Origin of the sequence: Mycobacterium sp. D16Q16 (assembly GCF_002013745.1) — a bacterium.
GTDB lineage: Bacteria > Actinomycetota > Actinomycetes > Mycobacteriales > Mycobacteriaceae > Mycobacterium.
Map to the genome: position 1 here is coordinate 1 of NZ_MAEY01000019.1, position 57671 is coordinate 57671.

At 64.7% G+C, this 57671-nt stretch carries 51 protein-coding genes and 1 riboswitch (1 of these 52 running past the window's edge); of the genes, 15 read left to right on the forward strand and 36 right to left on the reverse strand.

All coding sequences use genetic code 11. The annotated features are described in order from the left end of the window. Positions 1-228 carry a biotin synthase auxiliary protein BsaP gene (gene bsaP / locus B4394_RS17970; protein ID WP_139360283.1) on the reverse strand — a complete coding sequence of 76 codons (228 nt, stop codon included), beginning with the start codon at positions 226-228 and terminating at the stop codon, positions 1-3. Positions 229-245: 17 nt separating this feature from the next. Then, positions 246-1244 (reverse strand): biotin synthase BioB, encoded by a 999-nt coding sequence (bioB, locus tag B4394_RS17975; RefSeq protein ID WP_078315918.1) that lies wholly within the window; start codon positions 1242-1244, stop codon positions 246-248. A 113-nt stretch (positions 1245-1357) separates the two neighbouring features. On the opposite strand from bioB, the gene B4394_RS17980 reads away from it, so the two are divergent. Then, positions 1358-1999: a TetR family transcriptional regulator gene (locus tag B4394_RS17980; RefSeq protein ID WP_078312035.1), complete on the forward strand. Its 642-nt coding sequence runs from the start codon at positions 1358-1360 to the stop codon at positions 1997-1999. On the opposite strand, the gene bioD is transcribed toward B4394_RS17980, so the two are convergent. From bioD to B4394_RS17995, 3 genes are read right to left on the reverse strand one after another with little or no spacing between them, the layout of a single operon-like run. Continuing rightward, positions 1992-2675: a dethiobiotin synthase gene (gene bioD / locus B4394_RS17985; protein WP_078315858.1), complete on the reverse strand. Its 684-nt coding sequence runs from the start codon at positions 2673-2675 to the stop codon at positions 1992-1994. The two genes, B4394_RS17980 and bioD, sit on opposite strands and share 8 nt — an antisense overlap. Further along, a complete protein-coding gene (locus tag B4394_RS17990; RefSeq protein WP_078312033.1) occupies positions 2672-3817 on the reverse strand; it encodes an 8-amino-7-oxononanoate synthase in 1146 nt (381 codons plus the stop codon). The genes bioD and B4394_RS17990 overlap by 4 nt, the downstream gene beginning before the upstream one ends. A 30-nt stretch (positions 3818-3847) precedes the next feature. After that, positions 3848-5164 carry an adenosylmethionine--8-amino-7-oxononanoate transaminase gene (locus tag B4394_RS17995; protein WP_078315919.1) on the reverse strand — a complete coding sequence of 439 codons (1317 nt, stop codon included), beginning with the start codon at positions 5162-5164 and terminating at the stop codon, positions 3848-3850. A gap of 122 nt (positions 5165-5286) precedes the next feature. Between B4394_RS17995 and sucT the strand changes: the two genes are divergently transcribed. Then, positions 5287-7467 (forward strand): acetyltransferase SucT, encoded by a 2181-nt coding sequence (gene sucT / locus B4394_RS18000; RefSeq protein ID WP_078315859.1) that lies wholly within the window; start codon positions 5287-5289, stop codon positions 7465-7467. Positions 7468-7507: 40 nt separating this feature from the next. After that, positions 7508-9649 carry a glycogen debranching protein GlgX gene (gene glgX / locus B4394_RS18005; protein ID WP_078315860.1) on the forward strand — a complete coding sequence of 714 codons (2142 nt, stop codon included), beginning with the start codon at positions 7508-7510 and terminating at the stop codon, positions 9647-9649. 6 nt (positions 9650-9655) lie between these two features. On the opposite strand, the gene ilvA is transcribed toward glgX, so the two are convergent. Both ilvA and B4394_RS18015 read right to left on the reverse strand, forming a co-directional pair. Further along, the gene (gene ilvA, locus B4394_RS18010) at positions 9656-10915 is read right to left on the reverse strand and encodes a threonine ammonia-lyase IlvA (RefSeq protein WP_078315861.1); all 1260 of its coding nucleotides are present in this window, start codon (positions 10913-10915) and stop codon (positions 9656-9658) included. Beyond that, positions 10912-11349, reverse strand: coding sequence for a nitroreductase family deazaflavin-dependent oxidoreductase (locus tag B4394_RS18015; protein WP_078315862.1), 438 nt, complete (start codon positions 11347-11349; stop codon positions 10912-10914). The genes ilvA and B4394_RS18015 overlap by 4 nt, the downstream gene beginning before the upstream one ends. Positions 11350-11506: 157 nt before the next feature. Between B4394_RS18015 and B4394_RS18020 the strand changes: the two genes are divergently transcribed. From B4394_RS18020 to B4394_RS18030, 3 genes are read left to right on the forward strand one after another with little or no spacing between them, the layout of a single operon-like run. Then, positions 11507-11713 carry a hypothetical protein gene (locus B4394_RS18020; protein ID WP_078315863.1) on the forward strand — a complete coding sequence of 69 codons (207 nt, stop codon included), beginning with the start codon at positions 11507-11509 and terminating at the stop codon, positions 11711-11713. A gap of 33 nt (positions 11714-11746) precedes the next feature. After that, a complete protein-coding gene (locus B4394_RS18025) occupies positions 11747-12505 on the forward strand; it encodes a hypothetical protein (protein WP_078315864.1) in 759 nt (252 codons plus the stop codon). Between the two features lie 2 nt (positions 12506-12507). Then, the gene (locus B4394_RS18030; protein WP_078315865.1) at positions 12508-13326 is read left to right on the forward strand and encodes a DUF6498-containing protein; all 819 of its coding nucleotides are present in this window, start codon (positions 12508-12510) and stop codon (positions 13324-13326) included. A 7-nt stretch (positions 13327-13333) separates the two neighbouring features. Here B4394_RS18030 and B4394_RS18035 read toward each other — a convergent pair whose 3' ends face one another. Further along, a complete protein-coding gene (locus tag B4394_RS18035) occupies positions 13334-13750 on the reverse strand; it encodes a DUF5313 domain-containing protein (RefSeq protein ID WP_078295613.1) in 417 nt (138 codons plus the stop codon). A gap of 175 nt (positions 13751-13925) precedes the next feature. Here B4394_RS18035 and B4394_RS18040 point away from each other — a divergent pair, with 175 nt between their 5' ends. After that, on the forward strand, positions 13926-14309 hold the full coding sequence (locus tag B4394_RS18040; protein WP_078312025.1) for an ArsR/SmtB family transcription factor: 384 nt from the start codon (positions 13926-13928) through the stop codon (positions 14307-14309). On the opposite strand, the gene dnaE is transcribed toward B4394_RS18040, so the two are convergent. The 5 genes from dnaE to lspA form a co-directional block, all read right to left on the reverse strand. After that, a complete protein-coding gene (gene dnaE, locus B4394_RS18045) occupies positions 14280-17837 on the reverse strand; it encodes a DNA polymerase III subunit alpha (RefSeq protein WP_078312024.1) in 3558 nt (1185 codons plus the stop codon). The genes B4394_RS18040 and dnaE overlap by 30 nt on opposite strands. 226 nt (positions 17838-18063) lie before the next feature. Next, entirely contained in the window at positions 18064-19179 is a 1116-nt protein-coding gene (locus tag B4394_RS18050; RefSeq protein ID WP_078315866.1) for an FAD-dependent monooxygenase, read from the reverse strand. 55 nt (positions 19180-19234) lie between these two features. Beyond that, on the reverse strand, positions 19235-20149 hold the full coding sequence (gene rarD / locus B4394_RS18055) for an EamA family transporter RarD (RefSeq protein WP_078315867.1): 915 nt from the start codon (positions 20147-20149) through the stop codon (positions 19235-19237). Then, positions 20146-21063: an RluA family pseudouridine synthase gene (locus tag B4394_RS18060; RefSeq protein ID WP_078312021.1), complete on the reverse strand. Its 918-nt coding sequence runs from the start codon at positions 21061-21063 to the stop codon at positions 20146-20148. Before B4394_RS18060 ends, rarD begins: the two co-directional genes overlap by 4 nt. Then, positions 21060-21698: a signal peptidase II gene (gene lspA, locus B4394_RS18065; protein ID WP_078312020.1), complete on the reverse strand. Its 639-nt coding sequence runs from the start codon at positions 21696-21698 to the stop codon at positions 21060-21062. Before lspA ends, B4394_RS18060 begins: the two co-directional genes overlap by 4 nt. 98 nt (positions 21699-21796) lie before the next feature. On the opposite strand from lspA, the gene B4394_RS18070 reads away from it, so the two are divergent. Beyond that, positions 21797-22714 carry an asparaginase gene (locus B4394_RS18070; protein WP_176112820.1) on the forward strand — a complete coding sequence of 306 codons (918 nt, stop codon included), beginning with the start codon at positions 21797-21799 and terminating at the stop codon, positions 22712-22714. Here the strand turns inward: B4394_RS18070 and B4394_RS18075 are convergent. Then, on the reverse strand, positions 22679-24046 hold the full coding sequence (locus tag B4394_RS18075) for a DNA polymerase IV (RefSeq protein WP_078312082.1): 1368 nt from the start codon (positions 24044-24046) through the stop codon (positions 22679-22681). The genes B4394_RS18070 and B4394_RS18075 overlap by 36 nt on opposite strands. Positions 24047-24207: 161 nt before the next feature. Here B4394_RS18075 and B4394_RS18080 point away from each other — a divergent pair, with 161 nt between their 5' ends. Then, positions 24208-24777 (forward strand): class I SAM-dependent methyltransferase, encoded by a 570-nt coding sequence (locus B4394_RS18080; RefSeq protein ID WP_212566656.1) that lies wholly within the window; start codon positions 24208-24210, stop codon positions 24775-24777. Positions 24778-24785: 8 nt separating this feature from the next. On the opposite strand, the gene ileS is transcribed toward B4394_RS18080, so the two are convergent. Both ileS and B4394_RS18090 read right to left on the reverse strand, forming a co-directional pair. Next, on the reverse strand, positions 24786-28007 hold the full coding sequence (gene ileS / locus B4394_RS18085) for an isoleucine--tRNA ligase (protein ID WP_078315868.1): 3222 nt from the start codon (positions 28005-28007) through the stop codon (positions 24786-24788). Between the two features lie 213 nt (positions 28008-28220). Next, positions 28221-29477 carry an MFS transporter gene (locus B4394_RS18090; protein ID WP_078315869.1) on the reverse strand — a complete coding sequence of 419 codons (1257 nt, stop codon included), beginning with the start codon at positions 29475-29477 and terminating at the stop codon, positions 28221-28223. Positions 29478-29568: 91 nt separating this feature from the next. On the opposite strand from B4394_RS18090, the gene B4394_RS18095 reads away from it, so the two are divergent. Both B4394_RS18095 and B4394_RS18100 read left to right on the forward strand, forming a co-directional pair. Continuing rightward, the gene (locus B4394_RS18095) at positions 29569-30441 is read left to right on the forward strand and encodes a LysR family transcriptional regulator (RefSeq protein WP_078312015.1); all 873 of its coding nucleotides are present in this window, start codon (positions 29569-29571) and stop codon (positions 30439-30441) included. A gap of 15 nt (positions 30442-30456) precedes the next feature. Continuing rightward, complete coding sequence (locus B4394_RS18100) at positions 30457-31509, forward strand: putative nucleotidyltransferase substrate binding domain-containing protein (RefSeq protein ID WP_078312014.1); 1053 nt, start codon at positions 30457-30459, stop codon at positions 31507-31509. On the opposite strand, the gene B4394_RS18105 is transcribed toward B4394_RS18100, so the two are convergent. Genes B4394_RS18105 through mutA form a run of 4 tightly spaced genes read right to left on the reverse strand, consistent with a single transcriptional unit; the run spans position 31498 to position 37182 of the window. Next, positions 31498-32082 (reverse strand): 3'-5' exonuclease family protein, encoded by a 585-nt coding sequence (locus B4394_RS18105; RefSeq protein ID WP_078312013.1) that lies wholly within the window; start codon positions 32080-32082, stop codon positions 31498-31500. The two genes, B4394_RS18100 and B4394_RS18105, sit on opposite strands and share 12 nt — an antisense overlap. A 9-nt stretch (positions 32083-32091) precedes the next feature. Continuing rightward, positions 32092-33072 (reverse strand): methylmalonyl Co-A mutase-associated GTPase MeaB, encoded by a 981-nt coding sequence (meaB, locus tag B4394_RS18110; RefSeq protein ID WP_078315870.1) that lies wholly within the window; start codon positions 33070-33072, stop codon positions 32092-32094. Next, positions 33072-35351, reverse strand: a complete 2280-nt coding sequence (gene scpA, locus B4394_RS18115) for a methylmalonyl-CoA mutase (RefSeq protein WP_078312011.1) — start codon at positions 35349-35351, stop codon at positions 33072-33074. Before scpA ends, meaB begins: the two co-directional genes overlap by 1 nt. 1 nt (position 35352) lies before the next feature. Then, positions 35353-37182 carry a methylmalonyl-CoA mutase small subunit gene (gene mutA, locus B4394_RS18120; protein WP_078315871.1) on the reverse strand — a complete coding sequence of 610 codons (1830 nt, stop codon included), beginning with the start codon at positions 37180-37182 and terminating at the stop codon, positions 35353-35355. Positions 37183-37363: 181 nt separating this feature from the next. Between mutA and B4394_RS18125 the strand changes: the two genes are divergently transcribed. Further along, entirely contained in the window at positions 37364-38095 is a 732-nt protein-coding gene (locus tag B4394_RS18125; RefSeq protein ID WP_078315872.1) for a TVP38/TMEM64 family protein, read from the forward strand. Here B4394_RS18125 and B4394_RS18130 read toward each other — a convergent pair. The 7 genes from B4394_RS18130 to B4394_RS18155 all read right to left on the reverse strand — a co-directional run bounded on the left by B4394_RS18130 (position 38092) and on the right by B4394_RS18155 (position 44485). Next, complete coding sequence (locus B4394_RS18130; RefSeq protein WP_078315873.1) at positions 38092-38466, reverse strand: DoxX family protein; 375 nt, start codon at positions 38464-38466, stop codon at positions 38092-38094. The two genes, B4394_RS18125 and B4394_RS18130, sit on opposite strands and share 4 nt — an antisense overlap. Further along, on the reverse strand, positions 38463-38831 hold the full coding sequence (locus B4394_RS18135; RefSeq protein ID WP_078315874.1) for a DoxX family protein: 369 nt from the start codon (positions 38829-38831) through the stop codon (positions 38463-38465). The genes B4394_RS18130 and B4394_RS18135 overlap by 4 nt, the downstream gene beginning before the upstream one ends. Positions 38832-39105: 274 nt before the next feature. Further along, the gene (locus B4394_RS18140; protein ID WP_078315875.1) at positions 39106-40827 is read right to left on the reverse strand and encodes an Nramp family divalent metal transporter; all 1722 of its coding nucleotides are present in this window, start codon (positions 40825-40827) and stop codon (positions 39106-39108) included. Further along, on the reverse strand, positions 40824-42128 hold the full coding sequence (locus B4394_RS18145; protein WP_078315876.1) for a magnesium transporter MgtE N-terminal domain-containing protein: 1305 nt from the start codon (positions 42126-42128) through the stop codon (positions 40824-40826). Before B4394_RS18145 ends, B4394_RS18140 begins: the two co-directional genes overlap by 4 nt. A 136-nt stretch (positions 42129-42264) precedes the next feature. Further along, positions 42265-42402, reverse strand: coding sequence for a hypothetical protein (locus tag B4394_RS25475; protein ID WP_176138337.1), 138 nt, complete (start codon positions 42400-42402; stop codon positions 42265-42267). Positions 42403-42635: 233 nt separating this feature from the next. Further along, a riboswitch (M-box (ykoK) riboswitch) is annotated at positions 42636-42804 on the reverse strand. A 70-nt stretch (positions 42805-42874) separates the two neighbouring features. Next, complete coding sequence (locus B4394_RS18150) at positions 42875-44029, reverse strand: SPFH domain-containing protein (protein WP_078315877.1); 1155 nt, start codon at positions 44027-44029, stop codon at positions 42875-42877. 30 nt (positions 44030-44059) lie between these two features. After that, on the reverse strand, positions 44060-44485 hold the full coding sequence (locus B4394_RS18155) for an NfeD family protein (protein ID WP_078315878.1): 426 nt from the start codon (positions 44483-44485) through the stop codon (positions 44060-44062). Between the two features lie 65 nt (positions 44486-44550). On the opposite strand from B4394_RS18155, the gene B4394_RS18160 reads away from it, so the two are divergent. Further along, positions 44551-45378, forward strand: a complete 828-nt coding sequence (locus tag B4394_RS18160; RefSeq protein WP_078315879.1) for an Rv1486c family protein — start codon at positions 44551-44553, stop codon at positions 45376-45378. On the opposite strand, the gene B4394_RS18165 is transcribed toward B4394_RS18160, so the two are convergent. The 9 genes from B4394_RS18165 to B4394_RS18205 all read right to left on the reverse strand — a co-directional run bounded on the left by B4394_RS18165 (position 45375) and on the right by B4394_RS18205 (position 54506). Beyond that, positions 45375-46397 carry a ferrochelatase gene (locus B4394_RS18165; RefSeq protein WP_078315880.1) on the reverse strand — a complete coding sequence of 341 codons (1023 nt, stop codon included), beginning with the start codon at positions 46395-46397 and terminating at the stop codon, positions 45375-45377. The genes B4394_RS18160 and B4394_RS18165 overlap by 4 nt on opposite strands. Positions 46398-46414: 17 nt before the next feature. Next, a complete protein-coding gene (inhA, locus tag B4394_RS18170; protein WP_078312000.1) occupies positions 46415-47224 on the reverse strand; it encodes an NADH-dependent enoyl-ACP reductase InhA in 810 nt (269 codons plus the stop codon). A 75-nt stretch (positions 47225-47299) separates the two neighbouring features. Further along, on the reverse strand, positions 47300-48046 hold the full coding sequence (fabG1, locus tag B4394_RS18175) for a 3-oxoacyl-ACP reductase FabG1 (protein WP_078315881.1): 747 nt from the start codon (positions 48044-48046) through the stop codon (positions 47300-47302). A 74-nt stretch (positions 48047-48120) separates the two neighbouring features. Continuing rightward, positions 48121-49131 (reverse strand): VWA domain-containing protein, encoded by a 1011-nt coding sequence (locus tag B4394_RS18180; RefSeq protein ID WP_078288051.1) that lies wholly within the window; start codon positions 49129-49131, stop codon positions 48121-48123. Continuing rightward, positions 49128-50099, reverse strand: a complete 972-nt coding sequence (locus tag B4394_RS18185; RefSeq protein ID WP_078311998.1) for a DUF58 domain-containing protein — start codon at positions 50097-50099, stop codon at positions 49128-49130. The genes B4394_RS18180 and B4394_RS18185 overlap by 4 nt, the downstream gene beginning before the upstream one ends. Continuing rightward, the gene (moxR1, locus tag B4394_RS18190) at positions 50096-51241 is read right to left on the reverse strand and encodes a chaperone MoxR1 (protein WP_078311997.1); all 1146 of its coding nucleotides are present in this window, start codon (positions 51239-51241) and stop codon (positions 50096-50098) included. Before moxR1 ends, B4394_RS18185 begins: the two co-directional genes overlap by 4 nt. Before the next feature lie 184 nt (positions 51242-51425). Then, a complete protein-coding gene (locus B4394_RS18195; protein ID WP_286142112.1) occupies positions 51426-52112 on the reverse strand; it encodes an NlpC/P60 family protein in 687 nt (228 codons plus the stop codon). Positions 52113-52186: 74 nt separating this feature from the next. Then, positions 52187-53632: an NlpC/P60 family protein gene (locus tag B4394_RS18200; protein WP_078312081.1), complete on the reverse strand. Its 1446-nt coding sequence runs from the start codon at positions 53630-53632 to the stop codon at positions 52187-52189. 316 nt (positions 53633-53948) lie between these two features. Continuing rightward, positions 53949-54506: an Rv1476 family membrane protein gene (locus B4394_RS18205; protein WP_078315882.1), complete on the reverse strand. Its 558-nt coding sequence runs from the start codon at positions 54504-54506 to the stop codon at positions 53949-53951. Positions 54507-54761: 255 nt separating this feature from the next. Between B4394_RS18205 and acnA the strand changes: the two genes are divergently transcribed. Together acnA and B4394_RS18215 are read left to right on the forward strand one after the other, a co-directional pair. Beyond that, the gene (gene acnA, locus B4394_RS18210; RefSeq protein WP_217697775.1) at positions 54762-57584 is read left to right on the forward strand and encodes an aconitate hydratase AcnA; all 2823 of its coding nucleotides are present in this window, start codon (positions 54762-54764) and stop codon (positions 57582-57584) included. A 16-nt stretch (positions 57585-57600) separates the two neighbouring features. Beyond that, positions 57601-57671 carry the 5' end (the start) of a TetR/AcrR family transcriptional regulator gene (locus B4394_RS18215; RefSeq protein WP_078288046.1) on the forward strand. The gene runs 502 nt beyond the window's last position, so the window shows 71 of its 573 coding nt (coding positions 1-71); it begins with the start codon at positions 57601-57603; its stop codon lies off the right edge, out of view.

Consider the following 57671-nt stretch of genomic DNA (forward strand, 5'->3'; position numbering starts at 1 on the left):
TCATCGCTGCTCAAGCTGCTTGGAATCCGCCTCGCCATGTCGCGAGCATTTTGCGTGCCAGCCGTCCGGGCGCACCTGCACGATCATCCGCCGCCCACATGCCGCACAAAACCGCGGCGGCTCCAAGCCCAGTTGTGCCGCTGTCGGCACAAACAGTCCAGTCGACCCGTCCATCGATTCGCCGGTGTACACGTTGTACTTACCGGCGGCTACCGGTTCTGTACCCATCACGTACAGGCTATTGGTCACAGGCTGCTGTTGAGTGCCTTGATCGGCATCTGCAGATCGACTAGCAGTTCCAGGTCCGCCTCGGCCGGACGGCCTAGTGTCGTGAGGTAGTTGCCGACGATGACGGCATTGATACCGCCCAGAATGCCCTGCTTGGCCCCCAGATCACCCAGGGTGATCTCGCGTCCGCCGGCGAAGCGCAGCATCGTGCGCGGCAGCGCGAGACGGAATGCCGCCACGGCACGCAGTGCGTCCGCGGCGGGGAGCACCTCGAGGTCGCCGAATGGCGTTCCGGGGCGGGGGTTCAGGAAGTTCAGCGGAACCTCATCGGGTTCGAGCTCGGCCAGGTTCGCGGCGAATTCTGCGCGCTGCTCCAGCGTCTCGCCCATGCCGAGGATGCCGCCGCAGCAGACCTCCATGCCCGCCTCGCGAACCATCCTGAGGGTGTCCCAACGCTCCTCCCAGCTGTGGGTGGTCACCACATTGGGGAAATGCGACTTGGCGGTTTCGAGGTTGTGGTTGTACCGGTGCACACCCATCGCCGAGAGGCGGTCGACCTGCTCCTGGGTCAGCATGCCCAGCGAGCAGGCGATCTGAATGTCGACCTCATTGCGGATGGCCTCGATACCGGCCGCGACCTGAGCAAGCAGGCGCTCGTCGGGACCGCGCACGGCCGCCACGATGCAGAACTCGGTGGCACCGGACTTCGCGGTCTGTTTAGCGGCCTCGACCAGGCTCGGGATATCGAGCCAGGCGCTGCGCACAGGGGACGCGAACAGACCGGACTGTGAACAGAAATGGCAGTCCTCGGGGCAGCCACCGGTCTTGAGGCTGATGATGCCCTCGACCTCGACCTCCGGGCCGCACCACTGCATCCGAACCTCGTGCGCGAGCGCCAGCAGCTCTTCCAGGCGGTCGTCGGGGAGCTGTAGCACCCGCAGCACCTGATCCTGGGTGAGGCCTACCCCCTGCTCGAGCACCTGCTCACGGGCGATGGCCAGTACGTCGCGATCCATGTCGCCCGCGGTGGTTGCTTCGGCTGCCTGAGTCACGCAGCACTCCTCACAGTGTCTTGTCTTTATGTCTTGTCTCTGACGGTCCCAATCCTGAACGGTGTTCAGGTTAGAGTATTGCCATCACCGAGCCAAACAAGGGGCGCACTGCCCCGCTTAACCGACACGACCTGGTGCGCCGGGCCACCGCGATTCTGGACGACTACGGAATCGCGGATCTGACGATGCGCCGGCTCGCCCGCGAACTCGATATCGCACCGAGCGCGCTGTACTGGCACTTCGCGAACAAACAGCAGCTGCTCGGCGCGGTGGCCGATCATGTGTTGGCGCCGTTGGCGGAAACCGATTGTCGTGATGTGCCGTGGCAGCAGCGCGTCGATTTCCTGTGCTCCGCGCTGCGCGACGCACTGCTCTCCCACAAGGACGGCGCGGAGTTGGTGTCGGCGAGCTTCGCCTCGGGCCAAACCTCCCACATGATCACGGTGCTCAATCGCCTGGCCGAGGCCGCTGTCACCTCGGGATTAGGTGCGGTACCCGCCGCACTGGCCGCCCGCAGCATCGTCTATTACGTGCTGGGTTATGTGGCCGACGAACAGTCTCGGCTGCAGTGGGACTCTGCCGGCGCACTGGAAGATGGCCAGTCATACCTCGCCGACGGCGCGGCGCTGGCCGATCCCACCGCGCAGTTCGGCTTCGGAGTGCGCCTGCTTGTGGACGGGATCGACCATTTGGCCCGCCAGTCCAGCCCCATCAGCTAGCGGCCACCAGCTCAGACACCCACTGCGGGTCGAAAAGCGCCACGCTCAGCTCGGCGAACGCCGCGGGCATCAGCCGCGGCGCCCCCTCGGGAATCACCGCGCGCACCGGCGTCTTGAACTGATTCGCCAGTTCCTCACGGTTGAGTCGCTGCGGCAGGTCCGGCTCTGCCGGGAAACTCCCCACCACCAACCCGGCACAGGGAACTGACTGCGCCGCAAGGGCTTCCAGCGTGAGGGCGGTGTGATTCAGGGTGCCCAGGTCGGCGGTCGTCACCACCAGCACCGGCGCGTCGAGAACAATCGCCAGATCACGCAGCGTCTTACCACCCGCGGCCAGCTCCACCAGCAGACCTCCGGCTCCCTCAACCAGTGTCAATGCCCCGGGGCGATCGAGGGCGAAGATCGACGTGGCCATCTGGACGTGGTCGAGCAAGGCCAGACCGGCCCGCGACGCCGCCGCCACGGGAGCCAGCGGTTCGGGATAACGCGCCAAGGTCTCGACGCGTGTCACTCCGGACAGGCGGGCAACCTCATCGGCGTCACGGTCCTCACCGGTCTGCACCGGTTTGCATACCGTCACGTCGATGCCCTGACTCACCGCGGCCGCGGCCAGCGCCGCCGTTGCCACCGTCTTACCCACTCCCGTCGATGTTCCGGTGACCAGGAGGATCGTCACCGGCGGGCCAGCGCCAATACTCCGGCGAGCACCTCACGCACGCGATCCATATCGGCGCCGGTAAGCGAGGCCCGGGCCGTTAGGCGTAGCAGTGACTGCCCCTCGGGGACCGACGGCGGACGGAAACAGCCCACCCGCACCCCCTGATCCAGGCATGCCTTGGCAGCGTTGAACGCGATCGTCGGGTCACCGAGTACCACCGGCACCACCGCGGACTCGGGCGTGTCCGCCACACCACACCACTGACCCAGCGTCGCCGCGTGGTCGAGCACCGCGCGGACCCGTTCCGGTTCGTCGGCCATGAGCCGCAGCGCCGCCAACGCCGACCCGACCGCGGCAGGAGCGAGCCCGGTGTCGAAGATGAACGGCCGGGCGGCATCGATGAGGTGTGCCCGGACCGCCTCTGATCCCAGCACCGCCCCACCCTGGCTGCCCAGAGCCTTGGACAGTGTGACGGTGACGACGAGATCGTCGAAGCCGGCGAGACCGACTTCGGAGACCAGACCGCGCCCCCCGACCCCGCGTACGCCGAGTCCATGCGCCTCGTCGACAAGTAACACAGCTCCATGACTACGGCAGACCCGGTGCAGCTCGGTCAGCGGCGCGAGCGCACCATCGGCGCTGAAAACCGCGTCGGTGAGAACCAGTGCGCGTTCTTCGGGACGCTGCGCCAGAGCCGCCGCCACCGCCTGGGTGTCGCGATACGGAGTCACGACCACCCGTGCCCGCGATAGGCGGCACGCGTCGATCAGCGAGGCATGGGTGCGCGCATCGGAGACGATGAGCGTTCCGGGACCGGAAAGCGCGACGACCGCTCCGAGATTGGCGGTATAGCCCGAGGAGAACACCAGCGCCGAGGGCGCGCCCATAAAGGTCGCCAGCTCGCGCTCCAGCTCTTCATGCAGCTCGGTATTGCCGGTGACCAGGCGTGAACCGGTGGATCCGGCACCCCACATCCGCAGCGCCTCGACGCCGGCCTCGATGACCTGCGGATGGCACGCGAGGCCCAGATAGTCGTTGGACGCCAGATCGATCTCGGGCTCGGCGGCGCTGCGGGTACGAAGCCGCCGGCGCAGTCCGGCAGCCTCCCGTTGACGCTCGACCTCACCCAACCAGGCAAGCGGTGATGATGCCTCGCCCACCGGCGCCTCCTCTCCTGAACGGTGTTCAGGTTAGCGCACCGCCGATGCGGCTCCTACCGCCGTCGCAGCGCTCACCATCGCGCGCGTGATTCGATGGATCTCACCCTGATCGCAGATGTACGGCGGCATGGTGTAAATCAAGGTCCGGAAGGGGCGCAGCCATACGCCTTCGTCCAATGCCGCGTTGGTAGCGACGCGCATACCGTCCGTGCCCAACGGGTGTTCCATGTCGATGACTCCAATGGCACCACACACGCGCACGTCGGCGACCCCGTCGAGGTCTGCGGCGGGTGCCAGGCCCGCGCGTAATCCCCCGGATATCTCCGCGATCCGTGACTTCCAGTCCCCGGAGAGCAGTAGTTCGATCGAGGCGACCGCTACCGCACATGCCAACGGATTGGCCATGAAGGTCGGGCCGTGCATGAGTGCGCCCGCCGCGCCATCACTGATGGTGCGCGCGATCTTGGCGGTACACAGGGTGGCGGCCAAAGTGAGATAACCGCCGGTCATGGCCTTGCCGACGCACATGATGTCGGGGCTCACCCCGGCATGATCGGCGGCGAACAGCTCACCGGTGCGTCCGAAGCCCGTCGCGATCTCATCGAAGATCAGCAGCACACCGTGCCTGTCACACATGGCGCGCAGCTCTGCCAGGTAGCGCGGATCGTGGAACCGCATGCCCCCGGCACCCTGCACCACCGGTTCCACAATGACGGCCGCGAGTTCGGCGGCATGCTCCGACAGCTCTGCCTCGAAACGCTGGGTGTACTCCTCGTCGTACGCGCTGGGGACCCGCTCGGCGAAGACCTGTTTGGCCAGCACATCGGTCCATAACGAGTGCATGCCGCCCTCGGGGTCACACACACTCATCGGGGTGAAGGTGTCCCCGTGGTAGCCGCCACGCCAGGTCATCAGTCGATGTTTGGCGGGCAGTCCCAGGCTGCGCCAGTACTGCAGCGCCATCTTGATCGCCACCTCTACCGATACGGACCCCGAATCGGAGAAGAACACCGTTTCCAGACCGGGCGGGGTCAGCTCCACCAGCAGCTGCGCGAGCCGCGCCGCAGGCTCGTGGGTTAGCCCTCCGAACATGACGTGGCTCATCGACGCCACCTGCTCGGTCACCGCGCGATCCAGTTCGGGGTGACCGTGGCCGTGAATGCACGACCACCACGAGCTCATCGCGTCGAGCACCTCCGCGGGACGGCCATCGCGCACCACGGTGATGTTCGGACCACTGGCACTGGTCACCACCAGTGGCCGCTGGGTTGTGTCGGGATCGCCGATGCCGCTGTACGGATGCCACACATGCGCGGCATCGACTGCTTCGATCTCATCCGGTGTCAACCTCGGCACAGTCGTCGAGCCTGTCACAGACCCTCGATACGGAGCCATTCGCCTCACGCGCACACGCCGTTGGCGCGCACCTGCGGAGACTCTCGGCAACCATGGGTACATTGGGGGCGAAAATGTTCTTCGTCTCAGCAACCAAGCCTATGACCGATCCCGAGGTGCCACCCGCCCCGGCGGTCGACGCCACCCCAAAACTGAAGAGCGACAAGGGGTTTTACCGCCATGACCTCGATGGTTTGCGCGGTATCGCCATTTTTCTGGTCGCGGTGTTTCACGTGTGGTTCGGCCGGGTGTCGGGCGGAGTTGATGTCTTCTTAACCCTTTCGGGCTTTTTTTACGGCAGCAAGCTACTTCGCACAGCGACCACACAGGGAGCATCCCTCAACCCGATACCGGTACTGAAACGACTGGTTCGACGGTTGCTCCCCGCGCTGGTTCTCGTCTTGGCGGCCTGCGCCGTCCTCACTGTCCTGGTGCAGCCGGAAACTCGGTGGGAAACGTTCGCCGAGCAGAGCCTGGCCAGCCTGGGCTATTACCAGAACTGGGAGCTCGCCAATACCGCCGCCGACTATCTGGCGGCCAGCGAGTCGGTGAGCCCGCTGCAGCATCTCTGGTCGATGTCGGTGCAGGGGCAGTTCTACGTCGGCTTCCTGGCCTTGGTGTACCTACTGGCCGTTCTTCTGCGCAAACCACTCGGCCGGTACATGCGCCCCCTTCTCATCGCCGTCATCGCTGGCCTGACCGCCACATCCTTCGGATACGCGATCTACGCCCACCTCGACTTCCAGTCGATCGCCTACTACAACACGTTCGCGCGTGCCTGGGAGCTGCTGCTCGGTGTGCTGGTGGGCGCGTTGGTGGCGGGGACGCGCTGGCCGATGTGGCTTCGCCAGGTGCTCGGCCTCATCGCCGTGGCGGCGATTCTGTCCTGCGGTGCGCTCATCAACGGTGTGCGCGAGTTCCCAGGCCCGCTGGCGCTGGTGCCCGTCGTCGCCACCCTCGTCCTCATCTTGTCGGCGGCAAACCTGCCCACCGACACCCCACAACCGATCGCCAACCGATTCCTCGCCACCAGGCCGCTGGTTGAGCTGGGGTCGCTGGCCTACTCGCTGTATCTGTGGCACTGGCCGCTGCTGGTCTATTGGTTGGTCTACAGCGGACAACCCAAGGTCTCGTTGTGGGAGGGTGCCGCCATTCTGGGCATCTCCCTGGCGCTGGCCTACCTGACCAACAAATACGTTGAGACTCCCCTGCGGTACCCCCGGCTACTCCCAGAATCCTCCACGCTGTGGACCAGGCTGCGGCGCCCCACCCTGGCGCTGGGCACAGCGATCGTGGTGACGGCGGTCGCGCTGACCGCCACCTCGTTCACCTGGCTCGAACACGTCACCGTGCAGCGATCCAACGGCAAGGAGCTGTCCGGCCTGCGTCCACGGGACTACCCGGGCGCGGGAGCCCTGCTGTACGGCGACCGCGTGCCCGATCTGCCGATGCGGCCCACCACGCTGGAGGCCTCCGACGATCTACCGATGACCACTGAACAGGACTGCATCAGTGATTTCCGGAATCGGGCGGTCATCTCCTGTACCTACGGCAATCCGCACGCGACGCGCACCATCGCGCTGGCCGGTGGGTCACACGCCGAGCACTGGATCACCGCGCTCGACATCCTGGGCCGCCAGCACAACTTCAAGATCACCACATACCTCAAGATGGGCTGCCCGCTCAGCACCGAAGAGGTCCCTCGTATCGCCGGGTCGAACGACCCCTACCCCGATTGCAAGAAGTGGGTCGACGAGGTGATGTCACGGTTGATCAAGGAACACCCCGATTACGTGTTCACCACCACCACCCGCCCCCGCTCGGCCCTGGGCACTGGTGATGTGATGCCCGATAGCTATATGGGCATCTGGACGGCGTTCGATGAGGCTGGAATCCCTGTTCTCGGCATGCGCGATACCCCGTGGCTGATCGACAAGGACGGCACCACCTACACCGCGGCCGACTGCATCTCCGCAGGCGGAAACTCCGACTCATGCGCCATGGATCGCAATCGCGCGCTCGACGACGCCAATCCCACACTCGCCATCGCGAACCAGTTCCCGCTACTGAAGATCCTCGACATGACCAAGGCCGTGTGCCGTCCCGACAAATGCCGCGTGGTGGAAGGAAACGTGTTGGTGTATCACGATTCTCACCACATCTCGGCGACCTATATGCGGACCATGGCCAAGGAACTGGGACGGCAGATCGCGCTCGCGACCGGGTGGTGGCGGACGGCCCCGCCGGGCAAGTGAGCCGCGCGGTCCCGACCCCGGACCGATAGGGTCTATCAGCATGACCCTGCCACCACTTCAGGTATGGCCGGGCAACCCATATCCACTGGGTGCCACCTACGACGGAGCCGGTACCAACTTCTCACTGTTCTCCGAGGTGGCCACGGCCGTCGAGCTGTGCCTCATCGCCAAGGACGGCACGGAAAGCCGAGTGCCACTCGATGAGGTCGACGGGTACGTGTGGCACTGCTATCTGCCGACCATCTCCCCCGGCCAGCGTTACGGATTCCGGGTACACGGTCCCTGGGAGCCTGAGGCCGGGCACCGCTGCGACCCCAACAAGCTGCTCCTCGACCCGTACGGCAAGGCCTTTCACGGCGAGTTCGGCTACACCCCCGAGGCGGATCCGCCGCTGCTGTCCTACCAGACCGATCCACTGGACACCGAGGCACTAGTCGCGCGAGACTCGCTGGGCCACACCATGACCTCCGTCGTCATCAACCCGTACTTTGACTGGGGTTCGGATCGTCGCCCGCGCACCCCGTACCACGAGACGGTCATCTACGAAGCCCATGTCAAGGGCATGACACAGACTCATCCAGGGGTTCCCGAGGAGCTCAGAGGCACCTACGCCGGTCTGGCGCATCCGGTCGTCATCGAGCACCTGCGTTCCCTCGGTGTCACCGCCATTGAACTGATGCCCGTGCACCAGTTCTTCCACGACAGCCGGCTGATTGCCCTCGGGTTGCGAAACTATTGGGGGTACAACACCTTCGGATTCCTGGCTCCGCATGCGGGGTACGCGTCGTCGCCGCACGCGGGCGGCGCCGTCGCCGAATTCAAGGCAATGGTTCGCGCTCTGCACGAGGCGGGTATCGAGGTCATCCTCGACGTCGTCTACAACCACACGGCCGAGGGCGATCACATCGGCCCAACCCTGAGTTTCCGCGGCATCGATAATCGCGCCTACTACAAACTCAACGACGACAACCTCGCGCGCTACACCGACTACACCGGGACGGGAAACAGTCTCAACGCTCGCCACCCGCACACGTTGCAGCTCATCATGGACTCGCTGCGCTACTGGGTCACCGAAATGCATGTCGACGGATTCCGGTTCGACCTGGCCTCAACCCTGGCCCGCGAGTTGCATGACGTCGATCGCCTGTCCGCCTTTTTCGACCTGGTGCAGCAAGACCCGATCGTCAGTCAGGTCAAACTGATCGCCGAGCCCTGGGATATCGGCGAGGGCGGATACCAGGTGGGCAACTTCCCCGGCTTGTGGACCGAATGGAACGGCAAGTTCCGCGATACCGTCCGCGATTACTGGCGTGGACAGCCCGCGACGCTCGGAGAGTTCGCCTCTCGGCTCACTGGCTCCTCCGACCTGTACGAGGCCACCGGGCGCCGTCCCAGTGCGAGCATCAACTTCGTCACCGCGCACGACGGCTTCACCCTGAGAGATCTGGTCTCGTACAACGAAAAGCACAACGAGGCCAACGGCGAGAACAATCAGGATGGGGAAACCTACAACCGCTCGTGGAACTGCGGTGTGGAGGGTCCCACCGACGACCCGGCGATTATCGCGCTGCGCGCGCGCCAGATGCGCAACATCTTCGCGACCCTGGTGCTGAGTCAGGGCACGCCGATGCTCTCGCATGGCGATGAGATCGGCCGCACCCAGCTGGGCAATAACAATGTGTACTGCCAGGATTCGACGCTGTCCTGGATGGACTGGGAGCTGGCTGCGACGAATTCTGACCTGCTGCAATTCGCCAGAACGGTAATCGCGCTGCGTAAACAGCACCCTGTGTTCCGCCGCCGCCGCTTCTTCGCCGGACGACCGATTCGCGAGGGCGAGGAAGTACGGGATATCGCGTGGCTGACACCCGCGGGCGAGGAAATGACCACCGCCGACTGGGACAGCGGTTTCGGCAAGAGTCTGGCCGTCTTCCTCAACGGCGATGCGATTCCGGAACCCAACGCACGCGGGGAACGCGTCTCCGGAGACTCATTCCTGCTGTGCTTCAACGCCTATGACGAGCCACTGGATTTCGTGACGCCCGACGGCGACTACGCGACGCAATGGACTGCGGTGCTCGACACCGGAGAACCGGACGGCCAGTGCTCGGCCGTGGTTGACGCCGGCAAGGCCGTGCGCGTACAGGACCGCGCCCTGGTCGTCCTGCGCAAGAGCGGATAGCCGGCGCTACGTCAGATAGCGGAACGCCGCCGAATCCGGTTCCAGCCGTTCGATATCGAGGTCCGACGCGTACATCCGATCCAGCAAGCCCGCGAGATCGTCGGCATTGCTGAGCTCGATGCCCACCAGGGCCGCACCCATCTCGCGGTTATTCCGCTTGACGTACTCGAACAGCGTGATGTCGTCGTTGGGCCCGAGTATGTCCCCCAGGAATCGGCGCAACGCACCCGGCTCCTGCGGGAAGTCGACGAGGAAGTAGTGCTTGAGTCCCAGGTGCACCAACGAGCGCTCCAGGATCTCGCCGTACCGCGAAACATCGTTGTTCCCACCGGAAATCAGGCAGACAACCGTCTCCCCCGGAGTCAGGTCCAGTTCTGGCAACGCGGCGACCGACAGGGCACCTGCGGGCTCGGCGATGATGCCCTCGTTCTGATAAAGCTCGAGCATCGCCGTGCAGGCCGCGCCTTCGTCAACGGTCATCAAGGTGAGCGCTTCACCTGCCGCGGCCAGTAGTCCGTATGGAACCGCTCCGGCAACCTGTACAGCGCAGCCGTCCACAAAGGGGTCAACATGGTCGAGTGGGACCGGCCCACCCGCCCGCATGGCGGCGGCCATACATGCGGCGCCCGCCGGCTCAACACCGACGACCCGTACCTGCGGCGCCCGCTCCCGCAGGTACGTCACGATTCCGGAGATACACCCACCGCCGCCGACAGGGACCACCACGACGTCCGGATGAACGTCAAGCTGGTCCAAGATCTCGGCGGCAATGGTGCCCTGCCCGGCGATGGTCCGGGGATCGTCGAATGCCGGGACCAGGGTGGCACCGGTACGTTCGGCATCGGCCTTGGCCGCCGCAGCCGCCTCGTCGTAACCATGTCCCACCGCGATGAGCTCCACGAATCCGTTGCCGTGGTAGATGATTCGCTGACGCTTCTGCTTAGGAGTCTTACTGGGGATGTACACACGACCATGCACGCCCATCGACTTGCACGCCAGCGCGAATCCCTGCGCGTGGTTACCCGCGCTGGAGCACACCACACCGGCGGCCTTCTCCTCGTCGCTGAGCTGCATCAAGAGGTTGAAGGCGCCGCGCAGTTTGTACGACCGAACCGACTGCAGATCTTCGCGTTTGAGATACACGTTGGCCCCGGTGAGCGCGGAAAGCCGATCGGCGTGCTGGACGGGAGTCGGGTGCACCACCTCGTCGATGCGTTTGGCCGCCGCATCGATATCGCTGGCAGTGACGGCCTGGGCCGTGCTCAAGAGACTGGCGTCAGCACGAAAACCGGGATCTGACGGTCGGTCTTGGTCTGGTATTCCGCATACGGCGGGTACGCCTCCACGGCACGGTCCCACCATGGCGCCTTCTCGTCGCCGAAGACCTCGCGGGCTTGGTAGTCCTTGGTGATACTGCCGTCCTGCAGCTCGACGAGCGGGTTCTCTTTCACGTTGTAGTACCACACGGGGTTCTTGGGTGCGCCGCCCAGCGAGGCGACGATGGCGTACTCGCCGTCGTGCTCCACCCGCATGAGTGCGATCTTGCGCAGCTTGCCGGACTTGGCACCCAGCGTGGTCAGCAAGATGACCGGCATGTCCGCGATGGTGATGCCGTCGGTGGTCCCGCTCTCGATAATCCTGGCCACCTGCTTCTGCGACCAATCGAGTCCACTGGGTTCGTATTCACCGGTTAATGGCATGCCGACAACTGTATCGCTCCATCTACAGGGGAATCACGCCGATAACGAGAACGCCGGGGAGCCCGCCAGCACCCGACTGCCCCCGCGACTTTGTTCTATCACCCATGACCGGAGTGTTCGGTTGACCGAACTTCCCCGTTAGGCATATCCTCTATTTATGACAACCTTCGAGCGCGCGGCACATGGGGTGCGGTCGGTGGATGTCGCGGGCGCGGCATGGGCCCCCTACAAGCTGCTGGCCCTCGGAGCCGGCACGGCAGTCTTCGTGGCAGCGCTCTTGCTGGTGGCGTCAATGTCGACCGCAGCACTCTCCGCCAGTGCCGTGGCCAGCATGGTCTGGCTCGCGGGCTCGCTCATTCACTGAGCGGAACCTCTCCACGGGGTGTAATACATCCCCATGTCTTCGCCAAGTGAATCGGCTGCCGAACGCCCTGTCGGGCAGCGCATGGAACGGCTTGCCCACGAGGTGACCGATGACGTGCTGGCCGCCGAAAAACATCTGCCGTCCTGGCTGCGCCCTGGTGCCCCCGAAAGCCGAATACCGGTTCTCGCCGCTCTCCTGGCGGCGATCGGCCTGCAGCTGGCTATCCCCGCACAGTTCAATCTGACGCCGCGCTGGCCATTGCCCGCTCTTGAGTTCGCGCTGCTGCTCGTTCTGGTGATCCTCAACCCGATAAAGTTCACGCGGTCAACGACTCTCGGGCGTTGGGCGACCTATCTGCTGATCGCTGCCATTACCGCCGACAACACCATCTCGGCGGCACTGCTGGATTACAAGATCGTGACGGGGCAGATGGGTGACAACCCGCGCGTGCTCCTCGGCAGTGGTCTGGCGATCTTCATCACCAACGTCATCGTATTCGGTATGTGGTACTGGGAGTTTGACCGTGGCGGCCCCTTCGCCCGCCGCACCCCCGAACGCCCGCATCCTGACTTCATGTTTCCCCAGATGGCCAATCCCGAACTCGCGCCGCCGGATTGGCGGCCGAAATTCCCCGATTACCTGTACGTGAGCTTCACCAACGTCGTCGCGTTCTCCCCCACCGACACCATGCCGCTCTCGCGGTGGGCCAAGATGCTGATGACGCTGCAATCAATCGTGGCGCTATCCACAGTGGCACTGGTGCTCGCCCGCGCCGTGAACATTCTGGGCTAGCCGTGATCTCACAGGACTCCGTCCCGACATCGGACGACCCCGGCACCCTCAACCGGGTTCTTCACCTGGCCACGATGATCGCGGTGAACGCGATTCCACTTACCGGCTGGTTCGTGGGCGGCTGGTCGGCTGGCACGACGCTCGCGGTCTACTGGTTCGAGACCGTGGTGGCATCGATGTTCGTCGCACTCCGGGCCCTGCTGCACAAGCGGTGGAGTCCGCGCCGCGGACACTTCCGGTACGAGGCACCCGGGCCGGACCGGAGCTACTCACGCACCTCTTTCGTCAAGGGATTCCTGTTCACGACGCTCGTGTTCTCGGCGGCGCATGGGTTCTTTCTCGCGGTCATCATTTTTCTGCTCACCCACAACGGCAAGGCCGCACTGATCGGTATCGACTGGCGCAGTGTGGGATTCGGGTGCCTCCAGGTGCTCATCGCGCTGGCCGTCGACTTTCTGGTGGATCTCCCCTCCCTGCGCCGATGGTCCTTCTGGCAGCTGGAAGTGATGGCGAGTCGCGGATTCATGCGAGTTGCCGTCGTGCATCTCACTCTGATCTTCGGGATGTTCGCGGTCGCTGTCACCGACGCACCGTCAGCACTGTTCGGGGTGTTCGTCGTCCTGAAGACCATGTATTCGCTCAGCGTCACCTTCCCGCAATGGGAGCCCGCTACCCCGCCCCGCTGGCTCAGTGGTGCGATGAATCGGATCCCGAGCGCACGTCCAGGACTGACTTTCGAGCAGCAATGGGTCAAAGACCGCAAGGACGAGACCGCACGCCGAAAGAAGAACGAAGAGCCGTGGACGGGGAAGCGGCGCTAACCGCTGGTCAGATCGGGTCGCTGCTGGAGTAGGTGTCGTTCGACTCCGGGCGCGCACCATAGCGCTGGGCATAGGTCTCGTGCTTGCGCGCGTGCTTCTCGCGGTTCCCGATGTCGGCGAGCTTGGGATCCAGATCGTGCTGGGCCAACCGGTAACGGCGCCAAATCTTGTTGAGAGCGTGCGTCATCAGGATCGCCCAGACGTAGATGGGCAGGGTGATCGCGACGTGCAGGAGCAATCCACCCGGTAGGAGCCAAAACGGAGCCAAGATGAAATGCGGCGGGATCACGTATCGGATCATGTGCCGCCGAATGGCCCCGGGACCGGACAGATCGTTGGCCACCCAGTCCCGCATCGAGTCGGGCAATCGCCTTCCGTAGGCGTAGGTGATGTACTGCCCTGCGGTGGGCCGATCGGTCGTCATACCAACTCCTGCGCGTCTGAGGCAGCGCTTCGCTGAAGGGGCCGGTAATACAGCCCCTGCTGAATACCGCTAGGGCCCCGACGAGCGCCGTCAGGAACTATAGACGCGCCCCTGTCCCGCGGTGTTGTCGGGTTGCTAATCTATGCAAGTTGTTGTGTGGTGAGGTGGACTTGAGATGGATGCACGTCAGCCGCTGTATCGGATGAAGGCGGATTTCTTCAAGACGTTGGGACATCCCGTGCGGATACGTGTGCTGGAACTGCTCAGCGAACGCGATCGGGCCGTCTCGGAGATGTTGCCCGAAGTAGGTATCGAGGCAGCGAATCTGTCGCAGCAGTTGGCCGTGCTCCGGCGTGCCGGCCTGGTGACAGCCCGTCGCGAAGGACTCTCCGTGCTGTACACGTTGACATCACCACGAGTGGCGGAGCTGCTGGCCACCGCGCGCAAGATCTTGACCGGCGTGGTCGCCGATCAAGCCGAATGGCTCGATCCCGTCTCCGCGGAGGTCGCGCAGAGCCGCCGTGGAGAACTAGCCGCCCAGGCAGCCCGGCCCGAGTAACGCCTTGAGATCCCCCATCAGGGCCGACGACGGCGTCACCCGAAGCGACTGATCGAGCTCCAGCGTGGTGACGCGCTCCCCACTGATCAAACGCAGATGGACCTGGTTGGTACCGGGATGCCGCGCCAGCACTTGCTTGAGTGCGGTGACCTTGTCGATGGTGCACTGCCTGGTCGGCAACGTGACGGCGACCGGACGGTCGTCCGATGCTTGCGAGAAGTCGGGCACCACAAGGTCATTGGCGATCAGGGAGATTCTGTCATCGCGTATCGCCACCTTCGCGTTCACCAGAACCACCGCGTCGTCGGCTATCTCGGCGCCGTAGACCGAGTAGGCCTGCGGGAAGAAGAGCACCTCGATACCACCCGTGAGGTCCTCCAGCTGCGCGGACGCCCAGGGCATGCCGTTCTTGTTCACGCGACGATTGACCGAGGCGAGAATCCCGCCCACACGCACCTGGGTGTCGTTGGCGATATCGCCTTCGAGGATCGTGGGAATCTGGGTGTCCGTTTGGCGACCCAGCAGGTGTGCCACCCCATTGAGTGGATGCCCGGATACGTACAGGCCCAGCATTTCTCGCTCGAGGGCGAGCTTGTGCTTCTCTTCCCATTCGTCGTCCGGCACCTTGATGGCGAAGACGTTGGCCGCGTCGGCGTCGTCGTCGCCCGCACCGCCGAAGAGATCGAACTGCCCCATCGCTTCGGCCTTCTTGGTGCCCAGCACCGAGTCGACGGCATCGGACTGGACGAGGAACAGCCCCTTGCGGGAATGCCCTAGCGAGTCAAAGGCCCCCGCCTTCACCAGCGATTCCGTGACCTTCTTATTGCAGGCCGCGATGTCAATCTTGTGCAGGTAGTCGGAGAAGTCGGTGAAGGCACCCTTCGATTCTCGGGTCGCGATGAGCGACTGCACCACATTGGCGCCGACATTGCGGACACCGCCGAGGCCGTAGCGGATGTCCGCGCCCACCGATGCGAAGTTGTGCACCGACTCGTTGACGTCTGGGGGCAGCACCGTGATGCCCAGACGACGGCAGTCGGCGAGGTAGACGGCGGCCTTGTCCTTGTCGTCGCCGACGGAGGTGAGCAGGCCGGCCATGTATTCGCCCGGGTAATTGGCCTTGAGATAGGCGGTCCAGAACGACACCAATCCGTACCCGGCGGCATGCGATTTGTTGAATGCGTACCCGGCGAACGGAAGAATGGTGTCCCACAACGCCTTAACGGCCTTTTCGGAGAAGCCGTTGTTGGTCATGCCTTCGTAGAAGCCCTTGTACTCAGCCTCCAGGACCTCGAGCTTCTTCTTACCCATGGCCTTGCGCAGCGCATCGGCCTTACCCATCGAGTACGAGGCGACCTTCTGGGCGATGAACATGATCTGCTCTTGGTAGACGATCAGACCGTAGGTCTCCGAGAGGATGTCCTTGAGGGGCTCTTCCAGCTCGGGGTGAATCGGCTTGATCGGCTGGCGACCATTCTTGCGGTCGGCGTAGTCGTTGTGCGCGTTCATGCCCATCGGGCCGGGGCGGTATAGCGCCAGCACGGCCACGATGTCGTTGAAACCGGTGGGCTGCATGCGGCGCAGCAGATCCCGCATGGGCCCGCCGTCGAGCTGGAACACACCGAGGGTGTCACCGCGGGACAGTAATTCGTAGGTGGCCGGATCTTCCAGCGGCAGATGATCCAGGTCCAGGTCGATGCCCCGGTTGGCCTTGATGTTGTCCAGCGCATCACCAATGACGGTGAGGTTGCGCAACCCCAGGAAGTCCATCTTCAGCAGGCCAATGGCCTCACACGACGGGTAGTCCCAGCCGGTGATGATGGCGCCGTCCTGCGCGCGCCGCCACAGCGGAATCGCCTCGGTGAGTGGCTCCGAGCTCATGATGACCGCGCACGCGTGCACACCGGCGTTACGGATCAGCCCTTCCAGGCCGCGTGCGGTCTGGAAGATGGTGCGCACGTCCGGATCGGTGTCGATCAAGGTGCGAACCTCGGCGGCTTCCTTGTACCGCTCATGTTCCGGGTCGGTGATACCCCACACCGGGATGTCCTTGGCCATGATCGGCGGTGGCAGCGCCTTGGTGATGCGGTCGGCGATGGCGAAACCTGGCTGCCCGTAGTGGATACGTGCCGAGTCCTTCAGCGCCGCCTTGGTCTTGATCGTGCCGAAGGTGATGACCTGTGCCACCCGGTCACTGCCCCATTTATCGGTGGCATACCGAACCATCTCGCCGCGGCGACGGTCGTCGAAGTCGATATCGATATCGGGTGCCGACGGCCGCTCCGGATTGAGGAAGCGCTCGAACAGCAGCCCGTGCGGGATCGGGTCGATATTGGTGATGCCGAGCGCGTAGGCGACCAGCGATCCGGCCGCCGATCCACGGCCCGGGCCAACCCTGATACCGACTTCCTTGGCATGTGTGACGAGGTCGCCGACGACGAGAAAGTATGCGGGAAAGCCCTTTTGCTTGATGACGTCGAGCTCGTAGTGCGCACGGGTGAAATACTCGTCGGGCACTCCGCCGGCAATGCCATGGAAGCGACGCTCCAGCCCGCGGTCGACTTCCTTACGCAGCCAGGAGTCTTGGTCTTCACCTTCCGGCACCGGAAACACCGGCATGCGGTCCTTGAAGCTCCAGACATCCTCATACGACTGCACCCGCTCCGCAATCAGCAGGGTGTTGTCACACGCGCCCGGGACGGAGTCGTCCCACAAGTCACGCATCTCGGAGGCCGGCTTCAGGAAGTAGCCGTCACCGTCGAACTTGAAACGCGTGGGGTCCGACATCGTCTTGCCGGTCTGCACGCACAGCAACGCCTCGTGATTATGCGCATGGTCCTTGGTGACGTAGTGACAGTCGTTGGTGGCCAAGGGCGGTATGCCGAGCTTCTTGCCCACCTCCAGCAGGCCCTCGCGCACCCGGCGCTCGATGGACAGCCCGTGATCCATCAGCTCCAGGAAGAAGTTGTCCTTACCGAAGATCTCCTGCCACTTAGCCGCAGCAGCAAGCGCCTCGTCTTCTTGTCCCAGCCGTAGCCGGGTCTGCACTTCACCCGAGGGACATCCGGTGGTGGCGATGATGCCGCTCGCGTGTTCGGCGATGAGCTCGGCGTCCATCCGGGCCCACTTGCCGAGCTGACCCTCGAACGAGGCCAGGGAGGACAGCTTGAACAGGTTGCGCAGGCCCGTCGCATTCTCGGCGACCATCGTCATATGGGTGTACGAACCCGAACCGGACACGTCATCGGACTTCTGTCCCGGATCGCCCCAGAAGACGCGCTTGGTGTCGAACCGCGAGGCGGGTGCGATGTAGGCCTCGATGCCGATGATGGGCTTGACCCCGGTGGCCGTGGCCACGTTGTAGAACTCGCTCGCGCCGTACATGTTTCCGTGGTCGGTCATGCCGACCGCCGACATGCCCAGGCGCTCCACCTCCGCGAGCATCGGCTTGATCTTCGCGGCACCATCGAGCATCGAGTACTCGGTGTGGTTGTGCAGGTGCACGAACGAAGAATTCGAGGAGCTCACACGTGCCTTTCGTACCGACCCACGATGGGGGCGTCAATCGCTAGAGGGGTCAGTTTATGGCGAGGGTCCGACAGTCTCGGGCGTGTCGGGGGTGTGTCGCCTGGCTCATCCAGCTACCCGAATCACAACGGTCACAAAAGCCCCGCCAGCAACGGTGAGAACCTACGACAACACCATAGCTGGAAGCGCGGCTCGGCCCGCGCGGTGTCGCCGCGCACCCCGCACATCACCTCAACGGATTTGTCGACGAGCCCCGGGGCGGTGGTGGCACCCACCGCAGCACTCGGTCCATCTGTCGTAGGGACATACCCCGCGTGGTCCGCATCGCCACATCACGCAGTGGAGTTAACAACGGATGCGACACGAGCCCCATGGCGCCGAGCCGGCGAGAATCGCGTGCGATCCGCTGCGTTCGGCGTCGGCGCAGCCTGTCGTATGCCCGCATGTCTGGGTAGACCCGGGCCAGGGTGACGGCATCCTCCAGCGCCTGGCACGCTCCCTGCCCGATGTTGGGCGTCATCGCGTGCGCCGCATCGCCCAAAAGCGCAACCTTGCCTTTTACGAAGGTTTCGAGGTTGGGCAGGTCATAACTGTCATGCTGCAGAACGCCTTCAGGACCGACCGAATCCAGGAGGTGGGCCACCGGCGCCGGGAATTGCCGAAAGGGGTCGAGGGACAGGTTCGGATTGCCCGACTCGGCCGGTTGGAATCCGTAGCAATAGGCACGCCCACCGGACATCGGGAAGTAGCCGAAACGGGCCCGGTCGCCCCATAGCTCAAGTTGGGACCGCGGCTGCTGGTCACCGAGCGGAACCGTGACGAATCGGGTGATGGAGTAGCCGGTGTATCGCGGCGGCCGCGCCTCCGGCCAGAGCGCTCGGCGCGTGACGCTGTGGAGCCCGTCGGCGCCAATCACCAGGTCGAAGAGGTGGCGTTCGCCGTCGGCGACGACCTCGCCGTCGAGTCCGACTCCGGTCACCTTGGTGCCCAACGCCGTTTTCTCGGGTGGCACAGCCCGCGCCAGGATCCCGACGAGTTCCTTGCGATGGACCACGCAGGTATCCCCGAACGCCTCGAAGTACCGCGCGCCGGGCTCGAACAGCCGTTCCCCGGCCCGGGTGAGAAATGCTCCGCTGCAGTGGTGGACCCCATGTGCGCGCACTTCCGCGCCAAGACCGAGCTCGTCGAGCGCACGCATCGCGTTGGGCCACACACTAATACCGCAGCCGACCTCGGTGAACCGCTCACGCTGCTCAAAGAGCGTCACCTCGTGGCCCGCCTGGCTCAGACTGATCGTCGCGGTCAGTCCCCCGAGCCCGCCCCCGATGACCGCAATGCGCACAACGCGACGCTAGCCCGCTGCGCCGCGATTGTGCCCCGACGATGTTCGGTGTGTGTCAGGTCGTGGCGAGCTGTGTCCGGTGCGCCCTGAGCACGGTGTCGACCGTGAAGATCGTCAGCGCCGCCCAGATCAGCGCGAAGCCCACCCAGCGTTCCGGCGGCATCGCCTCATGCTTGACCAGCACACCCCACAGCATCTGCAGCGTTGGCGTTAGGTACTGCAGGAGTCCGAGAGTCACCAGCGGAATGCGTTGTGCCGCAGTACCAAACAACAGCAACGGCAGCGCCGTCACCACACCGCTGAGCACCATCAGCGCGGTGTGGCCGTGGGTGTAGCCGAGGAAATGCTGCTGACCGTTGACACCGAGGAACACCAGGTAGACGAGGGCGAATGGCGCCGCGACGATGCCCTCGGCGGTCAGGCTCACGCGTGGATCGACGGTCACCGTCTTTTTGATGGCTCCGTATCCGGCGAACGAAACGGCCAGTATCAATGTGATGACCGGCAGCTGCCCGTAGTTCACCGTGAGCACCGCTACCGCGATGAACGCCAGCACCAGCGCCAGGAGCTGCCATCTACTGAGCGGTTCCCGAAAGATCAGGACACCCAACAGCACCGTCACCAACGGATTGATGAAGTATCCGAGTGCGGCGTCGAGCACGTGCCCGGAGTTGACGGCATAGATGTAGACACCCCAGTTGAGGGCGATGAGAACTGAGGCGCCGACAAGGAGGCCCCAGTTGTGCCTTCCCATCGTGATGAGGTCACGTAACCGCCGGGAGACGGCGACGACGATCACCATCAGCAGCAGTGTCCAGATCATCCGGTGCGCCAGGATCTCCAGCGCGCTCGCCGGCTCCAGCAGGGGGAAGAATGCCGAAAACAATCCCCACATCACATAGGCGCCCGCACCGAACAGGTATCCGGACTTCAGGCGGTTCTGGTCAGGCGTCGTGACGGCCCCACTCATCGCAGGATGTCGAGTGCGTGCGCCAGATCCTCCGGGTACTCGCTGGTGATCTCCATCCAGCGGCCGTCTCCCGGGTGGGTGAAGGCCAGCGATTTGGCATGCAGCCATTGACGTTCCAGCCCAAGCTTGGCGGCCAGCGTCGGATCCGCGCCATAGGTCAGATCGCCACAGCAGGGGTGTTTGATGGCCGAGAAATGCACCCGGATCTGGTGGGTGCGACCGGTCTCCAGGTGCACGTCCAGCAGGCTGGCCGCCACAAACGCCTCAAGGGTGTCGTAGTGGGTGATGGAATGGCGTCCGTCTTCGACGACGGCGAATTTCCAGTCGTGACCCCGATGCCGCCCGATCGGGGCGTCGATGGTGCCGCTGGACGGGTCCGGGTGTCCTTGGACAAGAGCGTGATAACGCTTTTCGACGCGCCGGTACTTGAAGGCGCGTTTGAGCTCGGTATAGGCCTTCTCCGACAGCGCCACGACCATGACCCCGGATGTCCCGACGTCCAGGCGGTGCACGATTCCCTTGCGTTCGGGCACACCGGATGTGGTCATCCGGAAACCGGCGGCCGCGAGCCCGCCGAGCACGGTGGGACCAGACCAGCCGACAGAGGCGTGGGCCGCGACGCCCGCGGGTTTGTCGACGGCCACCAAATCGTCATCGGCGTACAGGATCTTCATGCCCTCGATGGCCTCGACCCGATTCTCCGGCGGGGCCTTGGGCTCGGGGAGCGTCACTTCCAGCCAGGTACCTGCGGTGAGTTTCTCGGACTTGGCGACCACGACACCATCCAGAAGCACGGCACCCTCTTCGGCGAGGGTGGCCGCAGCCGTGCGGGACAAGCCGAGCAGGCGCGCCAGCCCGGCGTCCACGCGCATACCGGCGAGGCCGTCGGGCACCGGCAGGGAACGCGAGGTCATGACGGCTTGGTCTGGGAAGTTTGCGCGTCGGCGTTCTCGGTGTCCACCTGGTCGCTCTGATCCTCGGCCGGGCGCTCGCCCGCCGCGCTCACCTCGCTCGATGCTCCGCGCGTCGAGCGCTCGTCGCTGTCGTAGTCGTATCCGAACAGCGAGAGCGCGACCAGCAGAATCGCTCCACCCACCACCGCGGGGTCGGCGACGTTGAAGACCGGCCACCACCCCACCGACAGGAAGTCGACCACATGGCCGCGTAGTGGTCCGGGGCCCCGGAAAAACCTGTCGATGAGATTGCCCAGCGCACCGCCGAGAATCATGCCCAGACCGATGGCCCACCATGTGGAGACCAACCGGCGGCCGATCAGCAGGATTCCCACGACGACCGACATCGCGATGAGGGTCAGCACCCAGGTGTAGCCGGTGGCAAAGGAGAACGCGGCACCGGAGTTGCGTACCAGCGTCCAGGTGACGGTGTCGCCAATGATCGGTACCGGCTTGCCCGGCTGCAGCAGTTTGACGGCAAGGACCTTGGTGACGACATCCACCGCGAGCACCACCGCCGCCACGATGAGCAGCAGTTTTATCCGCCGCTTGGGCTTCGGGGCGGTCTCGGGCTCGTCACTCACGTCACCCATCATCCCCTACTCAGGGGGGCACGCCGCGCACCCTGTCTGCGATGATCGCCGCTGTGCCCGATGTTGTTCGCCCCAGAGGCTCGTCACCGACCCTTGTGCTGTTGACCACCGGCGGAACCATCGCGACCGCGGTAGGCAGTGATGGCATCGCCCGCCACCGCAGTTCGGGAGACGACCTGCTCGCCGCCGCGGGACACGGCAATGTCGCCGTCCACGATCTGATGGCCGTCGACAGCGCGGAAATGACCCCGCAGCGCTGGCAACAGATCGCCGCCGCGATCCGCGGACATATCGCAAGCGGGGCCACCGGGGTTGTCCTCGCGCACGGCACGGACACGTTGGAAGAGACCGCGCTCTGGCTCGCGCTGACGTGCGCGGTGCCGGTACCCGTCGTTCTCACCGGGGCGCAGCGCAGTGGCGACCACCCAGAATCCGACGGGCCGGGCAATCTGCGGGATGCGTTGACGGTGGCCGCGAGCGGTGAGGATCTGGGTGTGGTGGTGTGTTTCGCCGGACAGGTGTATCCGGCGCTGGGCATCCGCAAGGTCGATCTGGCAGCGCCCGCCGGCTTCGCCGGTGTCGCCCCCATCGGTCATGTGCGCGACGGCGTGTTCGTACAGAGCGGCGATGCACCCTCACCGTTCCTCGGCACCGTGACCCGCGCCGCGTTACCCCGCGTCGACATCGTGAGCCTCTACCCCGGGGCCGACGGGGCGGCCGTCGACTCCTACGTGCGCGCCGGCGCACAGGGCCTGGTACTGGAATCGATGGGCGCCGGTAACGCCAATGACGTTGTCATCGAATCTGTTTCGCGTCAGATTGAGAATGGAATCCGGGTCCTTGTCACCACCCGGGTACCGGGTGGTGCGCTGGCGCCCGGCTACGCGCCGGGGCAGAAACTGGTAGATGCCGGTGGGGTGATGGTGCCCCGGCTTCGATCCGGGCAAGCCCGCGTGCTGTTGATGGCGGCCCTGGCCACCGGATCAGATCTCGTCTCCGTCGTGGAGCGGCTCGGCTGACTCACCCGGCCAGTCCAGACTCGCCACCGGGTCAGCGCGGGTGACACCCGGGTCGTCGACGCCGAAGGTGCGCGCGATGCCGGGTCCGCTGCTTCGCGTCTCGAATCTCACGGTCATGACGCCATGTCCGGTGCCCTGAATCCAGCCGTGGCCATACTCGGGATGGAGGACGTCGTCACCGATACCCCAGCTCGTGGCGCTCGGCTCGGGCGCCGCGGCGGACGGGGCCTCGTCGGTCTCGGCCACCGATTCGGTCTGGTCCAGATCCGGAAACAGTGAGGTCTGCTGAACGTCGGAGAATCCCGAGAATCCCACGCCGACCAGGCGAATGGGGCCAATCTCGACGGGGTCCAGGAGCAACCGGCGTGCCGCCGACATCAGCACGGCACGTTCGGTGGTGGCATAGGGCAGCGTCGCCGACCTGGTCAGGATGCTCATGTCCGAGCGGCGCAGCTTCACGGTGACGGTGCGTACGCCGCGACCGTGCTTGATGAGCCGCCGATGTGCGTGCGCTCCGATCGGTTCGATGGCCTCACGTAGTTGATCGAGAGTGGTCAGGTCATCGGCAAAGGTGGATTCCGCGCTGATCTGTTTCGTTTCGGCACGTTCGGCCACGGGGCGTTCATCGACACCACGTGCGAGCTGGTGCAGGGCGGGGCCGATCGTGCCGCCCAGCACCGAGGCCACCTCGCTGGTCTGCAACGCCGCTAGCTGACCAATGGTATTGATTCCCAAACGATTCAGACGTTCCTCCGCCACGGGCCCGATCCCCCACAATTTGCGCACCGGGAGATCGGCGAGCAACGAGCCTTGTTCCTCGGGCGGGATGATCCGCACCCCGTCGGGTTTGGCCAATCCCGATGCGATCTTGGCAAGCTGCTTCCCAGACCCTGCCCCGACCGACGCGGTGAGCCCGGTTTCGGCGAGCACCCGTGAACGAAGCTCGCCGATGTACTCCGCCACGGTTTCGGTTGTGGCCCCGGACAGTTCAACGGGCTCGCCGAAGGCCTCGTCGAAGGACAGCTGTTCGAGTACCGGGATCATCGAACGCACCGTCGCGAACACCCGCCGGCTGGCGACGCCGTACACCGCGCCACGAGGCGGCAGAACCACGACGTTGATGCCGACCAGTCGTCGCGCCTGATGCATGGGCATCGCCGAGCGGGCACCGAAAACGCGGGCCTCATAGCTCGCCCCGGCCACCACTCCCCGGCCTCCGGTACCGCCCACGAGGACCGGACGATCCCGCAGGGTTGGCCGGGTCAGCTGCTCGACCGAGGCGAAGAAGGCGTCCATGTCGAGGTGCAGAACCCATCGACCGGCAGCACACACGCGATCATCGTATGGCGCAGGTCGGACGCCACCCTGCGGGGCGACACCGATCGAGCTCAGCATGCCGAGTGGACACCATGACCTGGGTGCGTGGCCGAACCCCGACAAGAGATGGCCGAATCACGCTACTCGGACAGCCGTATCGTCCCTAGCCTGGTCTCATGGCAATGAATTTGGTGCACCGTTGGTGTTGTAGCTCGGAGATGTGGGCACGTAAGACCGAGTCGCAGCTCCTCCCGTGGGCGCTGCAGGGGGTCGAGCTTGGCGAGGACACCCTGGAAATCGGTCCTGGCTATGGCGCGAATCTGCGGGTGCTGACCACACGCACCCCCCGGCTCACCGCGGTGGAGATCGACGAGACCATGGCGTCGCGGCTGCAACGGCTCTACGGCGATCAAGCAACGGTGATCCAGGGTGACGGCACCCAGCTCGGTTTCGACAACGACCGCTTCAGCTCCGTGGTGTGCTTCACCATGCTGCACCACGTCCCGACACCCGATCTTCAGGATGAGCTGTTCGCACAGGCACATCGGGTGCTGGCCCCGGGCGGTGTTTTCGCCGGCAGCGACGGTGTGCATTCCGCGTTCTTCCGGCTGCTGCACATTGGCGACACCTACAACCCGGTGCCCACCACGTCGCTACCGGATCGCCTGCGCGCAGTGGGTTTCACCGACATCGAGCATCACCTCGACGGGGGTAACCAGCGCTGGCGCGCGGTGAAGGCCGCGTAGGCCCGGCGCTAACCCACCGCCTTTTTCAAGGACACCCGGACCCCGTCGCCGATATCGGTGGCGGGCGTCTGGGCGTTCTGGCCGGCTTCGCCGATTTCCAGTGTCGTGGCCAGGATTTCGCCGGCAATGAGGTCGCGGTGACGTTCCGCCCAGGGACGACGGTCCTCGGGTACATCGAGGATGACCTCGATACGGTCGGACACCTCCAGACCTGTCGACTTGCGAAGATCCTGAAGCTCTCGGATGAGATCGCGCGCCCATCCCTCGGCCTCCAGCTCCTCGGTGACGGTGTCATCCAGGATGACCAGTCCCCCGCCCTCGGGAAGCGCCGCCGTGGAATCCGGCTCCGCGGCCACCAGTTTCGAATCGAACTCGCCCTCCCGCAGGGTGATCCCGGCAGCGACAACGGTGCCATCTGCCTGCTGAGCCCAGTCGCCGGCCTTGACCGCACGGATGACCGTTTGCACCTCCTTGCCCAGCCTCGGGCCCGCGGCACGTGCGTTGACGGTCAATTCGAACTTGCCGTAGCCAGCGATATCATCAGTCAGTTCCACAGATTTCACGTTCAGCTCATCGGCGACAAGGGCCGCGTAGGGCTCCAACCGCTTCGGGTCGGGCACCGCGACCGTCAGTTTGAGCAGCGGCAGGCGCACCCGCAGCTTCTTGGCCTTACGCAACGACGAGCCCGTCGATGCGACCTTGCGCACCTCATCCATGGCGGCCACCAGATCGGGATCCGCAGGCAGCGCCGATTCGGGCACCCAATCCGTGAGGTGCACGGACCGCTCCCCCGTCAGTCCCTTCCAAATCACCTCGGTGGTCATCGGCAACAGCGGTGCGGCCAGGCGGCACGTCGTCTCCAGCACGGTGTGCAAGGTGTCGATAGCATCCGCGTCCTCGTCCCAGAACCGCGAACGTGACCGGCGCACATACCAATTGGTCAGTGCATCGGTGAATTGACGCAGCTGTTCACACGCTCCCGAAACGTCGCAGATATCCATCGACGCGGTGAGGTCATCGCGAAGCTGCGCCAGTTTGGCCAGGATGTACTTGTCGAGCACCTGCGTCGAATCGGTGCGCCACGTGCCAGGTCTGGACGCATACAGCTGCAGGAAGCTCCATGCGTTCCACAGCGGCAGGATCACCTGCCGGACGCCCTCGCGAATGCCCTGCTCGGTGACGATCAGGTTGCCGCCGCGCAGGATCGGCGACGCCATGAGGAACCACCGCATCGCATCGGAGCCGTCACGATCGAATACCTCGTTGACATCCGGGTAGTTACGCAACGACTTGCTCATCTTCTGGCCGTCGTTGCCCAGCACGATGCCGTGCGACACACAGGTTCTGAACGCGGGCCGGTCGAAGATCGCGGTCGCCAGCACGTGCATGACGTAGAACCAGCCGCGAGTCTGACCGATGTACTCGACGATGAAATCGGCCGGGAAATGGTTTTCGAACCACTCAGCGTTCTCGAACGGATAGTGCACCTGCGCGTATGGCATGGAGCCCGAGTCGAACCAGACATCGAAGATGTCCGAGATGCGCCGCATGGTGGACTTGCCGGTCGGGTCGTCCGGATTGGGCCGGGTCAGCTCATCGATATACGGCCGGTGCAGGTTCGTCGGACGAACCCCGAAGTCGCGTTCCAGCTCGTCCAGACTTCCGTACACGTCGATGCGCGGATATGCCGGATCGTCGGACTTCCACACCGGGATCGGAGTGCCCCAGTATCGGTTTCGAGACACCGACCAATCGCGTGCACCTTCCAGCCACTTGCCGAACTGACCGTGCTTGACGTGCTCGGGGTACCAGGTGATCTGCTCGTTGAGCTCCACCATCCGGTCCCGGAACTCGGTCACCTTGATGAACCAGGACGACACCGCACGGTAGATCAACGGGTTTCGGCAGCGCCAGCAGTGCGGGTACGAGTGGTCGTAGGTTTCGTGCCGCAACAGCACGGCGCCGTTGGCGGCAGCGGAACCGGTGCCGTTCTTGAGGTCCTTGATGATCTGCGCGTTGGCATCGAACACCTGCTGACCCACGTAATCAGGCACGGTGGCGTCGAATCGGCCCTTCGAATCGACAGGGGTGACGGGGGTGATCCCTGCCTTGTCGGTGACGTTCTTGTCTTCTTCACCGTAGGCCGGGGCCATGTGCACGATGCCGGTGCCGTCCTCGGTAGTGACGTAGTCACCCGAGAGCACCGTGAAGGCGTTCGGCGACGCGTCCTGCTGGAAGTACGGGAACGGCGGCAGGTACCGCATGCCCAACAACTCGGCGCCGGTGTAGGTGTCCAGCACTGTGGGCTCTTCACCAAGCTCACGGGCGTAGGACCCGACCCGCGCCTGCGCGAGCAGGTAACGGTCGGCGGTGCCGTCGCGGCCTTCGGCCGCAACCACCGCATAAGTCACCTCGGGGTTGACCGCGACCGCCAGGTTCGACGGTAGCGTCCAGGGGGTTGTGGTCCAGATCAGCAGGCGGGCACCGTCGAGCACCGCCCACCGGCTGTCCGCATTGCCGGCGATCCGGTATCCCACGGTGACCGCGGGATCCTGACGGCTCTGATACACGTCGTCGTCCATGCGCAGTTCGTGATTGGACAGCGGTGTCTCGTCGCGCCAGCAGTACGGCAGTACGCGGTATCCCTCGTACGCCAATCCCTTGTCCCACAACTGCTTGAACGCCCAGATGACCGACTCCATAAAGGTCGGGTCGAGCGTCTTGTAGTCGTTGTCAAAGTCCACCCAGCGCGCCTGCCGGGTGACGTAGTCGCGCCATTCCTTGGTGTAGCGCAGCACCGACTCGCGGCAGGCATCGTTGAACTCGGCGATGCCCATGTCGTCGATCTGCGATTTGTCGGTGATACCAAGCTGACGCTCAACCTCCAGCTCGGCGGGCAAACCGTGTGTGTCCCAGCCAAATCGGCGGTCCACCTGGTACCCGCGCATGGTCTGATAGCGCGGCACGATGTCCTTGACGTACCCGGTGAGCAAGTGCCCGTAGTGCGGCAGCCCGTTGGCGAACGGAGGACCGTCGTAGAAGACGTATTCCGGAGACCCCGCACGGTTGGCGATGCTGGCACGGAAGGTGTTGTCCGAGTCCCAATAGCGCAGCACCTGCTCCTCGAGCGCAGGGAGATTCGGCGATCCGGTGCGCTGATCGGCGCCGAGATCGGTGCGCGGGTACGCGTCCGGTCGCTCGCCCTGATGCTCTTCGCCCGAGGGGCTCATCGCGGTCTCCCTGTGCTCGCTGGCACGGGGACGATGGGACGCCGTCGGCGTACCTCCGCGGTACCACCCCGCTTGCCCCACGCTGTCGGGGCCTCTCGCAACGGCTGTAACGGGCCTGCCCGTCCGGTTCTACTGGGTTATCCGCGCTGGGCACGGAGCTTTTCTTCCGGAGACTCCCCGGTGATGGCCGGATCGGTGTCTATGACGCCAATTCTATTCGGGTGCGTTGATATGGCCAAACCGGTTTCGGAGCACCATCACTGCGGCCAGTACCAGGGCAATCGTCAACAACGCGCCCACAAAGAGCACCGTCAATCCCCAGCCACCTGCTTGGTAAGCCAGACCGCCTGCGGCCCCGGCCACCGAACTGCCGAGGTAGTAAGTGAACAGGTACAGCGCGGACGCCTCGGCGCGGTCGCGCTGCACGACGGCGCCCACCCACCCGCTCGCGACGGTATGGGCGGCAAAGAAGCCCGCGGTGAACACACCCACGCCGATGATCACCGCGCCGAGTGAATCCGGGATGGTCAGCGCGAGTCCGATGGCCGTGACGGCGACCGCCCCGATGAGAACCAGCCCCCGACCGCGGCGGTCCGCCAGCCGTCCGGCCACTGCCGAGGACACCGTCCCCGCGAGATACAGCAGGAACAGCAGTCCGGCGATAGCCGTCGGAAGCCCGAACGGAGGCGCCACCAGGCGGTAGCCCAGATAGTTGTACACGGTGACGAACCCGCCCATGAGCAGGAAAGCAAGCCCGAACATGATGAGCAGAACCGGGTTACGCAGGTGCGTGCCGAGAATCCTCATCGTGGTGCCGACCCTGACCCGCTTGGGCACGAAGAACTGCGACCGCGGAAGCAGCATCGCGAAAAGCACCGTGCACACCAACGTCATCGCACCACTGCCCAGTAGCGCTATCCGCCAATTGCTTACATCGAGCACCGAGGACGCCACCAGCCGTCCGGCGAGTCCACCGACCGTGGTGCCCGCGATGTATCTGCCCATCGCCGAACCCAGGGAGCCCGGGTGCACCTCTTCAGCCAGAAATGCCATTGCCACTGCCGGAATTCCAGCCAGCGCGACACCTTCCGCCGCGCGGCCGATCAACAACACCGCGAAGGTGGGGCTGGCCGGTAGCAGCAGCCCGATGATCGTCGTCGCTATCGCCGAGACCAGCATGACCCGGGTGCGCCCGTACCGTTCCGAGAGTGCGCTCGCCGGAATGATCGACAACGCAAGCATTCCCGTGGTCACGGAGACAGTCAGCGCGGCGGCGGCGGGGCTCACCCCGAAATCCGCGGAGAGCGCCGGAAGCACCGCCTGCGTGCCATAGAGAGCGGCGAAGGTCGCGAGCCCGGCGGCGAACAGCGCGCCGGTCAGACGCCTATATCCGGCAGTGCCCGTTTCATGGGGCACCGGATCTGCGGCGCAGATAGCCGGACTGCTCTGGGTGCGCGGAGCCATCGTCATGGATCTAGATGCTCCCCCCGACCCGGCATATCGCGGAAATGAGTGATTCAGCGATCTATAATTTATTTCTGACATATAGCGAGGTGGAAGCATGGCGGATGGTGATTACGAGTGGTACATCACACTCGCTGAGCGGCAGAACGTCACCGCGGCCGCCGAGCAGCTCCAACTCGCCCAGCCCACGCTCACCCGGATGCTGGCCAGATTGGAGCGTCGCCTTGGCGTGCAACTGTTCGACCGGCACGGTAAGCGGCTCACACTGAACCCGTCCGGACGGATCTTCTACCAGCACGCCCGGCGCGCTCAGATGGAACTGGACTCTGCTCGTCGCACCATCAACGACCTCGCCAATCCCGCCGAAGGTGAGATCCGCCTCGGATTCCTGCACACCTTCGGCCCCACACTCGTCGCCCGCCTGATCGCAGGCTTCGCCGCGGCGTCGCCGCACGTACGGTTCGTGCTCGAGCAGGGCGCCGCCGGCAGCCTCGACGACCTCGTCGCCAACGGCGATCTTGACGTCGCAATCGTCTCTCCGCGCCCTCGCCGCGCAAATCTCGGGTGGCGCAACCTCTTCCGGCAGCGTCTCGGTGTCGCCGTACCCACAAACCATCGGCTCACACAGGCCGAAGACGTGTCGATGGCCGACCTTGCCGATGAACCCTTCATCGGGATGCATCCGGGATTCGGCATGCGCCGACTCCTCGAAGAGTTGTGCGCCGCCGCGCAATTCCAGCCACGCATCGTGCTCGAATCGAGCGATCTGACGACGGTGGCGGGCTTGGTAGCCGCGGGTCTGGGCATCGCGGTGCTCCCCGTGGACGCCACCACCTACCCGCCCGACCTCAGGATGTTGCGCCTCGTCGACGCCGACGCGCACCGGGACGTCGGCATCATCTGGAGCTCCGGGCAGCCACTTTCGCGCCCGGTCCGGGATTTCATATCCCACGCCATTGCCTCGACGTAGGCCACAATCATCCTCATGTCTGCCGATGTGCCGCCCGCGCACGGGATCGCCCAGGCGATAGCGCAGATCGACACCGCCGGCGACGAGGCCGAGTTCTGCACCGCAGTGGGTGCGGCGCGGATGGTGATAGCCCTCGAGGTGCGGGTGCGCACACCGGAGGCGGTCCTCGCCGCTGCCTGGTCCGAAGCGTTGCGGCACAGCATCCGCACGGCCGCACGACTCGTCACCGGTGGGGTGGATCCGGGCTGGACCTGGTTTGTTTCGGGAAGCGTGGCCCGAGGCGAGGCCGCACCCGGTTCCGATATCGAGACGCTGCTCGCCATCGACGACGCGGTCGATGCCGACGGTAAGACTCACCTGATGGAGCTGGCCGCGCAGGTGCACGCGATGCTCGAACGCGGCGGCATCGGGAGCGATTCCAATGGCGTGCTGGCGAGCCGCGGCCGATTCTGCCGCCGTACCTCCAACTGGTTCGAAGGAATCGAACGCTGGTGCGCCAACCCGCCCGAAGATCGCGGCGTTGTGATGGCGGGTCTGATGGCCGACTCGCACGGGGTAGGCGCGGGATCGTTGTTGTCTGACAACGCTCTTCGCACCAAGAATGCCCGCTGCGCACAGCGCCACTACCCCATCCGGCTTGCCATGCTTCAGGATGCGGTGGCCGTGCGCGCCGGATTCCCTTCGCGGTTGAGGATATTCGCGACACAATCAGACACCGTCGATCTCAAGATCGCGGCGATCGATCCAGTGGTAAAGATCGCGCGCTGGGCAGCACTGTCCGCCGGAGCCGATGCACTCTCGACACCCGAGCGCCTCGACGCCGCCACGGCAGCCAACATCCTGGACGCCGACGACGCCACGACACTGCGGGATTGCTTCGCGTGGCTTCTTCGATTTCGGTGGCGGTCTCGGGCCACCGCGTGGCAGGACGGAGAGCACATGTCCGACACCGTCTCGCTGTCTGCCCTTGCCCCGCAGGAACGTGCGACGCTGCGCTCCGTCGCGCGCGAGATCGCCGGCATCCGCCGCAAGCTGATCTACCTGTCGTCGACATCCTCATTCAGATAGTCGGTCGTACCAGCGCATGGCCCAGCGAGCATCTCCCAGGGCCGTGTGCCGCTGCCCGGCACTGGGGGTCTTCACCCCGAATTGCAGCGAAAGGTTCGAGTAATCGGCATCCGGTATCAACCCGCGTTCACGGATCCGTGCCGCCGTGACGGCGACCACGTCGACCAGAGCCGGATTCCACGCTGGGCTGACTCCGTGGGCAAGGAACATCCGCGTCAGGCACTCGGCGTCGAATTGAGGTATGACCCCGACGATGGTGGCTCCCGCCGTCCATTCCTCAACGAGCGAAACAGCTTCCGCCGCGCGAAGAACGCGAGGGAACTGCAGCGGCCTCAAGCGCACTTGCGGGTGCCGCTTGTGGAAACCGCTAATCTCAAGGCCCGCGGGATCCGCCGATTCCAGGTCCAAGTCCTGGACGTCCACGCACAAGTGCAGCTGACGCTGACCGGCCTCGGTGCGTCGGATGATCGCCACTTCCCACGGCTGGCGCTCACGGTGCAGCCCTGTGGTCTCCGTATCGAGAAAGACCAACGGAGTTGAAGGTCTGTCGGATTCACCAGCATCGCCACCCATGCGAGGCGCCTACGAGCTCAGGTTGAGTAGCCGCTCGGCCGCCAGCGCAGGCGTCAGGGTGCCCTCACGCACCTGCTGCTCGATATCCGCGCGCGCGGACTTCACATCCGGTGCGTTGAGCACCCGATCCAGTACCGCGTCACGCACCATTGCCCACATCCAGTCCACTTGCTGGCGGCGGCGTTTGGCCTCAAACTCCCCCGCCTCGGTCAGCACCGCGCGATGCTTCAGCACCGTGTCCCACATCTCGGAGACCCCGCTATTCTCCAGCGCACTCATGGTGAGAACCGGTGGGCGCCATAGGGTGTCGTGCGGGTAGATCAGGCGCAGCGCACTCGACAACTCCCGCGCCGCCTTCTGCGCCTCGATGGCATGCGCACCATCGGCCTTGTTCACCACCACGATGTCGGCGAGCTCAAGCACACCCTTCTTGATGCCCTGCAGCTGATCTCCGGTGCGCGCCAGCGTCAGGAAGACAAAGGTGTCGACCATGTTTGCGACGGTGACCTCGGACTGCCCCACGCCGACGGTCTCGATCAGAATGACTTCGAACCCGGCCGATTCCAGCAGCACCACCGTCTCCCGGGTCGCCCGGGCGACCCCGCCCAGCGTGCCCGAGGTCGGCGACGGCCGGATGTAGGCATCGGGATGTACCGACAGCCGGCCCATCCGGGTCTTATCGCCCAGAATCGATCCGCCGGTACGCGTCGACGACGGATCGACCGCCAGCACGGCCACCCGATGCCCCTGCTCAATGAGGTACATACCGAGGGCCTCGATGGTGGTGGACTTTCCCACCCCGGGCACACCGGTAATACCCACACGCAGGGCGTTCCCGCCGTCGGGAGACAGGTCCAACAGCAGCTGCTGGGCCCGTGCACGGTGATCCCCGCGCGTCGACTCGACCAGCGTGATCGCTCTGGCGAGCGCCGAACGATCCCCTGATCGGATCAGAGCCGCCAGATCATCAGGTGACTGTTTTTCCGGCATCAGACGAGGTCGTAACCGAGCCGCTCAGCCAGCTTGTGCAACAAGCCAATCGCGGCCTCGGAGATGACTGTTCCCGGAGGGAAGATGGCCGCCGCTCCCGCCTCGTACAGTTCGTCGAAATCTCCGGGCGGGATGACACCGCCGACGACGATCATGATGTCGGGACGCCCGACATCCGCCAACGCCTGTCGCAACGCGGGCACCAACGTCAGGTGACCCGCGGCCAGCGAGGACACCCCGACAACATGCACGTCATTGTCGGCCGCCTGGCGTGCGACCTCTTCCGGTGTCTGGAACAGCGGACCCACGTCGACGTCGAAACCGATATCGGCGAAGGCCGTTGCGATCACCTTCTGCCCGCGGTCGTGGCCATCCTGGCCCATCTTGGCGACCAGCACACGCGGCCGGCGGCCATCGGCGTCGGCGAACTTCTGCACCAGCTCTGTCGCTTGCGTCACGCTGCTAACGGCGCCGTCCCTTCCCACCTCGTCGCGGTATACCCCGCTGATGGTACGGATTTCGGCCTGATGCCGACCATAGACCTTCTCCAGCGCGTCGGAGATCTCCCCGACGGTTGCCTTGTGGCGAGCGGCATTGATGGCCAGCGCCATCAGGTTGTTACCCAACCCGTCTTCCCCGGCACGGCTGGAATCGGCTGCCGCCCTCGTCAGTTCTTCGAGTGCACGTTGCACTGCGTCGTTATCGCGCTCGGCACGCAACTGCTGCAACTTGGCGAGCTGTTCGGTGCGCACCCGCGAGTTCTCGACCTTGAGGACCTCGATCTCCTGGTCCTCGGTCACCTGGTACTTGTTGACGCCGATCACCGGCTGACGGCCCGAGTCGATACGTGCCTGGGTACGTGCGGCGGCCTCTTCGATGCGAAGCTTCGGAATGCCCTGATCGATGGCCTGCGCCATTCCGCCGGCCTCGGTGACCTCCCGAATGTGCTCGCGGGCACGGGATGCGAGCTGATGCGTCAGCCATTCGACGTAGTACGAGCCACCCCACGGGTCTATCGGCCGACAGGTACCCGACTCCTGCTGGATCAGCAGCTGAGTGTTGCGCGCGATACGCGCCGAGAAGTCGGTGGGCAACGCCAGCGCCTCGTCCAGGGCGTTGGTGTGCAACGACTGGGTGTGTCCCTGGGTTGCGGCCATCGCCTCGATACAGGTGCGCGCCACATTGTTGAATACATCTTGCGCGGTCAGCGACCAGCCGGAAGTCTGCGAATGCGTACGCAGGGACTGCGATTTGGCGCTCTTCGGATCGAACTGCGCGACCAGCTCGCTCCACAGCAGACGCCCGGCCCTCAGCTTGGCAACCTCCATGAAGAAGTTCATGCCGATGGCCCAGAAGAATGACAGGCGCGGAGCGAAGACGTCGATATCCAGGCCGCCCTCCAGCCCTGCCTTGATGTACTCGACACCATCGGCGAGGGTGTATGCCAGCTCGAGATCGGCTGTGGCACCGGCCTCTTGGATGTGATAGCCCGAGATTGAAATCGAGTTGAACTTGGGCATCTTGGCACTGGTGTAGGAGAAGATGTCCGAGATGATCCGCATCGACGGCTTCGGCGGGTAGATGTAGGTGTTGCGGACCATGAACTCTTTGAGGATGTCGTTCTGGATGGTCCCGGCCAACTGTTGTGGCGACACACCCTGTTCTTCGGCGGCCACCACATAGAGCGCCAGAATCGGGAGCACCGCGCCGTTCATCGTCATCGACACCGACACCGAGCCCAGATCGATGCCGTCGAAGAGCTGACGCATATCGAGAATGGAATCGATGGCCACACCAGCCATTCCGACGTCGCCCTGCACCCGCGGATGATCCGAGTCGTATCCGCGGTGGGTCGCCAGGTCGAAGGCCACTGACAGGCCCTTCTGACCCGCGGCGAGGTTACGACGATAGAAGGCGTTGGATTCGGCGGCCGTGGAGAAGCCCGCGTACTGGCGGATGGTCCACGGCTGATTGACGTACATCGTCGGGTAGGGCCCGCGCAGGAATGGCACCTGGCCCGGGAACGTATCCAGCGGATATCCCTCGGCCCGCACGGCTTCTCGGTCCGCAGCGGTGTAGACCGGCTTGACGGTGATCGCCTCGGGTGTCTCCCAGTCGAGCTGCTCGCGGGTGTATCCGTGCGCGCCCGCAGCCTCTGCCACGGCGGCCTCTACGGCCGCGGCATCTGGGGCGATCGACACGCGCTCACCGTGTAGCGGCACGTCGGCGAAACTGCCCAGGGTGCCGGCAGATACCGAACGATCCGTGAGGTCAGTCATGTCACGCCCCCAACTTCGTCAAGATGGCCGAAAGAGCTTCGACAGCATTGATTTTCATGGTCAGGTAGCCATCAGGGCGCGACGTCTCCGCGACCTCCCCTACTGACTTCTCGGGCCCCGCGAGATAGACGTCGGTGACCCCCGCTGCCCTCACCGCGTCGACAACGGCACCGACCTCGGCCGCGTACCGGGCATCCGTTCCACACATGACGACGACACGCGCTCCCGAATCCGCGACCGCAGCGGCGACCGTTCCGGCATCGAGCACGCCGGGGTTGACGGCCTCGATGCCGCCAGAGGCCAGCAGGTTCGAGGCGAATGTGGTGCGCACGTTGTGCTCGGCCAGCGGACCGAGCGGAATCAGTAATGCGGCCGGACGCGCACCCGATGCGGCCAGTGCGGCATCCGAGCGGTCCCGCAGCGCCTCGAAATCGGCCGCGTACCGGTAACCCTCTGCAGGCTGTGGCGGCAGCGGTACCTCTGCCAGGTTCGGGAACTCGTTGACTCCCGTCACCGAGGTACGCCGATGCGCGATGTCCTCGGCACGCTGTGCGCGCGTCGCGGCGATACGCTCCCGAATCAGATCGGCGGACGCCTCGAATCCTCCTGCGCCCTCGATCTCGGTGAACAGCGACCACGCCTGCTGGGCAAGGGTTTCCGTGAGATCCTCGATGTACCAGGAGCCGCCGCCCGGGTCGAGCACCCGACCGACATGAGACTCCTCGATGAGCAGCAGCTGCGTGTTCCGGGCGATCCGCGCGGAGAACGCCGGCGATACCGCATCCAGTCCGCAGGCAATCGCGTCATCGAACCTGCGTACCCGCACGCTGTCCGCACCACCTACTCCGGCACCGAAGGCGGCCAGCGTAGTGCGCAGCATGTTTACCCACGGATCGCGCTGGGCCATCATCGGTTCGGAAGTCACCGCATGCATGAGGGCGCCGCCACTTTCTGGCGCGCCCGCGACCTCGGCCACGCGTGCCCAGAGCACCCTGGCGGCGCGGAACTTGGCGATCGACAGGAACTGATCGTCGGTGGCGGCGAAGCGGAAACTGATCTGCCGCAGCGCTTCCGCGATACCCAGACCCGCATTCTGCAGCAGCCGCAGGTAGGCGACCCCGGCGGCTACCGCGACCGCGAGTTCCTGGCTGTCGCTGGAACCCAGCTCGTGCGCAATCGTGCCGTCGACGGTGATCGCGTGGATCTGCTCGGCCCGTGCGCTCCCACGCTCCGCCAACACCACCGTCTCATCGGTCGATACGCCCGACCGGCCCGCGAACGCATCACCGAGCGGATCAGCACCGAGATCGACGACAACCCCGGCGGTGTTTCCCTCGTAACTATCCAGGACGGCGAAAATCGCCTGTGCCACCCCGGTCAACTCGGCGCCGGCTTCCACCTGGAGGGGAGCTAGGTCGAGATACACCCCCTGCAGTGCGCGTCCCACCGCCTCTGGTGTCAGACCTGCCAGCACGATGGCGCTGGTCCCCTGCTCGAGCGCATCGAGAATGGCCTCGTTCACGAGGGCAGCATCGGTGCCGATCGCGCCATCGAAACGCTCAGCGACCTTCCACCCGCTGTTCACATCGCGCCGCGGGTCACCACCGCGCACAAAGGGCCACTGTCCGGGTAGCGACGACTCGGGAAGCTCGTCGAGTGCTGTGTACAGCGGGCGGATCGCTATCCCGTCATATGTCGGCGAATCGAGCAGTCGCTCGGGGTCGGCGGGCAGATCCTCGACCGCCTTACGGGTCGACTTGGCCAAGACTCCGGCGACGTTCTTCTGCCACCGCGCGAAGTCACGTCGAATCTCGGGCACCTCAACAGTCACCAAACTGCTCCCTGCTGCTCGTCGTCGAGCGACATATATGGCACTCCATGCCGAAATGCCTATCACACTTAGTCATCAGGCTAAATGACGCCATCGACTACTGCCCAGTACGGGGGCGTGGCCGCCGCTGCACCCGTGTCCTGTCCCCTTCGTTCATCCGGGCTCCGTAGGCTTGACGATCATGGGATTCCGGCAGGTCTGGGGCGCGGGCGTCGCGATGGCGCGACGGATCCCGCGACGTCAGCTGCTGTGGACCGGTGTGGCCGTTCTCATCGTGGGCGCGGCCCTGCTGTTTCTTCCGCTGCCGACCGCCCTCCAGATGAGGGATTGGGCTGGTGAGCTCGGCCCATGGTTCCCGCTCGCCTTCCTGGCCGCGCACACCATCGTGACGGTGCTGCCCTTCCCGCGCACCGCCTTCACCCTCGCTGCCGGGCTGCTCTTCGGAACGCAGCTCGGTGTCCTGCTGGCGGTCGTCGCAAGCACCGCGAGCGCCGTCTTGGCGCTCTGGGGGGTGCGCGCGCTGGGGTGGAAGCTCAGCACGCTGCATCACCGCCCGGCGGTGAAGAGCGTTGACGAGCAGTTACGCCGTCGCGGATGGATCGCGGTGATGTCGATGCGGCTCATCCCGGCGGTACCGTTCTCGGTCCTCAACTACGCGGCGGGCGCCTCCGCCGTACGCGTGGTGCCCTACACACTGGCCACCTTCGTCGGTCTGCTCCCCGGCACTCTGGCTGTCGTCGTGCTCGGTGACGCACTCACCGGTCACATCAGCGGCACACTTTTCGTGGTCTCGTTGGCGACCTCAGTGGTCGGCATTCTGGGCATCCTCTACGAGATCCGCCGCTACAAGCGCACCCACACCGAGATCGCCAGTCCTGAGACCTCCGACGAACCCGAACGGGTCGGCGGCTAGGCGGTAGGTTTCCGCTCCTCGAATCCCTTGCCCGCGAGGACGGCGAACCACACCAACAGGCTCGCCGCCGGCAGCGCGTGGAGCGCCTTGTCGCGCACCCGTATGTGCGCCCCGACCGCCAGTGTGAAGTAGATGGTGAGCATGAACGTGGTCAATCGGCCCAGCGCCGCCCACCGAATACCGCCGATCAGCCCCGCTGCCGACGCCAACTTGACGGCCGGCAGGACCCACCAGATCCGTTGCGGCAAACCCACTTTCTCCAATGACTCTTTGATGGGCCTGATCGGACGAACGCAGACCGCGGCGTCAGCGGCCTGGATGACCGCTAGGGCGCTCAACACTTTCGGATTAGCCAAAAGCCGCCCTGTCATGACGATTTCGCCGCCAATCCCCTGGCGGCCAAGACGCCGTATGTGGTGAGCAGTGTCGAGGCCGACATCGCGTTCAGACCCATGTCACGTGCCCGCACGTGCGCGCCGACCGCGAGACTGAAGTAGACGGTGAGCATGATCAGTGTGAGCTTCGCCAGCCAGGGGAACCGGATTCCGCCTATCAGTCCCAGCGCGGATGCGGCCTTGATCGGCGCGAAGATCCATCGGTTGTGTTGCGGATAATGCACGTCGTCAAGACATTTAGCCACATAGGGAACCGGCTGGACGCAGAGGACCGCATCCACAGCCTGGAAGGAACCCAGCAAAGCGAGGACTCGGGGAGATATGAAAGCGTCATTGCTCATAGCCTCAGTGAACCACTACTACACCACGTCGTCGATAGGTCTGCCGATTCTGCCTAGTGAGGAGCGTGCGCTCCGAGAGAAGCGGAAATGACCGCCAGCGGCGAGTGGGCCAGTTGCATGTTGGCGCGCTCCTGCGGGGTCAACTGATGGCGCTCCCAGAAACGTCGTAACGCGCGGATACTCATGCATTCATTGGACGCGGTCGCGCCGAGACAGTCCAGCGCGACCGCGTATTCCCAACGATTTCATTACGCATTGCCAAAGGTAGTGTCGCTCAACTCCCGTGCGCGAGTTGAATTGCCTTCACCACCAACAGAATGGCGCCCACAATCAGATACCCCCTAAGCGCGAGCATCCCCAGTTTGGTGCCCGGACTCCAAGAGACCGGTTCGAGCAATGCCAGCGGCGGCATGCGCCAGGTCCGCGGGTCAACGCCCTCGAGGGCCTTGTTCATCGCGGCGACCGCCGGATCAGCGCGTTGTCTCCCCGATGCCCACCACAGACCAATCCCGACCAGCGCCGCGAGTATCGCGACGCCTACGGCCAGGTCACCGGCGACCTGTACGACGTCCAGATCCGGGAACAGCGTCGTAGCCATCAAGATGCCGGAAAGGAACAGCAGCACACCGACGATGAGTCCGGCCACAACGTTGAGCCACCCCTTGTTGACCCACGGCCCCAACACCGCCTTGTCATTGCACAACAACAGCAGGAACACACTCGCGCTGGGCAAGAGCAGGCCGGCCAGTGCTTGCACCGCGGTAGTCATGAGCCCGAGCGGGGCATTCGGGATCAGCACAATGGCCGCTCCCACACCGACCATCACCGTGTACGACAGATAGAACGGTTTGGCGTCCTTGACGTTGCGGTGCAGAGAGTGCTTGAGCCCAAAGGTGTCACCGAACGCGTAACTGGTGGCCAGGGTGACTGCGGCCGCTCCGATGATGGACGCATCCAGCAGGACGATGGCGAAAATCTTGCCCAACAACGGCTGAACCTGCCCCAGCCAGTCGGCGATCATCCCCGCATCGCCAGCGTCGCCCCATTTGTCCGGGCCCGAGTTGCCGGTCGCACGGGCCGCATAATCGGCCGTCATGACCAGGGCGGCGGCGCCGATCACTACGACGAGTGATCCGATGACGGTGTCGGCGCGTTCGTACCCGATGAACCGCGGCGTGATGCGCTTGTCCACGATGTTGGACTGCTGGAAGAACAACTGCCACGGCGCGACGGTGGTGCCCACCATCGCGATGATCAGTAGCACAGCACCCGAGCTGATTCCGCCGTCGATGCCCGGCACCACGAAACCGTGGGCGGCCCTTCCCCACTGCGGATCTGACATCAAGAACATGGGGATCTGCAACAGTGTGATCACAATGAACACGAACATGGCGCGCTCCCACCGGCGGAAGCTACCGGTGGCCATGATGAGAATCAGCGCGATTGCGGCGAGGGGCACCGTGTAGTACTTCGAGACTCCCAGGTACTCCGAAGCCAGTGCGACACCAATGAATTCGGTGACAAGAGTCAGGAAGTTCAAGATGAACAAGTCGCCCACGGAGAACCAGCCCCAACCACGACCGAATCGTTCGTTGATCAGCCGTGCATGTCCGACTCCGGTGACCGCTCCGAGGCGAACCACCATCTCCTGGTTGACGATAAGAACAGGGATGAGCAACAAGAGCACCCACAGCAAGCTGTACCCATAGCTCTGACCGGCCTGCGCGTACGTCGCAACACCACCCGCATCGTTGTCGCCGACCATGACGATGATGCCCGGCCCCAAGATGGCGGCCATCGTCGCCATCCGCGTTTTGAAGGTGCGTGCCTGGCCAGGATCGCTCACACTGATCTTGCCGAACGCACCTTCGATATCACCCAGATGGGCCGAATCAAGGACGGCGCTCCTTGGCTGGGCCGTAACTACTTGTGCCGCAGCACCAACGCGGTTGTCCGGGCTTTCCGTGGAGGCGTCGACGATTCCGTTTTCGCTCATGGCGTGGCTCCGTCCTGGCTCGACGCGACCTGGCGTACCGGACGCGGGGCGGGCTCACGGCGACGCCAGTCTTCCGGGATGAGCGCGGCCAGCACATCGTCATAGGTCACGACGCCGAGCACCTTGTCTCCCTCGTCTACAACGGGAATCAAGGCAAGGTTGTAGTCGGCCATGAGCAGTGCGACGTCGGTCAGGTCAGCCTCCGGGGCGACGCGCACCGGATCGTCGTCCATGATCGATTGCACGGCAGCATCAGGATCGGCCTGCAAAAGCCGGATCACCGACACCACGCCCACCAGTTCGCCGTTATCGGAAATCACGTGCACCTTCAGGAGTGCCTCCGGCTGCAGGGATTTCGCCGCAGAAATCGCACCAAGAGCATCACCGGCGGTGCTACCGAGCACGCAGGAGACAATGTCGACATTCATCAGACCACCGGCCGACTCGGGGCTGAACCCCATCAACGTGATCACCTTGGTACGTTGCGGTCCCGGCATCAGGTCCAAGACCGCACGCCGACGCGACTGCCGCAGATCGAAGATCGCATCGGCAGCGTCGTCGGCGCGCATCCGGCCAAGGAGAGCCGCGACATCGGCATCGGACATGTCTTGGAACAGCTTGCTGGCCTTGTCCGAATCGAGTTCCTCGAACACATCGGCCTCGAGCTCCGGGTTGTCACGGACGCGGTCGAGGATCTCGCCACCCTCCTCCTTGGTGGCCTCCTCGAGCAGGTCGGCGATCTCGGCGGGCTTGAGCGTGTTCACCCTCCCCCCGACGCGGCGTGCCAGCAGCGACCCACCATGGCCGATCATTGGCTCGAATGCCTTCCAATCCCGACCGGCCTGGCCCGCTCCGGCCTTGATCAGGCCGAAAAATCTTGCGGGACGGCGCGTATCGAGCCGGGCAAGTATCCATCCCTCGGCTGTTTCCACGAGCTCGATATCGTAGGCGTGCACCAGCTCGGCATTGTCCACGTCGATGAACCGATGGTCGAGCACGTCCTCGTCGAGCAGGTACTCGCCGTCGCGGCGTTCGAAGCCGCGCAGGTCAACCTTGTTCTTACTCAGTTCAATTCGATGCGGTGCCACGACGGAAATCACATCCGAGGATACGAACACCCTGCGCCCACCCATGTCGACCACGTACCCGGTGACGAGCGGGTACTCATCCGACCCGCGGAACCGAACGATGACATCCTCCAGCCGGCCGATCGTGTCGCCGGAGCGCGCAACAACCGGAGCCTTCAACAGATCCGAGAACTGGATTACTCGCGGCGTCGCCGCCTTATTCGAAGTAGCCATGCCGACTCCTCAGCGTTTGAACCAATACGCTCCGACCGCCCAGCGGGCGGCCGAAGCGTATTGGGCTCGAATGAATTCCGAATGTCCACGCACTGTGAATCGGCTGTGCGTGGCTGCGATGGCAGCACCCTGAGGGCTACCGCGTTGGGTGCGCCCCTAGCGACGCCGAAACAACCGCAAGCGGCGAGTAGGCCAGCTGCAGATTGGCGCGCTCTTGCGGGGTCAGCCGGTGCCGTGTCCACACCCGGCGTACTGCGTTGAATGTTGTGCTCATGATCGGACTCCTTTTTAGGGAAGCCGCATACCCGAACGCAAGCGTCAAAAGTATTGACTAAAGCGAGGTTTCACCCTCGTACGAGCAGCAAGGTATGCGGCAGCTGTTGTCTATGCGGACTGTCTCCGGATATCACGGTTGTGCCTCACCTCCTTGCCGTCGGGGCGCACGCGGGCGCCTGCTGCCGGAACAACGACCACAAGAGAGAAATACCGGACAACGACGCCGCCCGGCACGCACCCCTCTCGTCAGGGCTTCGGCACTACGTGACGTGTCCGCTCGCGGAAGCCACTTCGGGTCATCCCTTAGTCCGGGAAGACCTGTCCTAACCTTGGGCGTCTCTCGACGTCGTCAGATCAGTGGCCTGTATTCACGTAGGAGCCTCACCTAGCAAGGTGCTGAACCGATACCCATGATGGGCCGGAGGAATCTGCTTGTCAAGGCGACTACGCCGGTGCCGACACTGCGGGTGTCATGCCCCCGGTAGTCCGTGACGGCTCGCCGGGTCGATCGCGGGATCCGCGGCACCGATTTCCTGGGCCGCGGATTGCGCAGCGGCCACTGCCGCAGCGACTTCGGGCGTGGTCTTGGTTTCGAACCACCCGGCAACCTCTGCGGAGTCATCCTCGGGACGCTCGGTGGACTCATCGTCCGGGGACGGTTCATAGCGGAACACGCCGTCAGATCCTGGGGCACCCAGCAGCTTGGTGAACCCCTGCAGTGCCGAACCGAAGTCACTGGGTATGAGCCACACCTTGTTGGCTTCACCCTGGGCCATCTTCGGTAACGTCTGTAAATACTGGTACGCCAACAACTCTGGAGTCGGCTTACCCGATTTCACTGCGGCAAAGACCTTTTCGATGGCCTTGGCTTGGCCCTGCGCCTGTAGATATTGGGCGGCACGCTCACCCTCGGCACGGAGGATGCGGGACTGGCGTTCGCCTTCGGCGGCGAGGATCGCCGACTGCCGGGAACCTTCAGCGGCGAGGATCTGGGCCTGCTTCTGCCCCTCTGCCGACAGGATTGCCGCCTGCCTGGCACCTTCGGCCGACAAAATCATGGCGCGCTTCTCACGGTCGGCCTTCATCTGCTTTTCCATCGACTCCTGCACGGAGGGCGGCGGATCGATGGATCGCAGCTCGACGCGGGCGACGCGCAGGCCCCAGCGTCCGGTGGCCTCGTCGAGCACACCGCGCAACTGACCGTTGATCTGATCACGCGAGGTCAGCGTCTGCTCCAGCGTCATACCACCGACCACGTTGCGCAGCGTCGTGGTGGTGAGCTGTTCCACACCGACGATGTAGTTGCTGATCTCGTACACCGCAGCTTGCGGATTGGTGACCTGGAAGTAGACGACGGTGTCGATGTTCACCGTCAGGTTGTCCTCGGTGATCACCGGCTGGGGCGGGAAGGACACCACCCGTTCGCGCAGGTCGACCTTGGCCCGGATACGGTCGACGAAGGGCACCAGGATGGTCAACTGCCCGCTCACGGTCTTCGAATACCGCCCCAGGCGCTCGATCACCGCGGCCTCCGCCTGCGGGACGAGTGCCACGGACTTCAGCACGATGGTGACGCCCAGGATGATCAAGACGATCAGCACAAAGGCTCCGGCAGCTACTCCCATACCCGTACTCCTGTCACTGAGGTTACTGCGCTAGATCTGCTCGACAACCGCCGTCGCACCGTCGATCTGAACAACCGTGACCGTCTCACCCTGTTCGAATCGACCCGACTTCTCCAGGCTGCGGGCGGACCACATCTCTCCGCCGAGCCGAACCAGCCCATGGACGTCATCGACCGGTTCAATCACGATGGCACTCTTGCCCTCCAATGCCCTGGCATTGGTATGCAGGACCGGGCCTGCCGTCAGTCGTTTCCGCAGCGCCGGCCGCACACCGACCAGCAGAATCACCGCGCTGATGACGAAGACCAGCCCCTCGGCCCACAGCGGCATGTCGAACGCCCACCCGGCACCGGCCGTGACCAGCGCCGAACCGCCCAGCATCAACAGGAACATGTCACCTGTCATCAGCTCGGCGGCCGCGAGCAGGATGCCTGCGACGAGCCACACAATCGGCATGGCTCCACATTAGACCGCGTGGGCAACTGGTGGGGGCGGATACGGAGCCTTAGACTGCGAGCACTATGGCGAATCCGAGTGTGTCCCTGGCGGTGTGGGCAAGCGCGTGGCTGGCGGGCCGCGCGGCGCCGGACGACGTCATCGACGCCCTCATCGCATGGGCGCCAAGACATTTAGTCACCGCGTACGACGCGGTGGCCGCCGGGCACACGGGTCTCTCGTGGCCAGATATGGACGATAACGGCCCCATCGGCCTACTGCAGACGGTCCGTACCGCGACCGGTCAGCCGCACGGCTCGCCCGATATCCAGGTGATTCTGCCCGCACCCGGCGACCCTCGGGGTCTGCCCGCCAATACCCAGTTTCAGCGTGATGCGATGGAGGCAAGCGAGGCGATTGTGCTCAGCGACCGCCAAAACAATTCCACCCCAATTGGATTGGTTCCCGCCGTGGAGTACGACGAGGACCGCGGCGAGACGGTCGGCCTGTCCTGGACGGTGTATTCGCTCCCTGCCCGCATCCCCGCACAAGCGGTCCCGGACCTCGGCGAGGCCGAATATCAACTACGCCAGGCAGTCCGAACGGCCACGGCGACACTCAGCCGCGTGGATCGGGTTGTCGGCCCAACGGACGCCGACCCTCGCTCCCTGGTCGAAGATGTGCTGTCCACGCTACGCGGGCACCGCCTGCCGGACTACGCGCCACACCGGGCGGTCCGCGTGCTCGATTCAGCCAACCAGGTTGAGGCCATTGCCACGGCAGCGGCTGAGATCATGGAGTCACCCGGGGCGCTCGACGACGGAACGGTCGCCGACGCGTTACGCCCTCTCGTCATTCTGGTGCGCGAGGCGCGGATGGCCGCCGCGGCCGCCATCATCGGCGCCGCGCCCTAGGCCTCCGGCCGGCCGCAGCACAGGGGCGAACATGGGGCGCCGTTCACGCTGAACCCGTATCCCGGGGCCGGATTCTTGCCCGCCGCACGCAGCGGGGCCTGGCCATCTGCGATCTCAGCGATCAAGTCCACAGCGATGCGCGCGAATCGCTCGTCTGCCCCCGGTGTCCCCGCCCGCGCGAACTCGATGTCGTGCGCGGCCGCGTACTCCTGCGCCTCGTTGTCCAAGTCCCACACCACCTCCAGGTGGTCCGACACGAATCCGATCGGCGCCACAACCACGGATCGGATTCCTCGATCTTTGAGTGCCGCAAGATGATCAACAATGTCCGGCTCCAGCCATGGCACCTGTGGCGGGCCCGAGCGGGACTGCCACACCACGTCGTAATCCTGATATCCGGCGGCATCGGCGACCAACTCGGCGAGGTAGTGCACCTGGCGGCTATAGAGCTCGGGGCCGTGCCGCTGGTCGGCGGCTATCGGGATCGAATGCGCGGTGAACACCAGCCGAGGTGCACCCTGCAGGCCCGAAGCCGCGGCGACGACCGCCTCGGCGTACAGCTGCACCAATGCCGGGTGGTCGAAGTACTGACGAAGCTTCACCAACTCGGGCGCCCCGTCCCCCACCGCGGCGCGGGCCCGGGCGATATCCTCTACGTACTGCGTGCATCCCGAGTAGCCACCCCAGGCAGAAGTCGTGAAGACGGCAGCCCGCTGAATCCCTTTGTCGCGCATATCGGCAACGGTTTCTTCCACCATGGGATGCCAATTGCGGTTACCGAAGAACACCGGCAGCGGGCGCCCGGCCAGTTCTAGTTGACGCGAGATCTCCTCGATCAGCGCTCGATTGATTCCGTTGATCGGCGAGACGCCGCCGAAATGGAAGTAGTGCCCGGCCACTTCGTCGAGACGTTCCGGCGGAACCCCGCGGCCGCGCGTCACGTTCTCCAGGAAGGGCCGAACTTCCTGCGGCCCCTCGGGACCACCGAAGGACAGCAGGAGCACAGCGTCGAATAACACGGCCGAATGTCCGCTGGTCAGAGCAGCTGTGTGTGCGCGCCACCGTCGGCGAAGATGATGTCGCCGGTGGTCGCGGGCAGCCAATCCGAAAGCAGGGCACACACGGTCTTGGCGACCGGTGTGGGGTCCTTCATATCCCAGCCGATCGGGGCACGCTGGTCCCAGCCGTCCTCAAGCACGCTCATCTGCTTGCCGGCCTCATCGCCCAGTGCACCGCCGACGATCGCACTCATGGCGAGCGTCCGAATAGGACCGGCCGCAACAAGATTCGAACGAATGCCAGCAGCGCCCGCCTCGCGCGCGACGAACCGGTTGACCGATTCCAGTGCGCTCTTGGCCACGGTCATCCAGTTGTAGAACGGCATCGCGCGGGTCGGATCGAAGTCCATGCCCACGATGCTGCCGCCGCGGTTCATGATCGGCAACACTGCCTTGGCCAGCGATGCGTAGGAGAACGCCGAGATGTGGAAGCCCTTGGACACGTCCTCAAACGGCGCCTCGAAAAACGGATTCAAGCCCATGCCGGTCTGCGGCATGAAACCGATGGAGTGCACCACGCCATCGAGCTTGTTGCCTTCGCCGATCACCTCGGTGACGCGCTCGGCAAGGCTGTCCAGGTGCTTCTCGTCCTGCACATTGAGCTCCAGCAGCGGCGCCGGCTCTGGAAGGCGCTGAGTGATGCGTTCAATGAGGCGCAACCGGTCGAACCCGGTGAGCACCAGCTGTGCCCCCTGTTCCTGCGCGACCTTTGCGATGTGGAATGCGATCGACGAATCGGTGATGATGCCCGTCACCAGGATCCGCTTGCCCTCAAGTAGCCCTGCCACGATTCTCCTTAGTTGTGTTCTCGCTCGTCGTACTGCTCGTCGCGCATGCGGCGCATCGCCGCGGAATTCCCGTACCTAGTGGCCCATGCCCATGCCGCCATCAACCGGGATGACCGCACCGGAGATGTAACTGGCATCTTCGGACGCCAGGAAGCTGACCACCCCGGCGACCTCGGCCGCAGTGCCCACCCGCTTGGCCGGGATGAACTCGAGTGCGCCCTCCTGGACCCGCTCATCGAGCGCGCGGGTCATCTCGGTGTCGATGAAGCCAGGCGCGACGACATTGGCGGTGACGCCCGCCTTGGAGAGCTCCCGGGCGATCGAGCGTGCCAGGCCAATGACGCCGGCCTTGGAGGCCGCATAGTTGGCCTGATTGCCGATTCCCCAGGTGCCCGAGACCGAACCGATGAAGATCATCCGGCCGAAGCGCTTCCGCTGCATAGTGCGCGAGGCACGCTGCGCGACCCGGAACGCCCCGGTCAAGTTCGCGTTGATGACCTGCTCAAACTTCTCCTCGGTCATCCGCATCAGGAATGCGTCCTGCGCGATACCGGCATTGGACACCAACACCTCGACGGGGCCCTGGTGCTCCTCGACCTCTTTGAAGGCCCGGTCGACGGCGGCGTTGTCGGTGACATCGCACTCCACCCCGAACAGGCCCTCCGGCACACCGGACCCGCGGTGGGTCACCGCCACCTTGTGTCCGTCGTCGGCAAGACGCTGCGCGATCGCCAGGCCGATACCCCGGTTACCACCGGTAATCAGGACAGAACGAGAGACAAAGGCGGGACGGACGACGCTAGCGCCCAGAGCATCAGACATGAGAGTCAATTTATCGTCTTCTTAGACTTTGGCCTAACCGACTGGCCCAACCGAACCGCCGGGCGGACACCGAATCAGTTGGGTAGACGCCGGTTGATCACTAGTCCGACGAAGGCCGCCGCGAGCACCAGCAACGCACCCAGGCGCAACCACCCGACGCTGGCATCGCCGCGGATCGTCTCGTACCCAATCTGCTGCTGCAGGTTGGCGTACACCTCCTTGAGCTGGCCGAGCGTAGACGCCGTGTAGGTTTCCCCACCCGATAGCTTGGCCACCTTCTCCATCATGTCGGGGGCGTACGGGACGTTCTGACGCTGCCCGTTGATCTCGACGTACCCGTCCTTGGTGCCGAACGCGATCGTCGAAATCGGCACCTGCTGATCCTTGGCGGTACGCGCCGCGGTGTAGGCACCCTTCGGATTGTCGGGGTTCGACGGAACCGTTTCCTTACCGTCGGACATCAACACGATGCGCGCCGGAGGCGCCTTGTCACCGCCGCCGATCACAGCACCCACCGTCGCAATGGCCTGCAGTGCCGTGAAGATGCCCTCACCGGTGGCGGTGCGATCCGCGAGCTGCAGGTTATCCAGGGCGTTTACGGTGGCGTCCCGGTTGGTCGTGGGTGAGACGAGCACTGTCGCGGTGCCGGCATAGGCGATGAGGCCCAGGTTGATACCCGGGGTGAGATTGCGGGCGAATTCCTTACCGGCTTCCTTCGCGGCGCCCAGGCGACTGGGAGCGACGTCGGTCGATTCCATGGACCGAGAAACGTCGATAACGAGCATCACCACAGCGCGGTTGCGCGGAATCCTCACGTCATGACTCGGGCCTGCCAGCGCGATGGTCAGCACCAGCAGGCCGACCACCAGGAGCGCTGTCGCCGCGTGCCGCCAGGCGCGAGGCCGAGTCGGGGCCACCGAGTCCAATAGCTCGGTGTTCGCGAAGCGCAGCACGCGCTTCTCCCGCAGATACTGCGCAAACACATACAGCCCGACCAGCGCCGCCACCAGCAGTAGTACCAGGAAGAACCACGGGTGGGTGAAGCCCGTGAGAGTCATCGGCCCGAAGAACGGCAGATCGCTCATCGAGCCCCCGCCCCCGTCCCGGCCACCGCACCACGGCGCTGTTGGGAGACAAATCTCACGATGTCGTTAATCCAGTCACGGTCGGTCCGCAGGCTCAAAAGCGGTGCACCGCAACGGCGCAATGTGCGTGCCACCTCTTCATGATGCCTGGCCGCTGCCTGTTCGAAGTCCCGGCGAAGATTCTCATCGATCCGGTACTCCTTGGTGACTCCGGTCTCGGCGTCCTGCAACAGCACCTCGCCGACGTCTGGGAGCTCCATGTCGCGGGGATCGAGGACCTCGATGCCAAGCACCTCATGGCGGGCACCGATGGCGCGCAGTGGCCGCATCCAGTTGATGGGGCCAAGGAAGTCGCTGATGACGACGGCCATGCCACGGCGGCGCTCCGGCCGTCGCAATGCGTCGATCGCCAGCGACAGGTCGCCCCGGACACCCAATGGCGCCTTGGGCATGGTGGCGATGCTGCGCAGGATGTCCTGCTCGTGAGCGCGTCCGGAGCGCGCCGGTAGCCGAACAATCTTGTCCCCATTGGCAATCAGCGCACCGAGCCTGTTGCCGCCACCACTGTTGAGGAAGATGATGGCCGCGGCCGCCGCGACCGCAAGGTCGCGCTTCTCGCAGTTAGTCGTCCCGAAGTCCAGGCTGGCCGACATGTCGACCACGAGCCACGTCTCCAGCTCGCGGTCCGCGATCATCTGGCGGACGTGCGGGCTGGTAGTCCGCGCGGTCACTGACCAATCCATCCGGCGCACGTCGTCACCGGGTTGATACAGCCTGGACTCCCCCGGCTCCGATCCCGGGCCGGGAATCAGACCGAGGTGGTTACCGTGCAGCACCCCGTCGAGCTTGCGACGGATCTTCAGTTCCAAGGTCCGCAGCGCCGCCGACAACTGCGGATCACGGATCTCGCCCCGACGCAGGGACGGGATGTCTACCGGCCGGGCGTTGCCCGGACTGGGTGTGCTCACCTGGGCGCGGCGTTATGGGTGGCCGGGACCGGGCCGTTTGTCCCCACCATCGCCGGCTGCACCGAATGTCCTTGCTGTGGAACGGCATTCACCTGCGGCAGGCCAACCGTCTGCAAAATCCGGTTGATCGCGGTGTCGGCGGAAACCTCGTCGGCCAGCGCGTCGTAGCTCATCACCAGGCGGTGGCGCAGCACATCCGGGATGACCTCGATGACGTCCTGTGGGATCACGTAGTCACGCCCCCGCACCAAAGCCAGTGCCCGGGAGGCCGCGATGATGCCCAGCGAGGCACGCGGGCTCGCGCCGTAAGAGATCCAGTTGGCGACGTCGCCGAGCCCGAACTGCGCGGGATTGCGGGTGGCCGAGATGACCCGGACCACATAGTCGACCAGGGCGTGGTGCACAAAGTTGTTGGCCGCGAGGTCCTGCAAGCGCAGCAGCGCGTCAGCGGACAGGATCTGCTTGGGCTCCGGCGGCGTGACACCCATCCGGTAGATGATCTCGCGCTCTTCCTCAACGGTCGGGTAGTCGACGTTGATCTTGAACAGGAAACGGTCGCGCTGAGCCTCGGGCAGCGGGTACACGCCCTCGTTCTCGATGGGGTTCTGCGTGGCCATCACCAGGAAGGGCTTGGGCATCGGATAGGTCTTGCCGCCGATGGAGACATGCCGTTCGGCCATGACCTCGAGCAGTGCCGACTGCACCTTGGCGGGCGCACGGTTGATCTCGTCGGCCAGCAGGAAGTTGGCGACCACCGGTCCGAGCTCGGTATCGAACTCCTCCTTGCCCTGGCGGTAGATGCGGGTACCGATGATGTCGGTGGGCACCAGGTCCGGTGTGAACTGGACACGGGAGAACGAGCCGCCCACCACCTTGGCGAAGGTCTCGACCGCCAGCGTCTTGGCAACGCCGGGCACACCCTCGAGCAACACGTGTCCCTTGGCGAGCAGGCCGACGAGAATTCGCTCGACCAGTCGGTCCTGGCCCACGATGACGCGCTTGACCTCAAAGATGGCGCGCTCGAGGTTCTGCACCTCGGCGGCCAGGGCCGGTGATGTCGGACCCTGCGGGGCGTGCGGCGCGGGACCGGCGCTTCCGCCGGAGTACCCGGCACCTCCCCCTGGTGACCCTGGTGATGACATCAACTTCCCTCCGGCTCTGCCTGACGATTCCGTGCTATTTCGGTGGCTTCTTGGTGGCCATGTGCATATGAGCGGCACCCAGCCCTGGGCGGCGCCTCCGGTCCACTATTCCAGCATCCCGGGATTTGGTCCACGTACCCGTTCGCTGGCGCGCCGTTCTAGCTCACCCGAAGGATCAGAAGAGCTACCACGCGATGATGCGCACGGCATAGGGAGTCATGCCTCCGGTGCGCACGGGCGACACCGTCACCTTCTCCGCGCTGCCGCTGGCTTCCAGCATCTGACCGTTGCCGAGGTAGATCACCACGTGCTGTGAACCGCCCGGGCCGTAGAACAGCAGATCGCCGCGCTTCGCCTGCGAGACAGGAATCTTCTGGCCCGCGTTGTACTGATCACCCGAGTATTTGGGCAGCTTCACGCCGGCTGCCGCGTAGGAGAACATGGTGAAGCCGGAGCAGTCATAGCCCACCTTGCCGGCGTCGTAGTCCACGCCCCCGCTGGGCCCGCGCACGGTGCCGCCACCCCACGAGTACGGGACACCAAGCTGCGTACCGCCGCGCTGGATCACCGCTTCCACCGCCTGACGGCCGTACACGAGTGGACGTCCGGCTCCCGCAGACGCGCGGTTACCGCCGATGCCCAACGCACCCAGCGCGGTCTGTCCGACCCCCATCACCCCGTTCATGATCTTCGTGGGGTCGGCGCCCTGACTCGGCCCCGCGAAGGGCAGTGTGTTGTCCCAGTCGCCGCCCGACGGGTTCAGCCCGAGGGCGTTCAGGAAGGCAGTGCCAACATTCGGGCTGATCGGGTTGTCATCGGCTGAGGCCCGCGGGACACCCATGAACAGCACCAGTGCGACAGCGATCCCCACCGCGAGGGCCGCACGCACGACGAAGAGGCCCTGAACTTTGAGCAATCTGGTCGTTTTCGCTGTGTTCACAGGTTCTACCACTCAATCAATCGGGTTACGAAGGGCGTCATGCCGCTGGTGCGAACCGGCGACACCTTGACCACATCGCCGGTGTTCGGCGCTTCGAGCATCTGACCGTTGCCGAGGTACAACGCAACGTGCTGGCTTGCGTTGGGGCCGTAGAAAATCATGTCGCCGCGCTTCATCTGCGCACTGGGCACCTTGCGCCCGGAGTTGTACTGATATCCGGTGTAGTGCCTGAGTCTGATGCCGACCGCGGCGAACCCGTACATCATCAGTCCAGAGCAGTCATAGCCGACAGTATTTGCACCCGAGTCGATTCCGCGGGTCGGACCGTTGTAGGAACCACCACCCCACGAGTACGGCGTGTTCATCGCGCTACCGGCGCGGGCGATCACCCGCTCCACATTCTCCCGGCCGTAGACCTTGGGGAGGTACTCGCCACCCTCGCTGGAAGCCGCCGCCGCCGGGGCAGCTTTGGGGCAGAACATTCCGATCACACCGCACACCGCGGACTGGCCGACGTTGGCTGCGGTGTTGCCGATGCCCAACACCATGTTGATGGTCTGCGTCGGATCGGTCGGCACGTTGGCGCTGGCGATCATCGGAAGCGTGGTATCCCATTGGCCACCGGCTGCGGCAGCAGGAGCCGGCCCCTCGGTCCACTCGTTGCCATTACCCGCGATGGCGGCACTCGGATTGACCACCCGGGCGGTCGCCGTCGACGCCGCGAACTCCGGCCCACGGGCGGCGGCTAGCTGCGCCTCGGCGCTCTTCTTCTTGGCCGCCAACTCCGACGCGGTTCCGCGCTGCGCTTCGAGCTTCTTCTGTACATCCTTCATCGCCGACACCAGGTCGTCCTGCTGCTTCTGTGCGTCAGCGGCGGCCTGGTCGGCCTTCTCCTGGATGGCCCGCGCCTGCGATTCCTTGTTGACCTGCTCTGTACGTGCGCGGCGCAGGTTGTCCATGACGGTCTGCGAGCTCGCCTCGACACTCTTGGTCACCGAGGCCAGACGCACCACGTCGTCGGGGCTGGTAGCGGTCAGGTACGAACCCGAGGGGCCGGCCATGTACGTGGCCGCGGCCATCCGGTCGAACTTGCCCTGCGCTTCGACGATCGCGCCATTGGCGGTGTCGACGGCCTGCTGCCCCTCTGCGACCGCCTGGGCTGCTCCGGCCGCCTTGTCACGCGCGTCCTGAAGATCGACCAATCCCTTGTTGATGGACTCCTGTTGGGTCTGCACGTCAGCGGTGAGCTGTTCGATCTGCTGGTTGGTGTCGGCCAGTTGACTGATCAGCGAGGCCATGTCATTGGGTTCTGCGGACGTGACCGCAAGGGTGTTGGGCCACATCATCAGACTCGCGGCCATCAGCGAGGGCACGACCAGGGCGACTGCCACGGTTCGTTTGCCACGCACCGCGAAACGGTCCGCGAAATGCTGCGGGACTGTCCGTTTCATTCGGTCTGCCGTCTCCTCGATCTTTGGCGCTCGGCGAGCCTTCTCGGTCATAGCGGCCCTTCCCCGACACGCTCCCAGTTGTCACATAAGACGCACTAACCACTTTGGCGCCACTTGCACCGTACGTCACTTTGGCAACTAATGAAACTTTAGTCACAAATTACATATGTGTAATTAATTGGCCACTGACAGGCAATTGCAGAGACGCCTTCGGGCGGTTAATTGACCTGAATTGAATATCGGCAGATCATCCGGGTTCCATACTGCGCGCGGCTATTTCGTGGCGAAACAGGCTGCGCGAATGGTTTGCAAATCGTTACTTAACCGAGTCATTCGCAAATCGGCCGCGCAGGAGTGTAATTCCCGTGCAGACCGCGGCCACGAACAGGACAAGCACAATGGTCAGCGCGGTCCACGAGAAGTGCTCACGCCCGAGCTCGTCTACGAAGTTGTTGGCGGAGAGCACCGGATTGCCGGTCTTGGCGACATCCTGCCCAGCCTCCAACGTCACCCTGTCGAACTTCGCACTGTAGGTACCGGCGTACGACGGGCTAATGACGAGGATCGTCGCGTCCGGATGGTCCTTGCCGATCTCGGTGGCGATATCGCGCAGCGGTGTGTCGATCCAGGGATTACCGGGAAGCGAGATGACCTTCAGGTCGATGTTCTTGGCATGCGCCTTCGCGACGACGTCCTTCAATCCGGGGACATCCGCGGCGGGGGCGGCCACGCCATCCTCGTTGACATCCGCGCGCGCCATCTCCAGGCACTTGGCCGACCAGCCCATCGGATCGGTACCCGCGGTCTGGACGGACACGCCCACCGCCTGGCAGAGCTCGGCGGGGATGATGGTCGGCAAGTGCTGCGGCGTCACGCGATCAATCTAACCCCCACCGTGCGCGGCGTTGCGCGCGCAGACACGCCGCATTTTGCGTGCATATCGGCACCCACTACGAAGATGACGAGTGCCAGCGCGGGAACGGGGTGTGAAATTTGGGCATCCCCCTTATTACGGGACAAGCGTACTGTTAGACTGACGACGGAAGGCAGCCATCTGCGGTGGCGCCTCCGGAACCCCGCCTGGCACAGCCCGCCGGCGGGTGGCCTTCGAGCGAGCTTTGGAGCTGATGTGACTAGCAACGAATCGGTGAATTCCTTCGGCGCACGCGGCACTCTGCAGGTTGGTGACGAGTCGTATGAGATCTTCCGACTGAACGCCGTACCCGGTACCGAGAAACTGCCGTACAGCCTGAAAGTGTTGGCGGAGAACCTGTTACGCACCGAGGACGGCGCGAACATCACCAAGGACCATGTCCTGGCGCTGGCCGACTGGGACCCCTCGGCGGAGCCGAGCGTGGAGATCCAGTTCACCCCGGCCCGGGTGGTCATGCAGGACTTCACCGGCGTGCCCTGTGTCGTCGACCTGGCCACCATGCGTGAGGCCGTCTCCGCACTCGGCGGTGACCCCGACAAGGTCAACCCGCTGTCCCCCGCCGAGATGGTCATCGACCACTCGGTGATCCTCGATGTCTTCGGCACTGCCGACGCCTTCGAGCGCAATGTGGAGCTCGAGTACGAGCGCAACGCCGAGCGCTACCAGTTCTTGCGTTGGGGCCAAGGCGCTTTCGACGATTTCAAGGTCGTCCCCCCGGGCACCGGCATCGTGCACCAGGTCAACATCGAGTACCTGGCCCGGACCATCTTCACGAGGAACGGGCAGGCCTACCCGGACACCTGTGTGGGCACCGACTCGCACACCACGATGGTCAACGGCCTCGGCGTCCTTGGCTGGGGTGTCGGCGGTATCGAGGCAGAGGCCGCCATGCTCGGCCAGCCGGTCTCGATGCTGATCCCGCGCGTCGTCGGCTTCAAGCTCACCGGTGAGATCCAGCCGGGCGTCACCGCCACCGACGTGGTGCTGACCGTCACCGACATGCTGCGCAAGCACGGTGTGGTGGGCAAGTTCGTCGAGTTCTACGGCAAGGGTGTGGCCGAGGTGCCACTGGCCAACCGCGCCACGCTGGGCAACATGAGCCCCGAATTCGGCTCTACCGCAGCGATCTTCCCGATCGACGACGAGACCATCAACTACCTGCGCCTGACCGGCCGCGACGATCAGCAGCTGGCGCTCGTCGAAGCGTACGCCAAGGAACAGGGCATGTGGCACGACGCCGATCACGAGCCCGCCTTCTCGGAGTACCTGGAACTCGACCTCTCCACCGTCGTGCCGTCCATCGCCGGGCCCAAGCGTCCGCAGGACCGCATCGAGCTGTCTGACGCGAAGAACGCCTTCCGCAAGGACATCCACAACTACGTGGAGGAAAACCACCCCGCACCGCACACCCAGCTCGACGAGGCGGTTGAGGAGTCGTTCCCGGCCAGCGACACCGCGGTGCTGTCCTTCGCCGAGGATGACGCGGTCATTCCGTCGGCAGCCAATGGTGGCGAGGGCCGCCCGTCCAAGCCGGTCAAGGTGACCTCCGCCGAGCGCGGCAACTTCGTTCTGGACCATGGCGCGGTCGTGGTCGCGGGCATCACCTCCTGCACCAACACGTCCAACCCGTCGGTGATGCTGGGTGCCGCACTGCTGGCCAAGAAGGCCGTCGAGAAGGGTCTGACCACCAAGCCGTGGGTCAAGACGAACATGGCCCCCGGGTCGCAGGTCGTCACCGACTACTACAACAAGGCTGCGCTGTGGCCATACCTGGAGAAGCTGGGCTACTACCTGGGCGGCTACGGCTGCACCACGTGCATCGGTAACACCGGCCCGCTGCCCGACGAGATCTCCAAGGCCATCAACGACAACGACCTGTCGGTGACCGCGGTGCTCTCCGGTAACCGCAACTTCGAAGGGCGCATCTCCCCCGACGTCAAGATGAACTACCTGGCCTCCCCGCCGCTGGTCATCGCCTACGGCATCGCGGGCACCATGGACTTCGACTTCGACACCGACCCGCTCGGCCAGGACCACGACGGTAACGACGTGTTCCTCAAGGACATCTGGCCGACCGCCTTGGAAATCGAGGAGACCATCGCCTCGTCGATCAACCGCCAGATGTTCACCGACTCCTATGCCGACGTCTTCAAGGGCGACGAGCGCTGGCGCGGACTGCCCACCCCCGAAGGCAACACCTTCGAGTGGGCCGACACGTCCACCTACGTGCGCAAGGCCCCGTACTTCGACGGGATGCCACTGGAGCCCACGCCCGTCACCGACATCACGGGAGCGCGCGTACTCGCCCTGCTCGGCGACTCGGTGACCACCGACCACATCTCACCCGCGGGTTCCATCAAGTCGGGCACCCCGGCCGCGCAGTACCTCGACGAGCATGGCGTGGACCGCAAGGACTACAACTCGCTGGGTTCGCGTCGCGGTAACCATGAGGTGATGGTGCGAGGCACCTTCGCGAACATCCGGCTGCGCAACCAGCTCCTGGACGACGTCTCGGGCGGTTACACGCGCGACTTCACCCAGGAGGGTGGTCCGCAGGCCTTCATCTACGACGCTTCGGTGAACTACCAGAAGGTCGGCATTCCGCTGGTCGTGCTGGGCGGCAAGGAGTACGGCTCCGGATCCTCGCGTGACTGGGCCGCCAAGGGCACCCGCCTGCTGGGCGTCAAGGCCGTCATCACCGAGTCCTTCGAGCGCATCCACCGGTCGAATCTGATTGGTATGGGCGTCATTCCGCTGCAGTTCCCGGCCGGAGAGTCGGCGGCCTCGCTCAAGCTCGATGGCACCGAGACCTACGACATCAGCGGTATCGAGAAGCTCAACGAGGGTTCGACGCCCAAGACCGTGCACGTGACCGCGAAGAGACTTGCAGAAGACGGCACTGTGTCTTTCCAGGTCGAGTTCGACGCGGTGGTCCGAATCGACACCCCCGGTGAAGCCGACTACTACCGCAACGGCGGCATCCTGCAGTACGTGCTGCGGAACATGCTGGCCGGCTAGAAACGGCTGACCAACAGTGCCGCGCGTTAGCGAGGATCACCTCGCGGCTCGTCGCCGCCAGATCCTCGATGGCGCGCGGCGCTGTTT

Excerpts from the sequence above, each read along its gene's own strand:
- bsaP (WP_139360283.1), bottom strand. The coding sequence starts at position 228 with ATGGGTACAGAACCGGTAGCCGCCGGTAAGTACAACGTGTACACCGGC.
- bioB (WP_078315918.1), bottom strand. The coding sequence starts at position 1,244 with ATGGATCGCGACGTACTGGCCATCGCCCGTGAGCAGGTGCTCGAGCAG.
- sucT (WP_078315859.1), top strand. The coding sequence starts at position 5,287 with ATGTTCTTCGTCTCAGCAACCAAGCCTATGACCGATCCCGAGGTGCCA.
- glgX (WP_078315860.1), top strand. The coding sequence starts at position 7,508 with ATGACCCTGCCACCACTTCAGGTATGGCCGGGCAACCCATATCCACTG.
- B4394_RS18015 (WP_078315862.1), bottom strand. The coding sequence starts at position 11,349 with ATGCCATTAACCGGTGAATACGAACCCAGTGGACTCGATTGGTCGCAG.
- B4394_RS18020 (WP_078315863.1), top strand. The coding sequence starts at position 11,507 with ATGACAACCTTCGAGCGCGCGGCACATGGGGTGCGGTCGGTGGATGTC.
- B4394_RS18025 (WP_078315864.1), top strand. The coding sequence starts at position 11,747 with ATGTCTTCGCCAAGTGAATCGGCTGCCGAACGCCCTGTCGGGCAGCGC.
- B4394_RS18035 (WP_078295613.1), bottom strand. The coding sequence starts at position 13,750 with ATGACGACCGATCGGCCCACCGCAGGGCAGTACATCACCTACGCCTAC.
- B4394_RS18040 (WP_078312025.1), top strand. The coding sequence starts at position 13,926 with ATGGATGCACGTCAGCCGCTGTATCGGATGAAGGCGGATTTCTTCAAG.
- rarD (WP_078315867.1), bottom strand. The coding sequence starts at position 20,149 with ATGAGTGGGGCCGTCACGACGCCTGACCAGAACCGCCTGAAGTCCGGA.
- B4394_RS18060 (WP_078312021.1), bottom strand. The coding sequence starts at position 21,063 with ATGACCTCGCGTTCCCTGCCGGTGCCCGACGGCCTCGCCGGTATGCGC.
- lspA (WP_078312020.1), bottom strand. The coding sequence starts at position 21,698 with ATGATGGGTGACGTGAGTGACGAGCCCGAGACCGCCCCGAAGCCCAAG.
- B4394_RS18080 (WP_212566656.1), top strand. The coding sequence starts at position 24,208 with ATGGCAATGAATTTGGTGCACCGTTGGTGTTGTAGCTCGGAGATGTGG.
- ileS (WP_078315868.1), bottom strand. The coding sequence starts at position 28,007 with ATGAGCCCCTCGGGCGAAGAGCATCAGGGCGAGCGACCGGACGCGTAC.
- B4394_RS18090 (WP_078315869.1), bottom strand. The coding sequence starts at position 29,477 with ATGACGATGGCTCCGCGCACCCAGAGCAGTCCGGCTATCTGCGCCGCA.
- B4394_RS18095 (WP_078312015.1), top strand. The coding sequence starts at position 29,569 with ATGGCGGATGGTGATTACGAGTGGTACATCACACTCGCTGAGCGGCAG.
- B4394_RS18100 (WP_078312014.1), top strand. The coding sequence starts at position 30,457 with ATGTCTGCCGATGTGCCGCCCGCGCACGGGATCGCCCAGGCGATAGCG.
- B4394_RS18105 (WP_078312013.1), bottom strand. The coding sequence starts at position 32,082 with ATGGGTGGCGATGCTGGTGAATCCGACAGACCTTCAACTCCGTTGGTC.
- meaB (WP_078315870.1), bottom strand. The coding sequence starts at position 33,072 with ATGCCGGAAAAACAGTCACCTGATGATCTGGCGGCTCTGATCCGATCA.
- scpA (WP_078312011.1), bottom strand. The coding sequence starts at position 35,351 with ATGACTGACCTCACGGATCGTTCGGTATCTGCCGGCACCCTGGGCAGT.
- B4394_RS18125 (WP_078315872.1), top strand. The coding sequence starts at position 37,364 with ATGGGATTCCGGCAGGTCTGGGGCGCGGGCGTCGCGATGGCGCGACGG.
- B4394_RS18130 (WP_078315873.1), bottom strand. The coding sequence starts at position 38,466 with ATGACAGGGCGGCTTTTGGCTAATCCGAAAGTGTTGAGCGCCCTAGCG.
- B4394_RS18135 (WP_078315874.1), bottom strand. The coding sequence starts at position 38,831 with ATGAGCAATGACGCTTTCATATCTCCCCGAGTCCTCGCTTTGCTGGGT.
- B4394_RS18140 (WP_078315875.1), bottom strand. The coding sequence starts at position 40,827 with ATGAGCGAAAACGGAATCGTCGACGCCTCCACGGAAAGCCCGGACAAC.
- B4394_RS18145 (WP_078315876.1), bottom strand. The coding sequence starts at position 42,128 with ATGGCTACTTCGAATAAGGCGGCGACGCCGCGAGTAATCCAGTTCTCG.
- B4394_RS25475 (WP_176138337.1), bottom strand. The coding sequence starts at position 42,402 with ATGAGCACAACATTCAACGCAGTACGCCGGGTGTGGACACGGCACCGG.
- B4394_RS18150 (WP_078315877.1), bottom strand. The coding sequence starts at position 44,029 with ATGGGAGTAGCTGCCGGAGCCTTTGTGCTGATCGTCTTGATCATCCTG.
- B4394_RS18155 (WP_078315878.1), bottom strand. The coding sequence starts at position 44,485 with ATGCCGATTGTGTGGCTCGTCGCAGGCATCCTGCTCGCGGCCGCCGAG.
- B4394_RS18160 (WP_078315879.1), top strand. The coding sequence starts at position 44,551 with ATGGCGAATCCGAGTGTGTCCCTGGCGGTGTGGGCAAGCGCGTGGCTG.
- fabG1 (WP_078315881.1), bottom strand. The coding sequence starts at position 48,046 with ATGTCTGATGCTCTGGGCGCTAGCGTCGTCCGTCCCGCCTTTGTCTCT.
- B4394_RS18180 (WP_078288051.1), bottom strand. The coding sequence starts at position 49,131 with ATGAGCGATCTGCCGTTCTTCGGGCCGATGACTCTCACGGGCTTCACC.
- moxR1 (WP_078311997.1), bottom strand. The coding sequence starts at position 51,241 with ATGTCATCACCAGGGTCACCAGGGGGAGGTGCCGGGTACTCCGGCGGA.
- B4394_RS18200 (WP_078312081.1), bottom strand. The coding sequence starts at position 53,632 with ATGAAACGGACAGTCCCGCAGCATTTCGCGGACCGTTTCGCGGTGCGT.